Below are 57671 nucleotides of genomic sequence, written 5' to 3'. Positions count from 1 at the left end.
AAAAAGAAGCACAATCGAGTTCAGAAACACAAAACATTTTTGCAAAATCATACGATAACGTTAATGATTTTGAGAAAATATTAACTCCAGCTCAAATAACTGCTTTAAACACCACTCTTAAAACATTTGAGAAAAGGAGACTTTATAAATTTATCATTGTAACTACTTCTTCTATAAAACCTTATACAGATTTATATGAGTATTCTCAAAATTTAGATAAATATCTCAACAGTAGTTTAAAAATGCAGCCTACTATTTTAATACTTTTAAGTAAAGAATTAAGACAGATTCAAATTTTAGGAGAAGATTCTATACGCTACAAACTAAGTGACGATCAGACAAAAGAAATAATTAGCAGTTTTGCTGTACCGGAATTTAAAAAAGGAGATTATTATAAAGGTTTAGAAAGCGCTGTAAGTGAATTAATAAAAAAGCTGGAATAATATTCTAATTTTTAAATCAAATATCAAATCCGATTTGCGAGAGCAAGTCGGATTTTTTTGACCTATTATTCAGGAAATCCTATCGCTTATATGAAAAAATTTACATTTCAAAAATGACAAAATAATCACAGTAAAATCAAATAAAAAAATTATATTTTTTATTTCAAAAAACGATATATTGTCATTCATTAATGATAAAACAGATAGGCATGACATTAGAAGAGTACAAAAAAGAATTTTCAGATGACGACGCTGTTGGGTGGTTATCAATAGATAAAGAATTTGAAACTCTTTATCCTGGTCAGGAACCAAAACATTTTGCTCCCGCAATCAGCTATATGCTTGGAGGAGAACATCCGCTTGACGGAGTAAGTTTTTATGAAAGTAAAAAACAAACTGATCACTATCATTTTGTAACTTATGGTTTCTCTGAATTATATTATAACGAAGAAAAATTAGACAGCGAGTTTAGCAAATGGGGATTTGAAATTACGTTTAGGCTAAAGCCATTTGAAGAAGATAATGGAAATCCAAGCTGGGTAATTGCGTTGCTGCAAAATATTGCCAAATATGTATTTGACAGTGGTAATTGGTTTGAAGAATATCATTATATGCCTGCAAATGGTCCTATTAGACTAGATACAGAAACTGATATTACTGCATTGTTATTTGTATCAGATCCTGAAATTACAAAAAAGCAAACACCACATGGTGAGGTTTCTTTTTTGCAAATAGTAGGAATAACTTCCGCAGAATATGAAAATTTAAAAGAACATCCGGAAAAAGTGGAAGAATTAGTTGCCAAATTAAAAGAAAACAATCCTTTACTGATTACTGATCTAACCAGAAAGTAATTCAGTCCTTAAAATAAGTCAAATCCTGTTTGTTAAACAAACAGGATTTTTTTATATTATTTAATCATCTTATGTTATTTGAGATTAAATTATCCTTCAGATTAAAAACATTTAACTAGAAAAAACAGTTAAATAATATTCAAAAGATATTGTGGCTTTATTATAAAAATTATCTTTGCTAAATAAATTTTAACAAGTATTGTATTTCAAATTATAAAGCAAAAGAAAAAATGAAAACAAAAATTTTAGCACTGGCCTTTCTTGTACTTTCGATAGCAGGATGCAAGAAAAATGATCTAAACACTGAATCTATTGAAAGTAACAAAAATTTAGAACCTTTAGAAAGATTAACTCAGGGAAATCAAAGATTTTTAGACGAAAAATCAATTCATCCACATCAAAACAAACAATCTGTTTTAGATAATCAGGACGGGCAAAAGCCATTTGCGGTTGTTGTAACTTGTTCAGACAGCAGAGTTTCGCCAGAAATTGTATTTGATCAGGGAATTGGAGACTTATTTGTTATAAGAAATGCAGGAAATCTAATTTCTGATATTGATATGGGCAGTATTGAATATGCCATAGAACATCTGGACACAAAAATGGTTGTTATATTAGGTCATACAGAATGTGGGGCAATTAAGGCTTATATTAATGACAAAGATGGTGCATATAAAAAGCACTTTAATCACATTGATAATATTGTAGAAACTATTTCTCAGGAAAATGAAGAAATTGAGGCTGATAAAACAAAACCTAAGGCAACTAATTATCTTGGAGCAATTGATGCCAATATCAGACATTCGACAAAATTGATACAGGATAATCCAATTGTAAAAGAACATAATATTAAAATTGTATCAATGCGATATGATGTTCATACAGGAAAAGTTTCTCAATTGTAAAAAAGTACATCGTTAATAAATCTGCCGAAAAACCTAAATAATAGTGTTACTTTATTTAAGTTTTTCGGCTATTTTATTTATTAAAATTAAAAAAGTTATAAAATACTTTCTCGAAACCAAAAGGTTGCTTATATTTGCAACCTAATGATTGCGTAATTAACTTCCTTTTCCATGAAACGAGATATATTCCAGGCCATTGCCGACCCGACACGCAGAGCTATTTTAGTTTTAGTTACTAGTCAGGCTCTTACGCCAAATGCAATTGCAGAACAATTTGACACTACGAGGCAGGCGGTTTCTAAACATATTAAAATTCTTAATGAATGTGAATTATTAGAACAGCACAAGGCTGGAAGAGAAATTTATTACCAATTAAAAATTGACAAAATGAAAGAAATTGATAAATGGCTCGAACAATTTAAAGAACATTGGGAAAACCGTTTTAATCAATTAGATCAAGTATTAATTAATCTAAAATCTTTAAAAAAATGAAATCAAATCTTTTAATGAACTTTTCTGTAGATAAGGAAAATAGCACGGTTAATGTAAAACGAGAATTTAATGCTCCAATTTCTGATGTTTGGTCTGCATGGACAGAACCTGAAATTCTGGATCAATGGTGGGCTCCTGCCCCATGGAAATCCAGAACTAAAAAAATGAATTTTAAAGAAGGCGGACAAAGATTATATGCCATGGTTGGACCTGAAGGCGAAGAACATTGGGCTTTGGCAGATTTTACTTCGATAACGCCTAAAACAAATTTTAAATATCTGGATGCATTTTGCGATAGCGAAGGTAATTTAAATGTAGATTTTCCACGTTCTGACTGGGATGTAAGTTTTGATGAGCAAAATGGCTCAACCTTTGTTAATATTGCTATCAAACATGAAAACCTTTCAGATTTAGAAAAAATCATCGAAATGGGCTTCAAAGAAGGATTTACAATCGCAATGGAAGGGTTGGATAAAATATTCGAAGCCAAAAAATAACAAGGAAAAACAATCACTTTTATTTGTATTTTCGTTTTAAATAATAGCGCCTAAATTTGAATTCAAAATTAGGCGCTATTTTAATAACTAATCTAAAACCAAATGCATCTAAATAGTAATAGAATCTGTATTCGAAATTTAAAAGATTCAGATTTAAACGATTTCTTTTCCTATCGATCAAATCCGGAAATTACCAAATATCAGGGTTTTGACACTATGACAATCGGGCAATGCAAAGATTTTATAGATTCTCAAAAAGATATGCAATTTGGCAAAGCCGGCGAATGGGTCCAATATGCTATAGAAGATCTCGAAATTCAAAAATTAATTGGCGATTGCGCTATTAAACTCGACGATTATGATGTTAGAATTGCTCAGATCGGGATTACAATTTCGCCTGAATTTCAGCAAAAAGGATATGCAAAAGAAACGATGAAAACGATTCTGGATTTTCTTTTTTCTATTGAAGATTTTCATCGTGTTGTAGAAATTGTTGATGCTGAAAATAAAGCTTCGATAAAACTTCTGGAAAGTTTGGGTTTTAAAAAAGAAGGCCATTTTGTCGAAAATATTTTCTTTAAAGGAAAATGGGGAAGCGAATTTCAGTACGCTATGCTAAAATCAGAATACAATAACGAATGAAAATCAACTATGAATATTCTAATTGTTTACAGCCATCCAAGTGAAAAATCATATACATTTCAGATTCTGCAAAAACTGAAAGAGGAAATAAACAAGCAAAACTGGAATCTCCAAATTTCTGATTTATATGCTATGAATTTTCAAAGCGATATGTCGGCAGAAGAATATGAAAGAGAAGGATTTGCAAAAACCAATCTTCCCATTTCTGCTGATGTTGTTGCAGAACATGAAAAGATTGAAAAGGCAGATTGTATTATTTTCCTGTATCCAGTTTGGTGGAGCGATTGTCCGGCAAAATTAAAAGGCTGGTTCGACCGCGTATACTCGGTTGGATATGCTTACGGACAAAATGAAACTTCAAAAAAAATGAAAACAATTCCGATTGGACTTGTGATTTGCACCGCCGGACATCCAAATGAATTTCTTGAAGAAATAAATATGGCGCAAAGTATGCAAACAATAATGCTCGACGATCGTTTAGGAAAAAGATTTGAGGATAAAGAAATGGTAATTTTGGGCGGAACTCTTGAATTGGAAAAAGTTATGGAAAAACATTTTTTGCAAATTGAAGATGTTGTGAAGAGAATTAAACAAAAGTTGATTTAACAGCAAGGTTCGCATTGTGTTTGCGAGGAACGAAGCAATCACATTAGAAAAGATACCTTTGATTTAGCAAGTGAGATTGCTTCGTTCCTCACAAGGACAAGATTACGAAACACTCAAAAATCTAAAATCTAAAATCATATTAAATGACAATACAAGAAATCATCGACCTGCAAATGTTAGCTTTTAACAACAGAGATATAAAAAGCATGATAGCTTTATATACAGACGATACCAAAATTTACAATTTTTCAGATCATTCATTAGCGATAAACAACAAAAGAGAATGTGAAGAAATGTTTATCAAACTATTCGAACAATCTCCTGATTTGAATGCCGAAATTATAAAAACTATCTTTTTTGGTAATAAAGCTATAATTCATGAGTATGTTTCCGGACGAAATGGAAATACGGAAAAAAAAGAGCAAGTGGTTATTTTTGAAATCGAAGGCCAAAAAATAAGCAGAATGGATATTATGAGGGAATAAACTTTATTTCTTATAAAAACAAAACCTCTAATCTAGCCCCGATGGGAGCGGTATCCTTTTTCCTGCTTCTTTAGCAGGAAAAAGATATAGCGGACAGCGGGACGGGTGGTTCTGATGAAAATGATATTTCTGCTCCTGAAAAGTTAAATTTAAATTCCAAAAATCTAAAATCTAAAATTACAATCTGTCTTAAATCGCCCTTTAACTTGTCTCATAACAACCCTAAGTTATTGATTTTTAGAAAGTATATTTGTTATATAACTTTCTAAACTATACAAAATGAGTGCTCAAGATTTTACCACAAGTATAATAGTAGATCAATCTCCCGAAGAAGTTTTTAATGCCGTTACCAACGTTCGCGGATGGTGGTCTGAACAAATTGAGGGAAATACAGCGAAACAAAATAATGAATTTAACTATCATTACGAAGATATTCATCGCTGTAAAGTCAAATTGATTGAAGTGATTCCGAACCAGAAAATTGTCTGGCTGATAGAAGATAACTATTTCAAGTTTACAGAAGATGAAACGGAGTGGACGAATACAAAACCAACTTTTGAAATTTCAGCAAAAGACGGTAAAACACAGCTTCGTTTTACCCATTTTGGTTTGGTTCCGGATTATGAATGTTTTGACATTTGCAAAGATTCCTGGACAAATTACATTCAGAATAGTTTAAAAAAATTAATTACTACAGGAAAAGGCGAGCCAAATGGCAAAGACAAACCCAGAACCGAGAATGAGAGAAAACTGAGTGCAAATAACTAGCTCTAAATCAACTAAAAAAAAATCAGCTCAACATTAAATGTCGTAGAGAAGTATGATATTTTTTATATTTATTAATGATTTTTACCGCAGAGAACGCTAAGTTTTTATCTAATAGTATTTTTGGAAAACACAGAGTTCGCAAAGCTAAATGAATACAAAGCTTTGCGAACTCTGTGTTTTTTTTATAAACCTAATAACAAAAAGAATTTGAAAAATTAGGTGTTGCTATCGGTAAAATCAAACCTGAAGATGTATAACTTTACTAAATGAAAAAAGTTGGACTTGTAGGCGGAATCAGTTGGGTTTCGACAATTGATTATTACAAATTAATAAATGAAGGCGTAAATAAAAAACTGGGCGGATTGCAATTTGCAGAATGCCTGATTTATTCTTTGAACTTTGGCGATATTCAGGAAAAAACCTGGGCAAACTCGTATGAACTTTTACTGAATGCCTGCTTAAGTTTACAAAAAAGCGGTGTTGATGCCATTGTACTTTGCGCGAATACAGCACATATGTATGCCAATGAAATTGAAAAAAAAATTAAATTACCATTAATACATATTGGAACTGAAACGGCAAAAGCTATAACAAAAGAAAAAATTACTACAGTTGGACTTTTAGGAACTTCGTTTTCTATGGAAATGGATTTTTATAAAGACCGTCTAAAAAGCTTTGGACTAAATGTACTTATACCGGAAAAACAAGAGACGAGAGATTATATACAACATATTCTGAAAGAAGAATTGGGAAGAGGAATTATAAATCCTGATTCTAAACAAAACTATATTAAAATAGCCAACGAACTCATTGCTCGTGGCGCAGAAGGTATTATTCTGGGCTGTACCGAAATTCCTTTATTAATAGACCAATCTCATTTTTCGGTTCCTGTTTTTGATACTACAAAAATACATTCTGAAGCTATTGTGAACTTTATTGTATCGTAAATTAAGATGCTAATAAATCTACCTTTTTTTATAATTCAAAAAGGTTAATTTCATAACTTAGTTAGCTTTTAAATTGACAAGTCATGACTAAGAAATATATTGCACGGGAGTTTTTAAAACTCGCTGCAAAAGGGCATTCCCACGAAGCATTCCGACTTTATGTTGGCAAAAATTTTAAACATCACAATGCCTATTTCAAAGGCAATGCCGATACTTTAATGCTGGCAATGGAAGAATCTGCCAGAACAAACCCAAATAAGATTTTTACAATTCATCATATTCTAAGAGACGAAAATCTGGTTGCGGTACATTCGCATGTCAAACAAAATTCATCAGATTTAGGCGCGGCGGTTGTTCATATTTTTAGATTTGAATCGGATAAAATAGTCGAACTTTGGGATTTAGGACAACCTATTCCAAAAGAAACGATTAACGAAAACGGAATGTTCTAGTTTTTTCTATTTTTTTACACAGATTTTACAGATTTAACTCAAAACTCATAATTTATAATTTATAACTCCTAACTTAAAAATGAACTCTATTTCCAGAATTTTATCTTTATTATTTTTCGCTTTTTTACTTTCCAACTGCAATTCGTTTGCACAAAAAAAAGATGATTATTCTACCAAAATAGATAGTTTCATTAAAATTTCTGACCCCAAGTTTAATGGTGTAATTCTTATTTCTAAAAACGGAAAAACGTTGTACAATAAAGCACATGGTTTTACTAATTTTGAAACTAAAAAACCTATAACGATCAACAGCCAATTCGAAATTATGTCGAACAGTAAACTAATTGCTGCTGTTTTGGTTTTATTAGAAGTTGAGAAAGGAAAAATTAATTTACAGGATCCAATCAAAAAATACCTTCCTGAACTTACCCAAACCTGGGCAGATTCTGTTACGGTACATCAGCTTTTAAATCATACACACGGAATTACAGATATCAATAAACCTCTGGAATTTAAGCCCGGAACTAATTTTCATTACGGAAATTCTAGCTATAGCCTTCTTGGTCAAATTGTTGAACATACATCAAACAAAAGTTACAGCGAAGTGGTCAATGCACTTTTTAAAAAACTTCAAATGAAGAATACTTTTGCTTATAGTCCAGACAAAATTCAAAATCTGACTACCGGATACATCAATGATAAAAACAGATATGAATCTGTCAAAAAATCATTAATAACACCTGAAAATCTGGGTGCTGATGGAATTGTTTCGACGGTAAACGATTTAGCAATCTGGAACAATAATCTTCATAAAGGAAAAATTCTAAAACCTGAATCCTATCAATTACTCATAAAACCGACCGCACAGTCACAACATAATTTCTTCGGAAAAGAAAAAGAAGGTTACGGTTACAGCATTCGAATTATCGAAAAAGAACCCATAAAATATATTGGACATACCGGACTTGGCGATGGATTTTCTTCAGTAAATTTGTATTTTCCGGAAAGTGATGTGAGCCTGATCGTTATGGAAAATCAGATGAATGAAAATTCCGACTTGTTTTATGCTTCTGAATTTAAGATCAAAAACATATTACTTAAAAGCGATTTATTGCGTCAAAAATAAAACGTCATGGCAAAAAATAAAACTACACAAACAGAAACCAGTGTTAACGATTTTATAAACGCTGTTGAAGATGATACAAAAAGAAACGACTCTTTTGAACTCATTACAATAATGCAAAAACAAACAGGTTTCGAAGCCAAAATGTGGGGACCGGGCATTATTGGTTTTGGAAGTTATCATTACAAATATGCCAGCGGACATGAAGGCGATGCACCGCTTGTTGGATTTTCGCCAAGAAAAGATGCTTTTTCCTTTTATGCCTGTTTAACAGATGAAAATAAAGAAGAACTGCTCCCTAATTTTGGCAAACACAAAGTAGCGAAAGCTTGTGTTTATTTTAAAAAACTAGCAGATATTGATCCTGAAATTCTAAAAAAAATGATTTCACTTTCGGTTAAAAACTTAAATACATTATATCCCTCAAATTAAAAATCATGGTCATTACGCTATTAATTATTTTACTTTCCGTTCTTATGTATTTTTTATTACATCCAAGGTTTGGAAAAAAACCTTCCGGTGAAAGACTGGCTCTAATACAAAAGTCGCCTCAATATAAAAATGGGAAATTTGAAAATAACTCTTTTACGCCTGAGCTTGCCGAAGGTTATGGTTATTTTGATATTTTAAAGCAATTCTTCTTTAAAAAAGTAGACCGAAAAATTCCGACTGATATCATTCCTTCTGTAAAAACCAATTTACATGAAATTTCGTTAGATCAGGATATTATGGTATGGTTTGGGCATTCGTCATATTACATTCAGCTTTCAGGAAAACGATTTTTAATTGATCCTGTTTTCAGCGGCAACGCCTCGCCTATTTATGGAACTACAAAAGCGTTTCAGGGAACTGATATTTACACCGTAAATGATATTCCGGAAATTGATTATTTGTTGATAACGCACGATCATTATGACCATTTAGATTATAAAACCATCATGCAATTGAAACCGAAAATTAAAAAAATAATCACCGCACTTGGCGTTGGTTCTCATTTTGAATTTTGGAAATTTCCTGTGGAAAATATTATCGAAAAAGACTGGCATGAAAAAATAACATTAGATGAGAATTTAACGCTATATACAACACCGTCAAGACATTTTTCTGGCAGAAGTATTAAGCGTTGTAATACACTTTGGACTTCTTTTGTTTTAGAAACCAAAGATTTTAAAATGTATTTGGGCGGCGACAGCGGTTATGATTCTCACTTTAAGCAAATTGGAGATCAATTTGGTCCTTTTGACATTGCACTTATCGACAACGGTCAATATAATCCGGCGTGGAAATACATTCATAATTTACCTGAAGACGTAATAAAAGCCATGAAAGATCTGAACGCAAAAAGAGTATTTCCGGTGCATTCATCGAAATTTGCACTGGCATTGCATCCTTGGGATGAACCTCTTATAAAAGTAACAGAATTGAATGCCAATTCAGAAAATCCAATTCCGTTAATTACACCAATGATCGGAGAAAAAGTAGAATTGAAAAATGAAAAACAGGAATTTAAACAATGGTGGAAGGGAGTTAATTAAAATTTTAGATTGCAGATTTTAGCTTGAAAAACTAAAACAACTTTTAAATTATATCAAATTTCATTGCGAAAGACGGATTAAAATCCATCCCTACAATATGATACGTTCCTCCGGAACTCTTTATAAAATTCCGTAGGATTGATTTATTTTGTAGCTAGGGATTTCAATCCCTTGAAACGCAAAGTTGTCACAATTTTTATCATTCTGAGGAACAACGAATCTTGACAAATAACCCGACAAAGATGGAGTTCACTTGACAGAATAACAAATTTTATAATTAAAGAATATGAAACTAAAATTTCTCTTTTTTGCAATATCCTTTCTCACAGCAATTCATGTCTTTTCTCAAAACACATACGTTTTTCTGGGATCATACAATAAAGACAAAGAAGCAGAATCGATACAAGTATTTCAATTAGATACTTTAAACGGAAAACTGACGAAGATAACTGCAGCAAAAAACGTTATTAATCCATCCTATTTAACGGTTTCTCCAAACGGAAAGTACGTTTACGCCTGTACGGAAACGAAAACACCAAATGACGGGAATGTGAGCAGTTTTGAATTTAATGCTGAAAATAAAACGTTGACATTTTTAAACAAACAAAAAAGCGGTGGAGAAAACCCGGTTTATGTTTCGGTTCATAAAAGTGGAAAATGGCTCGTAAATGCCAATTATACAGAAGGAAGTGTTTCGGTTCATCCATTATTAGAAAATGGAAAAATCGATTCGCTTGCGCAGAATTTTCAATATAGCGACGGAAGTATTCATAAAGAAAGACAAACCAGATCGCACGTACATTCGGCTGTGTTTTCTCCGCAATGTGATTATCTCTTTTTACCTGATTTAGGTGCTGATAAAATTCGTTGTTACGGTTTTGATGAAACCCAAAAAAAGCCTTTAACCGAAACAAAAAATCCGTTTACAAAAACTGATTTAGAAGCCGGGCCAAGACATTTTACTTTTCACCCAAATCAAAAATTTGGTTATTGTATTGAAGAAATGGCTGGCGCAATCAGCGTTTATAAATATGAAAACGGAACTTTACAAAAAATACAGCGCATCAACACGCATTCTGATAAAATCAAAGAAGGTTTTGAAAGTTCTGACATTCATATTTCGCCAGACGGAAAATTTCTGTATGCCACAAATCGCGGTAAAGAAAACAATATTGCTATTTTTTCTATTGATGAAAACGGACTTTTAACAAACATTGGTTATCAATCGACTTTAGGAAAACATCCCAGAATTTTTGCTATTGATGAAAGCGGAAAATTTCTGATCGCCACAAATGTTATTTCAGGAAACGTGATTGTTTTTAAAAGAAATTCAATAACAGGATTACTTAAAAAAGTGGGTAAAGAAGTTAAAATGGAGAATGTTTCCTGTGTGCAGATAAAAAGGATTTAACCTTTATTTTGTGTAGCTGTTCATCTTTGTCAAAGTTTAAAACTTTGACAAAGATTTGCACAATTTTGTCATCCTGACGAAGAAAGGATCTCCGTAAGAAACTCCACAAAATATGTCGCCAATCTTTGTCGATTTCCGAGTGTGATTTCTCTCCCGAAGCCTCGGGATCGAAATGACAAACTTTGTAAAAAAACTTTTAATTCGAGCAAATTAGTGCAATTCGTGGCAAAAAAAACAAAAAATATGACAACATTCAATTTACAACCGGAAGTTTTAGAAAACGACATTATAAAATTAATTCCGCTACAGGAAAATCATTTTAAAGAACTTCATGAGGCAGCTTCAGATCCTTTAATCTGGGAACAATATCCGATAAAAGACAGATATAAATTAGAAGTTTTTAAACCATTTTTTGATGGCGCTATAAACTCAAAAGGTGCTTTTTTAATCTTAGATAAAGTAACCAACGAAGTTATGGGAACAACCCGATTTTACGATTACAATGCCGAAAAATCAAGTGTAGGAATTGGATTTACGTTTATATCCAGAAAATTTTGGGGCGGCCCTTATAATAAAGCTGTAAAAAAATTAATGATAGATTATGCTTTTGAGCATTTAAACTCGGTGATTTTTCATGTTGCAGAACAAAATTTCCGTTCGCAAAAAGCCGTTTTAAAGCTGGGAGCAGAAAAAATAAACGAAGTCAATTTTAATATGAATGGAGTTGATGTAATTCATTATGAATACGAATTAATTAAAAAGTTATGAGTTATGAGTTATGAGTTTGACAATATCAATAATTTAAATTCTCACTAATAACATTTTACTTTTAACTTCTAACAAATAACATTTAACAAATAAACAATGAAAAGTATAACTGTTTTTTGCGGATCCAGTTTTGGAACCGAAGAAATTTATAAAGAACAAGCCGTTTTACTCGGACAAACTCTGGCAAAACAAAATATTAAATTAATTTACGGCGGTGCAAACGTAGGTTTGATGGGCGCTGTAGCAGATGGCGTTTTAAATGCCGGCGGAGAAGCAATTGGTGTTCTTCCAGATTTTTTAAGATCGAAAGAAATAGCACATTTGGGTCTTACCGAATTGATTTTTGTAGAAAGCATGCATGAAAGAAAAACCAAAATGAACGACTTATGCGAAGGCGTTATTGCGCTTCCGGGTGGTTTTGGAACTCTGGAGGAACTTTTTGAAATGCTGACCTGGGCACAATTGGGTTTACACAAAAAACCAATCGCCATTTTAAACATCAATGGATTTTATGATTCTCTTATTGAATTAACCCAAACAATGGTTGAAAAAGGTTTATTGAAAGATGTTAATCAAAAAATGCTTTTGGTAAGTGATAATATTGATGATTTATTAAATCAAATGAAAAATTATACAGCACCAACTGTTGGAAAATGGATTGAGAAAAAAGAGTTGTAGTTATGATTTTTGATTTATGAGTGATTTGCTTAACTTTTAAAATTAAACAATTAGCCTTATATTTACATTTCAACTTTTACTCATTAACATATAACTTCTCACAAATAACATCTAACTTCCAAAAGATGAAAACAGAAAATAATAAATTCGCAAAAGCCGAAATGCTGATTAGAAAACCTGTTTCAGAAGTTTTTCAGGCTTTTATTGATCCCGAAATCACGAGTAAATTTTGGTTTACAAAAGGTTCAGGGAAACTGAAACAAGATGAAAAAACAGAATGGACATGGGAAATGTATGGATTTTCATTAATGGTTACGACACATGTTTTGCAGGAAAATAAAAAAATTGTGGTCGAATGGGGAAATCCTGATGAAAGCACTATTGTCGAATGGGTTTTTACGCCATTAAACGAAAATGAAACTTTTGTAAGCATCACCAATTCTGGCTTTAAAGGAGATACGGACAAAATAATCGATCAGGTTCGAAATTCTACGGAAGGTTTCACTTTGGTTTTAGCCGGAGCAAAAGCTTACTTGGAACATCATATTTTACTGAATCTTGTTTTAGATCGATTCCCGAAAGGTCTGGCTTAAAAAAGTTTCAAGTTTATTTTGTTTCAAGTTTCAAGTTCGCACAGAACTTGAAACTTGAAACCTGAAACTAAAAAAACAAAATATAAAGATGGATACGAAGAAACCAGCAGATATCAACGAATATATTGGCGGATTTCCGAATGATGTTCAGGAAATTCTGGAGAAAATAAGAGAGACAATTCAGAAAGCAGCGCCGGATGCTAAAGAAAAAATCAGTTATTCGATGCCGGCTTTTGAGCAAAACGGAATCGTGGTTTATTTTGCCGCTTTTAAAAATCACATTGGCTTGTATGCGTTGCCAAGCGGTCATGAAGAATTTAAAGAAGAACTTTCTAAATACAAGTCCGGAAAAGGTTCTGTACAATTTCCGTTGGATAAACCGATGCCGTTTGATTTGATTACCAAAATTGTAAAATTCAGAGTGAAAGAAAATCTGGAAAAAGCGAAAAAGAAATAACTTTCAATGGATTTAAGCGAACATTACAATCAACTTTACAAAAAATCTGCAGCAGCTATTTTAGCCGGAAATTATAAATTAGATTCTCAAATCAATAATCCCTCAGATTCCCGTTTTGGCATTACATTGCTCATTCGCCCAAGCGAAAAAATCAAAACCAATATTCAGTTGTTTTTAAATGAATTAAAGGCGATTGAGCCCACACAATATTATTATCCTGATGCTGATATTCATATTACGCTAATGGCGATTATTTCGTGTTATGAAGGTTTTACTTTAGATAAAATTTCAATTGAAGATTACATCCAAATCATACAGAAAAGTTTAATTAATTTAGGCGAAATTAAAATTGAATTTCGAGGCGTAACAGCTTCGCCTTCTGCCCTAATGATTCAGGGTTTTCCTGCTGATGAAAGCCTGAATAATTTACGAAACAAACTTCGTGAGAATTTTAAAAAATCTACTTTGCAGCAAAGTATTGATAGTCGTTATGCTATTTCAACGGCGCATTCGACTGTAATGCGTTTTCAGGAGAAACTTCAAAATCCGGAGAAATTAATTGTAGTTGCAGAGAAATTCCGAGATTATAATTTTGGGGAATTTACAGTTGGTAAAGTAGAATTAGTTTATAATGATTGGTATCAGAGAGAAAATAACACGGTTCATTTGACCGATTTTAATTTATAAGTTTTTTTCGCCACGGCCCGAGCGACAGCGAACAGGCGAAGCAATTCACAAATTTTCACTAATTCAAATTGTAAAAAAAACTTTGTGCCTTTGTGCCTTTGTGGCAAACTTTTTATTTAAACTCTCCGAAATGCCATAAAACACCCGACGGATCGTGCAGAAAACATTCTCTTCCCCAATCTAAATTACGAATTGGAGTAAGTTTTACACCTTCATATTTTTCAGGAAGATTTAAGGCCAAAAGTTCGTTGTAATAACGATCGACATCATCAACTTCAAGAAAAATCATCGTGTTTTCGATCCAGTCTTTTGTATAATAATCCTGAAGGTAAAAAGCCGTTTCTTCGCTTTTAAAAACAGAAAAATTACTTTCTAAAACTGTTTCTTCAAAACCTAAATCACGATAGAAGCTTCTTGAGATTTCGAAATCCTTGGCGCCTATGAATGGTCGAATTGATTTGATTTTGTGATTCATTTTTGCAGTTTTTCAAAATTACTTTTCGAAACCAATTTGTTTTCGTAAATCTAAATTTAAGCTATATTGTTCCTGAATTGGAATTATCTTTCTCGAACTTTTATTAATGTCGCTTCCTTCTGCTGTCCAAAGAAAAGGGTAAAAATTAAAAACTTCATCACCTTTTAATTTTGAAACTTCTTCTCGCCATCCATTCCATCTGTTACCTTCATAAAATTTATCTAAATTGTTATTAAAACAAAATTCTAAAAATTCAGAATACGTAATATCAAGTTGTTCATATTCGAGATTATCAGGAGAAAAATAATAAATTTTACCGACATCGGTTCCTAATCCTCCTCCATTCAAAAGATAAAAACCCCCAATTGCATCATCTGCTATTAATAAAAAAGGTGGCGTTTCACCAAACTCATTAAATGATTTTCCTTTATTCCAATCAGGAAGTGTTCGAGTAAATCTTGAATTTCCTGAACCTAAAATTCTAATCCAGCCATCATCAATTAAAAGACCTCCTGTCATAAAAACAATTGCTCCCATTGGGGAACGTGTTGTAACCTGGGTATGAAATAATGCTTCTTTTGCTTTTAATTCATCAACAGGTAAAATCTCAACCTTATTTTTTGCGGTTTTAATCCAGCCTTCAACAATTACCCAACCTGGATCTTTTTTATCTATAAGTTCTTCAGCACTTTTCATTTTATTTTGTCCATTTGTCACAAAAGTTATAAATATCAACGAAATTAACAGCAATTTTCTTTTCATTTATTCTATCCTAAAAAAATTACCCCTTCTTCAAAATACTTCCTAAACCTCTACCAATCTGCTCAATAGCCTCAAGACCTTTCGTTAATGGCGTTGCCGTGAAATCTTCGTAAGCATCCATCGAAGTCACTTTATTATCATCTTGCGGATAAACCAAAATCAGGTTATTTTCTTCAAATGATTTTTCGAATTTCTGTGGTAATTTATCAAAAATAGATTGGTATGAAACGGAACCTTTTCTTGATAAATTAAAAGCAATTAAATCAGTTGGTTTAATTTCATCTGAAATGGCTTCAAAATCTTCCCAATCTAAAATACTCTTGAATCCTAATTTTGCGCTAAGTTTCAAATTAGCAGCAATCTGCAAAATAGACTGATGCGTTTTATATTCAGCATAAATCACAATCGGAATACTTAATTCCTGTGATAATCGACAGATTTTTTGAAGTAAAAGCTGAAATCCAACTCCTCTTTCTGAAAAAGGCGGGCAAATAAAGACCAATCTTTTTTCTTCAATAAAAGGTTTTTCAAATCGGCAGATAAATAAACTTTTGTCTACGTTATTAATAATCGAATCTACGTTTTCTCCAAAAATTTTATCCAGGAAACCTGTTTTTCTCGGCCAGCCAACAATTACAATATCCGACATGATTTCTTTTGAAGTTCTCGCAATTCCACTCGCCGGATTATGATCGATTCTGGCAATGGTATTAATTTTTACTTCTGATGCTGAACCCTGAATTACAAATTTGTCAACAGCTTTTCTATATCTTAAAATATTTTTTTCGGCCTGATCATTATTCGGAACAATCGTAAGCAAAGTAACCGGATTGGCAGATTTTTTATCTTTTATTAAAAGTGCAAAATCCAACAAACTTGCTGTTGCAGAAGTTTTTGCCAGCGGAATCAAAATATGTTCTTCCAGAATCTTATCTCGGTTGGTATCTTCATGAGAAACTTCTTCTTCACAAATGGCAATTTTTTTAGCTGCTTTTTCTGTAGCAAAAGAAGCCACAATACACGTTATCAGAATTAAAATAATAGTTCCGTTTAATATATTTTCATCTAGAATTTTCGCTTTAAAACCTACCAAAATTACCGCCAGAGTTGCTGCAGCGTGCGCACTGCTCAATCCGAAAATAAGCTGTCTTTCTGTCTTTGTGTATTTAAAAACAATTTGCGTAAAAAAGGCCGCAAACCATTTTCCAAAAATAGCCACAACACTCAATGTTCCGGCAACAATTAAAGCAGTTGGTCCGCTCAAAATAACACTTATATCAACAAGCATTCCCACAGAAATCAGGAAAAACGGAATAAACAATGAATTCCCAATAAACTCAATTCTGTTCATCAATGCAGATGAATGCGGAATTAACGGATTTAATGCCAAACCGGCAACGAAAGCACCAATAATAGGCTCTACTCCTGCTACTTCGGCCAAAAATGCGGCGAAAAAAACAACTGAAAGTACGAATATATAATGGGCGTGTTTTTCACTTTCTAATTTCTTGAAAAACCATTTCGCAATTCTCGGAATAACCAAAAACATAATGGCAGAGAAAATAGCCAGCGAAACACCTAATTTTATCCAGAAAGCCTGATTTAGATTTCCCTGAGCGCTTCCCATAATTACGGCAAGAATTATCAAAACAGCAGTATCAGTTAAAATTGTTCCACCAACGGTTATGGCAACCGCCTGATTTTTTGAGATTCCCATTTTACTCACAATTGGATATGCAACCAAAGTGTGTGTGGCAAACATACTCGCCGTTAGAAAACTGGCATTAAAATCATATTGCAGTAAATAATAACAAACAGGAAAACCAATAGATAAAGGGAAAATAAAAGTAAAAAATCCAAATAATAAACTCTTATTTTGATTGGCTTTAAACTCGTTCATATCGAGTTCAAGACCCGCGATAAACATGATATATAAAAGTCCGATGGTTGAAAACAAATCAACGGCCGAGCTTTTGGCAAGAATATTAAGTCCATGAGGACCAATGATTACACCAGAAATTATAAGACCTATAATTCCGGGAATATTTATTTTTTTCAGTAAAATTGGAGACAGCAGAATAATGAAAAGTATCAACGAAAAAATTAATACTGGATTGTTAAGCGGTAATTCGAATTCTTGTAATAAATGCTTGAAAAATTCTATCATAATGTAATTTTATCTTCTTTGTGGTATTTCAATTTTTTCGTAAAAAAGGTTTCTAAAAATCGAAAAAAACATATCAGAAGTTATTATTTACCCGATTGTTTAAAAGTTAAAAAAACCGGATTTTTTAGTGATTGCTTCAATACAAAAATACCTAAAAAAACCTCGAACTCTTTACGAAAACCGCATATTAAGCAATTAAATTTATTTCGTTGCCAAATTATTAAAATTTAATATCTTTTTTAACAAAACCGCAACATTAACAATTAAATATTCAGGTTCGTTGCATTATTCAATTATCTTTGTCTTAATAAAAATTGAACAATGGAAGAATGTATCTCTGTTTTTGATATGCTTAAAATTGGTGTTGGCCCGTCGAGTTCCCATACATTAGGTCCGTGGCGCGCCGCAGAACGTTTTTTAAAAGAGTTAAAAGACGAATCTATTTTAGAACAAACTACCAGAGTCAGGGTCGACTTATACGGCTCTCTTTCCTTAACCGGAAAAGGCCATGCTACAGATTTAGCAGTTATGCTCGGTTTAAGCGGTCAGGATCCCGAATATATTCCCATTGAAGATATTGCAGGAATCATCAAATCGATCGAAACCAAAAATGAAATCGTTTTGGGCAACCAGATTACGATTCCGTTTTACTTTCTTCAGGACATTGTTTTCAATAAAGACTTTCTCCCTTTTCATGCCAATGGCCTAAAATTTACGGCTTACAAAGCTGATAACTCTGAATACGAATCTACTTTTTATTCTATCGGAGGTGGTTTTGTGGTGAAAGAAGAACGTACCAATGCCAAAATAAAAGAAGAAATAAAATGTGCCTTTCCGTTCCCTATTCAAAATGCGGTTGAACTTTTAAATTATACGGTTTCAGAAAACAAAATGATTTCTGAAATTGTTTATGAAAACGAAAAATCAATGCGTCCTGAAGCCGAAATTCATTCGGAATTAATGCGTATTTGGAACACTATGCTCGAATGTATGTACATTGGCTGTCATACAGGAGGAATTCTTCCGGGCGGATTAAATGTGCGCAGAAGAGCTTTTGATATGCATCAGGGTTTAATTGGACTATCAAATTATTCTGATCCGCAAACGTGGTTGGAAGAAATCAGAAAAACAGAAGTGAAATTTCGCCAGATATTAAAATGGGTAAGCTGTTTTGCACTTGCCGTAAATGAAGTAAATGCTTCTTTGGGCCGCGTGGTTACAGCACCTACAAACGGAAGCGCTGGTGTGATTCCGGCTGTTCTGATGTATTATCTGGTAATTGAAAACCATAACGCAGGCGAAAACGAAATCAAACAATTTTTGATGGTTGCCGGAGAAATTGGAAGTATCTTTAAAAAAGGAGCTACTATTTCTGCAGCAATGGGCGGTTGCCAGGCCGAAATTGGCGTTTCATCAGCGATGGCTGCTGCAGCACTTTGCGAATTAATGGGCGGAACTCCTGCTCAGGTTTTAATGGCTGCCGAAATTGCAATGGAACATCATCTTGGTTTAACCTGCGACCCAATTGGCGGTTTGGTACAAATTCCGTGTATTGAAAGAAATACAATGGGTGCCATAAAAGCGATAAATGCTGCCGAATTGGCCTTAGAAACCGATTCTAAAAATGCAAAAGTTCCATTAGACAAAGTCATCAATACGATGTGGCAAACGGCAAAAGATATGAATTCAAAATACAAAGAAACCTCTGAAGGCGGGCTTGCAATTGCTGTTAATATGGCGGATTGCTAAATAAAAGTTTGCCACGAATTTCACGAATTATCACGAATTATTTTTTTTAATTTTCGTTAAGTAAATAGATATTCGTGATAATTCGTGAAATTCGTGGCGACAAAAAATACTACATGAAAAAATACCACTTTATAGCAGCATTATTATTTTGCTCTATTTTACTACAAGCCCAGGAACGTTATTTTCTAAATTCAGATACTCGATTGTATACTTCGGCAAGTGCTTCTGCTGAATTTTTAGGCTATTTTAAATATGGTGCAGAAGTTCAGTTATTATCTAAAAGTGAAAATGGCTGGTACAAAGTAAAAGCTGATAATTTATCTGAAGGATATGTTCCTGAAAAATTTGTGGGAACAAGATTAAACGCTGCCGACATTAAAACTGTTGATTACGAAAATCCTGTTTTGGCAGGCGGTGATCAATATTATGGCGGAAATCATCTTTTTGTTTTGGTGGCGGGTTTAAAAGCAAGGGCACTTCCTGATAAAACTTCAAAAATTAAAGAAATTTTGTTTACAGGAGATCCTGTTCCGGTAAATTATCTTCCTAAAAATCAAGAAGAATGGGTAAATATTGGTGTAAATTTCGACCCTGAATATGCAAAATTTACACTGAGAAAATTCATTGGCAAAAGACCTGATTTTAATACTTTAATCAAGGAATTCGACAAACTAAATCCTGATGCAATTGCTGAACGAAAAACTGTTGCAGAACGAATCGTAGAACTTGCCTGGAACAGCGATTATTCAAAACTAGCTCCGGCGTACCAAAGATATTCTGAAGTTGTTAAACAATTGAACGACCCTAAATTAATTGCCGATACAGAACTGAATGTGTCTATTGCCAAAGGATTAGACAAACATAAATTACCGGAACAAATTGTTGCTTTTACGCAAAAAACCGAATTTATTTTGAAAGGTATTAAAACAAAATCTTTGTTTCTTACCCAAAAAGAATTAGTAAAAACCTTTGGAAAACCTGCAAAAACAGCCAGTATAGGTGATGAATGCGGTGTTTATTTAAGTGATTTGTTTTACTATTATCCGGATTTAGAAGTTTCTGTTGATGAAAAACAAAACAAAGTTGAAATCGTAAAGGTTTTTATCAATGAAAACAATAAAATGATTTTGAATCCCAATTCGGTTTTAGATAACACATTAACTGAAAAAGCATTTATCGAAAAATACGGCACTTATATAACAGCTTCTATCAAAGTACCACATTCCTACTCCTTGCAATTTCAAGACAGCGAATTTAGAATAGAATTCAAAGACGGAAAGCTCTTTTTTATTGAAATATTCTTCTATTGCTGATTTCAATCTATAATTATTCAATACTTTTACATCTTCAAAAAAAATAAAAAACAAAATGTCAGTAGCAAAAAAAGATTATAAAAGAATCACTACAAAGTCGTTAATCGAAATGAAAAGCAACGGAGAGAAAATCTCTATGCTAACGGCTTACGATTATACAATGGCAAAAATCGTTGATACTGCCGGAGTCGATGTGATTTTGGTTGGAGATTCAGCTTCAAATGTTATGGCAGGTCACGAAACGACTTTGCCTATTACTTTAGACCAAATGATTTACCATGCTTCGTCTGTAGTTCGTGCTATCGAAAGAGCTTTGGTTGTAGTTGATTTACCTTTTGGAAGTTACCAGTCTGACCCGAAAGAAGCTTTGCGTTCTGCCATCAGAATCATGAAAGAAAGCGGTGGTCACGCAGTAAAATTAGAAGGAGGAAAAGAAATTAAAGAATCGATCAAAAAAATATTAAACGCAGGAATTCCCGTTATGGGACACTTGGGTTTAACTCCACAATCTATTTATAAATTCGGAACTTACAGCGTTCGTGCAAAAGAAGACGAAGAAGCAGAAAAACTAATCGAAGATGCTAAATTGCTTGAAAAAATTGGCTGTTTTGGTATTGTTTTGGAAAAAATCCCTGCTGATTTAGCCGAAAAAGTAGCTAAAAGTATTTCGATTCCTGTTATCGGAATTGGTGCCGGAGGCGGCGTAGACGGACAGGTTTTGGTTATTCACGATATGTTGGGAATGAACAACGAATTTAGTCCAAGATTTTTACGTCGTTACCTAAATCTTTACGAAGAAATGACAAAAGCAATTGGTCAATATGCTGCTGATGTGAAATCTAGTGATTTCCCTAATTCTAATGAACAATATTAATTTTTAAGTTGCTAAGGTTCTGAGATTCTAAGTTGCTAAGATTTTAAGGTTACTTTTTTAGGTACAAAGGCTCAAAGCAACAAAGGTTCAAAAGTTTTCTTTATTCACTTTTCAATCTAAAATCAGAAATCTAAAATCTAAAATTCCCATAAGTCTAATAATGAAAATCGTTTCCAACAAAAGTAATCTCCAAATTCTGCATGAAGACAATCATATTATTGTGGTCAATAAACGCGTAGGCGATATTGTGCAAGGGGATAAAACGGGGGATAAACCTCTATCTGATGTTGTAAAAGAATACATTAAAGACAAATACAATAAACCTGGCGATGTTTTTTTGGGGGTGATTCATCGTTTGGACCGACCTACAACCGGAATCGTGGTTTTTGCCAGAACCAGTAAAGCTTTAACGCGAATGAACGAATTGTTCAGCAATCGCGAAACACAAAAAACCTATTGGGCAGTTGTTAAGAACAAACCTTTGGAAACAACTGCCAAATTGGTTCATTATCTAAAAAGAAACGAAAAAAATAATACTTCAAAAGCACATTTAAAAGAAGTTCCCGATAGCAAAATTGCCAGTCTGGATTATACTGTTTTTAAAGAACTTCAAAATTATGTTGCTCTGGAAATTAATCTGCACACAGGTCGCCACCATCAAATTCGTGCACAATTGTCGGCAATTGGTTCGCCTATAAAAGGCGATTTAAAATACGGTTTTGACCGAAGTAATCCTGATGGCGGAATTCATCTTCATGCCAGAAAATTAGTTTTTGTACATCCTGTCTCAAAAGAAAATATTACGATTGTTGCACCAACTCCCGACGAAACCATTTGGAATGCATTATGATTTTATGATTATTTTCTTATTTTTTTAATTTTTATCGATTAACTTGCATAGACAAAAAAACAAGCTGATCGTAAAATGGACTATAAAAATGATATCGGATACCGAAAAGAAACGCTCAAAAAATTATTATATAACATTCAGAAAAGCGAAGATTTAATTGTAAAAGCTTTATATGATGATTTTAAAAAGCCTGAATTTGAAGCTGTTTTAACAGAGACTAATTATGTCATTTCGGAACTAAAAGACACGATCAAAAACATTCATAAATGGGCAAAACCAAAACGTGTTTTCCCTTCCCTCCTTAACTTTCCTTCAACAGATTATATTTACAAAGAACCTTACGGAAAAGTGTTGGTAATTGCACCATGGAATTATCCTTTTCAACTGGCATTATGCCCTTTAATTTCTGCTGTTGCAGCGGGAAACAGAGTGATTTTAAAACCGTCAGAGCTTACTCCAAATACTTCTTCTATAATTGCAAAAATCATCCAAAAAACGTTTCATGTAAAACATGTTGATGTCGTTCAGGGAGGAGTTGAAGAAGCAAACAGCTTATTGGCAAAACGCTGGGATTATATTTTCTTTACAGGAAGCGCTGCTGTTGGAAAAATCGTCGCCAAAGCTGCCGCAGAAAACCTGACACCTGTGACGCTCGAATTAGGCGGAAAAAACCCGTGTATTATTGATGAAACTGCCGATTTAAAATTAGCTGCAAAAAGAATTGTCTGGGGAAAATTTATTAATGCCGGTCAAACTTGCATTGCACCGGATTATATTTTGATTCAAAAAAACATGAAAATCAATTTCATCACTTTTATGATGGAAGAAATTACAAAAGCATATGGCAAAAAAATGGAAAAATCGCCGGATTTTGCCCGAATTATAAATACTAAAAATTGGCTTCGACTGGCTAATATGCTGAAATCTGAAAAAATAATTTTTGGAGGAGAAACAGATGCGAATAAGCTTTATATCGCACCAACACTTATTGAGGAACCAGGCTTGGAAAGTCCGGTTATGAAAGAAGAAATTTTTGGTCCGATTTTGCCAATTCTCACTTACGAAACAGAAACCGAAATTAAAAATGTTGTGAGCCGTTATGAGAAACCTCTTGCATTTTATATTTTTAGCGAAAATAAATTTTTTACCAAAAAATTAATTGCAACTTATTCTTTTGGAGGCGGTTGTATCAATGATACGGTTGTTCACTTTTCTAATAAAAGACTGCCTTTTGGCGGTGTTGGCCATAGCGGAATTGGCGCTTACCACGGTCAATTGAGTTTTGACATTTTTACACATCACAAAGGAGTAGTCAAAAAAGGAAATTGGATCGATTTACCAATGCGTTATGCACCCTACAAAGATAAACTGGCTTCCATTAAACGCTTATTAGACTGGATATAACCACTAAAACAATCTTCGTACTATTTTGTAGATTTTCGTACGGATTTGATTAAAAATATTATATTTACGTTTCAATAATTAAACACGATAGAATATAAAACAATTCTACTTAAAAAAATGAAATCTACACTTGATCAAATTGAAGACATTAAAAATAATGGCTATTTCTTAGACTTTTCTACTGTTTTTAACCATGCTTTCGAAAACTATAAAAAAATAGCGCTCTATGCTGGATTAATACTTTTGGTATTTTCAATTTTAGCATTTTTTCTTGGCGGAGGACTTTTAGTTTCATTGTACGGAGTTCAGCATTTTAATGAAGAATTTTTAAAAAACCTTCAAAACGAGCAAACATCAACATCTGTACTGGCTATTTACAGCGTAGTAATTGCTTTTTTTGCAGCACTTTTTAGTCCGTTTACTGCTGGTTTTTTAAAAATGGCATATTGTGCAGACAGAGATGAAGAATTTAAATTTTCTACAGTTTTTACCTATTACACATCACGTCATTTTGGACAGCTTTTTATCTCAACATTATTAATTTCACTAGTAAGTGGTTTCATTTCCGTTCTCTTTAATATGGTTGGAATTATTCTTGTTGATACTTTTATTGCACTGGCAATCACCATATTTACCTCATTAGCAATACCTCTAATTATTTTTGGAGATTTAAACGCCATAGACGCCATAAAATCAAGCATTATTATCGTTAGCAAACAACCATTTACAATAATCCTTTTGCTTTTTGTTGCCGGCGTTGGCTCAGCCATTGGTTTAATTGGCTGTTGTATTGGCGTAGCCTTTACAATTCCTATCACTTATTCGGTAAAATACGCTTTATATAGCGCTATATTAAACATAGAAGAAGAGAATTCAATTGATTCAATTGGATCTGATTCAGAATAAAAACTGAAGATTCTGAGAACAAAAAGAGCCTGACCTACTCTTTTCAGAAAATTCCAAATTGCTATTACTAAACCAAAACATACCCCAAATACTATGGTAGAAAACTATAGTTTTTTTAACTCATCGATTTTAGGAATCGCCAATTTTGGTGATGCCTTAAAATCGATTGCCACAAATTGGTTTGTTTTTAAATCCGATATTATTTTCTACAATAATCCCAAACTCATCATTTTGGGGCTGTCATTATTCGGTTTTATAGGTTTATTGATTTATCAGTTTTTTAGAATTAAAGCCAAAATTGGCTACTTCATCGAGAAAAAACTGGAAAGCGAAACTGCACATAGAGAATATCAATTGTATGCTTTATTCTTTGGAATTTCAATTATTGTAATCGAAATTATTAATGAAATATTCAAGATTCGGCCACGAAGTTTATTAGTTTTTAATGTAATTATCGGATTTTCAGTTTTATTGCTTTATTTAGTTACTGATAAAATCAAATTTCTACGGGACCGAACCCAGAGAATTTTCATTATTTCCTTCTTCATTTACATTGCGTATGTTGCCCGTAACATTATATATCTGCAAAATGATGTTATCCCGATTATTACTTTTCTACTTTCGTTTTTTTTCTCTTACAGTATTTTAAAACCCATAAAAATTTATTGGACTTTCGTATCAATCGTATTTTTATACCTTATTGCAACCTTAGTTTTCCATGCAATTCCATTAAAATCATCAATTTTACTGATCAATTTTTGCATTATTGTTTTCATTATTAATCACGTAAATTATGCCGTTTTACTAAACAACAGGGATAATTTCAGGTTTACAAACGAAATCGTTCATAAAGGAAATTCATTAACGATTGCTACAAATAAAAAAGGCGAAGTATTATTTAGCAGCGAAACTATAACAACAATTTTAGGATATTCGCCAGACGAAGTAATGGCAATGGAATTTTGGAAGTTAACTGAAGATCCAGAATTTATCAGAGAAAATTATCACAAAACTTATATTGATAATAAACTCTACATTCGAAAACTAAAAAGTAAAAACGGCGAATTCAAATACATTCAATGGAAAGATAAAAAATTCTCTAATGATTTAATTATCAGTATTGGGCAAGACGTTACAGAACAAATTATAGTTCAGGATCAATACAAAAACCTGATTCAGACCGCGACCGATATTATTTTTGAGATTAATGTCGCCGGTTATTTTACTTTTATCAATGAGTTTGGATATTCTATTTTGGGTTATGCAGAAGAAGAAGTGATTTCGCAGCATTATTCAAATTTTATTCATGAAGATTACATCAAAAATGCCGTTGATTTCTATGAGAATTTAGAACGAAACGAACTTAATTATCCGACCATTGAAATTCCGGTTATAAAGAAAAACGGCGAAGAATTATGGATTTCACAAAAAGTTATTATTCGCAAAAATGATTTGGGCGAAACAAATGGATACGCAGGTATAGCAAGAGATATTACGGAGATAAAAAACATCGAAAACGAGAAAAAAAGACGTCTTGAGAAAATCGAAGCCTACAATAATTCGACCAAAAAATTATCGACAACAGATTTTCGCGGTTACAGCGATTTGCAAACCGTAATTGATTTTATTATTCAGGAAGCGGCAACAGTTTCTAAAACAAACAGAGTCAGTTTTTGGAAATACTCAAACGATACTATAACATGTCGAAATTTATTCAGCCGGGACAATCAAAGTTTAAACGATAAAAACATTCTCGATAAAGAATCTTATCCAATCTATTTTGAAACTTTAAAAAGCAAAGCCATCATCAATGCTTCTGATGTATTTAATAAACTGGAAACATCTGAATTTCAGCAAATTTACTTCATCAAAAACAAAATAAAATCGATGCTTGATGTTCCGATTTTTTTAAACGGACAATTGGCAGGAGTTGCCTGTTTTGAAAGTACCGAGAAAAAAAGAGAATGGGACAATGAAGATATTAATTATGCGAGAACAATTTCGGATGTAATCTCATTGGCAATTTCTTCTCAAATGAGGCTTAAGGCCGAGAAAAAACTGGAACTTAAAAGTGAATTATTATCGGCTTTGGCGCTTTGTACAGAGAAATTTTTATTGAGCAAAAGTCCGCAAAAAATGTTTCAGGAAACTTATGAAATTATTGGAAAGGCATCAAAAGTAGATCACATTTTTTATTACGAAAAAAATTTTGAAACCAATACCATCAGCCAAAAATACAAATGGACCCGAGAAGGAATTGAGCGTCAAATAACGAAACTGCAAAATTTTACCGAAGACAATTTAAAGGAAATCATCTTGCACTCTCAAAATAAAAAAGTTTTAAGCACCTTAACCCGAAATCTGGAAGATACCTACTTTAAAAATTTACTCATTACCAATAATATTAAATCGATATTGATTTTGCCTTTGTTTGCCAATAATAACTTTTCTGGTTTTATTGGTTTTGATGATTGTACGCGGGAAAGAAAATGGTCTGATGATGAAATTTATATCTTCCAGACACTTGCCAATAATATTTCATCGGCGTTAGACCGAAACAGAAATCAGGCAAAAATCAAGGAAAGTGAAGATGCAATAAAAGCAAAAGAACTGGCAGAGGCAGCAAATAAATCTAAATCGGATTTCCTGGCCAATATGTCGCACGAAATACGAACTCCGTTAAACGGAATTATCGGTTTTACGCATTTGCTTATGAAAACGAATCTTGAAGAAATTCAGGAAAAGTACATGACAACCATTAATCAATCGGCACATTCATTACTTGAAATCATCAATGATATTCTTGATTTTTCTAAAATTGAAGCCGGAAAACTCGAACTTTTTATTGATTTGTATGATATTCAAAAAATACTGGGACAAGTATTTGACTTAATTATTTTTGAATCGAACCAAAAAAATCTTGATCTTGAATTAAATGTTGATCCGAATGTTCCTAAATATATCTGGACAGATATTGTGCGATTGAAACAAATTTTGATCAATCTTTTATCAAACGCCATAAAATTTACCAACGAAGGATCTATAAAACTAAATGTTTCGGTAATCGAAAAAAAATCAGAAGAAAATTATATTCTTCGCTTTTCTGTTGTTGATACCGGAATTGGAATATTAGAGCAAAATCAGAAGAAAATTTTCAAGGCCTTCTCACAAGAAGATAGTTCTACAACGAGAAAATTTGGAGGGACAGGTTTGGGACTCACGATCTCTAATCAATTACTGGCTTTAATGGAAAGCCGTTTGCAGCTTGAAAGCAGAATTAACAAAGGAAGTACATTTTATTTTGATTTGAATTTAAATATTAGTCATAAAAGTATCAACGAAAAATACAAAGAAATTCTAAAAAACAGAAATCCTGATTATGCATTGAACTATTATTCTAATCAAAAAAAACTAAATATTTTGATTGTTGAAGATAATAAAGTAAACATGCTTCTTTTAAAAACAATTGTAAAAAACCTCAATTTAAATACTATAATTTTTGAATGCGAAAATGGCTATGAAGCTGTAAATCAAATTGAAAATATTAATCCTGATTTAGTTTTTATGGATATTCAGATGCCAATTATGAATGGCTATGAAGCCACAAAAGCGATTAGAAATACTTTAAGCGGCAAAAATATTCCGATAATTGCTGTTACGGCAGGCGCTGAGAAAGATGAGCGAAACAAATGTATTTCGGCCGGAATGAACGATTATATTTCTAAACCAATCATTCGCGGAACTGTGGAAGAAGCTTTATCTAAATGGATAAAATAATAAAGTAAATCATTTTAATAGAACATATTTTACAAAAAAATATATAAATTCGTACAACAAAATTTATAATAACTTTTAATATAATAAATATGAAATGGCTAGGCAGAAGACAAAGTGATAACGTAGAGGACAGAAGAGGACTTTCTGGAGGAAAAGTAGCTGTTGGTGGTGGAGTTATTGGTATCATCATTTTGTTATTAAATGTTTTTGGAGGTGAAACCGGCCAAACTATTGGAAATGTCTTAGAGCAAGTCCAAGGCGGCCAACAACAAACTGAAGCCGCTGCACCATTAAGCAAGGAAGATGAGGAAATCGGGGACTTTGTCAGGGTAATTCTGGCTGATAACGAAGATATCTGGAGTAAAATATTTGAAGAAAACGGAATGACGTATAAAAATCCAAAATTGGTGCTTTTTAGAGGTTCTGTTCAAACAGCTTGCGGTGGAGCTTCTTCGGCATCGGGACCATTTTATTGTCCGGGAGATCAAAAAGTATATATGGATTTAGGTTTCTTTGAAGAGCTTAAAACAAAATTTGGTGCCAAAGGTGGTGACTTTGCAATTGCGTATGTTATAGCACACGAAATTGGGCATCACGTGCAAACCTTATTAGGAACCTCGGCTAAAATGCATCAGGAACAAGAAGGAAAAAGCGAAGCAGAAGCTAATAAACTTTCGGTTGCATTAGAGCTGCAAGCAGATTTCTACGCCGGAGTATGGACACACTACAATCAGAAAAATTTAGATACTGATGATATCGACGAAGCTTTAAGTGCTGCAAATGCTGTTGGTGATGACGCCATTCAAAGCAAAATGAGCGGTCAGGTTGTTCCGGATTCATTTACACATGGGACTTCAGAACAAAGAATGTACTGGTTTAAAAAAGGCTTTAAAACAGGCGATATTAAACAAGGAACAACTTTTGAGGAGATTCGATAATACAAACCAAATATAACAAACCGACTAAAAGCATGATTTAAACGTCATGCTTTTTTTGTTTCACAAAAATAAATATTCCAATGTTGTGTGTTTTTGAACCATATAAGTTCATTTAATTATGTGGAGTAATCTTTGTCAAAGTTTAAAACTTTGACAAAGATTGGCGATTTTGTTTGTAGATCGTAGCGTCCCCGTGGTTGAAACCACGGGTTATAATCGTAATCGATTGGAATTTGTAATTTATTTTTTGGAATTTATTTCTTTATTCTTTTAAACATAGCCAATGGTTTCAACCATTGGAACACAATACATTTCCGTAATACATTTTCACGATTCAATTTCAAGATCCATAACCTGTGTCCCCGTGGTTGAAACCACGGGCTATATTCACAATTGGAGTTGGGAGTTGGGATTTGAAATTTGAATCTGGGTTTTGGAATTTGGTCCCGAAGCCTCGGGATAAAATTTAGAATTTAAATTAGGCGCACAAAAAAAGCCTTGAATTTCTTCAAGGCTTTAAATTTCTGGGTGGCTGACCGGGTTCGAACCGGCGACCCGCGGCACCACAAACCGCTACTCTAACCAGCTGAGCTACAACCACCATTTTGCTTAGCGGTTGCAAATATACAACTAATGTTTACTTCCGCAAATAAAAAATTGAAAAAATATTGAACTTTTTACATCAAATCTTCTAAGCTATTGACTGCCAAACATCTTTCGACAGTAAAACCTTCAGCAAAATCTTTGTTAACAAGCCTACCTAAGTCCTGCGCACGGTAATTTAGGCTCTCCAGAAAGTTTTTGCTTGTTATTGGCGTTGCAGGTTCTTTTGAATTTGGATCGTAAAACTGAGTTTTATAAGCCAAAACTGCTTCTACCTTTTTTTGTTCAAAACCTGTAATGTCTACAACAAAATCAGGTTCTAAGTTTTTCCACTGAATATAATGATAAACCACTTTTGGTCTCCAGGCTTCTTGTTGCTCTCCGTCAATGGAAGTTTCGATTTTCATTAACCCGGATAAAAAGCAAGCGTCAGAAACTAATTTGCTTCCTTTTCCGTGATCGATATGGCGATCGTCGACCGCATTGCACAAAACGATTTCTGGTTTGTATTTACGAATCATTTTAATAACTTCAAGCTGGTGCTTTTCATCATTTACAAAAAAACCGTCACGCATTTCTAAATTTTCACGTACTAAAACGCCTAAAATTTTTGCCGCAGCTTTTGCTTCTTCATCTCTTGTTTCGGCTGTTCCACGCGTTCCTAATTCGCCACGTGTTAAATCAACAATCCCAACTTTTTTCCCAAGGGAAACTTCTTTTAATATTGTTCCTGCGCAACCTAATTCTACATCGTCCGGGTGTGCGCCAAAGGCTAATATATCTAATTTCATTTGCTTTTTGTTTTCTTTGTTTCAGGTTTTAAGTTTCAAGTTCTAAACTTTGGCTGAAAACTAAATAATCTTTTTGTTTTTTTTGTTTCAGGTTTCAGGTTTCACGTTCCAAGAAATTTGAAACCTGAAACCTGAAACTTTTATTTTTTAACAACTACTATTCTTTTTTATATTCAAAACTCTTTTCATCGTCATTGATTTATTGACGCTTTCCTCCCATTCTTTCTCCGGGACACTTTCTTTGGTAATGCCGCATCCCATGTATAAAATGGCGCTTTTTTCCTGAATTTGCATACTGCGTAAATTTACGAATAAATCAGAACTTACTGTTTTACGCGCAAAACTGCTGTTTAATTCTCCCAGAAAACCGGTGTAAAAAGTTCTGTCATAGTTTTCATTTTCAATAATAAATGCTTTTGCCTTTTTCTTTGGCAAGCCACAAACGGCAGGAGTTGGATGCAATGTATCGATAACTTCTTCAAGTGTAGAATTATCATTTAAAACTCCCGAAATATCGGTTTTAATATGCCAGATCGATCCGGCTTTTATGCTGTAAGGTTCTGTAACAATAACTGATGAAGCTACTTCACGCAATCTTTTTACGATAAAATCAGTAACATATTGCTGTTCGTCTTTTTCTTTTTGCTGCCAAAGAATTTCTTCTTCCAGATTTGCTTTTTGAGTTCCGGCAAGAGCTGTGGTTTCAAAAACATTTCCATTTGCTTTTAATAATTGTTCCGGTGTTGCTCCCATCCAAAAACCAATTTGGGGATGAAAAAAGCAATAGGAAAAAGTCGTTGGATATAAATGAATCAAACGCTGAAAAGTGATGACAAAATCAAGATCTGTTAATTCCAGTTTTTCATTTCGGGATAAAACTACTTTTTTGAATTCTTCGTTTTTAATGGCATCAATTCCTTTTGTAACTAAATCTTCGTATTGAGTTTTTGCTTCAGGATCAAAACCTAAATCATCAATTTCATTAAAATCAAATTTAATTTCCTTTTGTTCGGTACTTATAATTTTGGATTGCTTTTCGGGAATTAAAATCAATTGTTTTTCATCAAAAGAAGCAAAAACAAATCCCTGTTCACTATAATCTGTAACTGTATATAAAGTATCATCTTGCTGTAAAAAGGCAAAAAGAAGCGACGAATTGGGTTTAGAATAAATTACAAAAGGTAATTTTTGTTCCTGGTGTTTTCGGATTGTAGAAAAAAAGTCGTTCATATTAGTTAGCTTTTTTATCTAAAACCATATTAGTCAATTTACAAAGCGAAATCAAATTGCCTTCTTCATCGGTGATTTTAATTTCCCATAAATGAATACTTCTTCCTTTATGAATAATTCGTGCGGTACCAAAAACCCAGCCTTCGCGAATGCTTTTCAAGTGATTTGCCGAAATTTCGATGCCGCGGACTTCCTGTAATTTTGTATCAATAAAGAAGAAAGACGCTGCACTGCCAACACTCTCCGCCAAAGCAACCGAAGCGCCTCCGTGTAAAAGTCCCATTGGTTGATGAACGCTTGTATTTACAGGCATTTTGGCTACTAAAAAATCTTCGCCTGCATCAATATATTCAATTTTTAGCGTCTCCATCAAGGTGTTTTTGGTAAACTGATTGCAACGCTCTAATATTTGTTCTTTGGTATAATTCATTAAAATGGGCTTTAAAATCGTAAAATTAAAGAAAAGATGAGTTACAAATTCGAAAATCCAATTCTATTATTTAAAATCAGCTTCAAACATGTAAGTTTTTTGTTATTTTTACAGAACAATAAAAATATTTGATACAAATTACACAGATTAAATTTTATTAGCAAAGAATAGAAAATCATTTAAATCTGTGCAATCCGTGGCAAAAAAACAACTTCATTAAAATGCGTCAATACTTCACATTCTTCATTCTTGGTTTGCTTATAACTTTTAGTTCCTGCCGAACTGATTTTGATACCGTTGCCAGTTCCGGAGATTTAAAGTTTTCAAAAGATACCGTTTATTTAGATACTGTTTTTAAAAACATCGGTTCGAGTACATACCAGTTAAAAGTGTACAATAAAAGTAAAGACGATATTTCGATTCCAACCATTCAGCTTAAAAAAGGATTGAATTCTAAATACAGAATGACGGTTGACGGAATGAACGGAAACAATGGCAAAATCTTCAATGATGTAACGCTTTTGGCAAAAGACAGTTTGTATATTTTTATAGAAACAACGGCGGATATTACAGATGCAAACCCAACAGATTTTTTATATACCGATGAAATTCAGTTTGATGGCGGTTCGAATCTTCAGGAAGTAGCTTTGGTTACTTTAATTCAGGATGCTGTTTTTCTTTATCCAAAACAAAATCCTGACGGAACAAAAGAAAAAATCGAGATTGACGGAAAATCAGTTGATGGTTTTTATTTAGATGAAAATGATGCCGTAAACGGAAATGAGTTGATCTTCAACAATCAGAAACCTTATGTAATTTATGGTTTTGCAGGAGTTCCGGAAAATAAAACCGTCATTTTTGAGGCCGGAGCGCGAGTTCATTTTCATGCCAATTCAGGACTTTTTGTAGATAATAATGCTTCTCTTCAAATTAACGGAGATGTCTCTACAACCGAAAAACTCGAAAACGAAGTTGTTTTTGAAGGCGATCGTCTGGAACCTGAATATTCTGATGTTCCCGGACAATGGAGTTCGGTTATTTTTTCTAAAGAAAGCACCAATCATTCGATCAATCATTTAACGTTGAAAAATGCAACAATTGGTCTATCAATCCAAAATCAGGATGAAACAGCTTTTCAAATCAAAAACACTCAAATTTACAATTGCGCCGAATATGGAATTTTAGCTCAAAATGCTCATCTTAATGGTGAAAACATTGTTATCAATTATTCCGGTTTAGCGAGTTTGACTTGTGTTTATGGTGGAAATTACAGTTTTACACATTGTACTTTTTACAATAATTGGCAAAGCAGCTCACACTTTGCGGTGAATTTAAGCAACAGTTTGGCTGGCGCAACTCCCGAAACGAATCCGTTAACGCAGGCTACTTTTAATAACTGCATTATTTATGGTTCAAATACCAGCGAATTTAATTTGAACAAAAATACTGCGGCACCTTTTGTATATCAATTAAACAATTGTCTATTAAAATTTAGCAGCTCTTCATCAAATCCAGATTATCAGTTTAAAACAGATACAGAACATTATAATCAAATTATCTTAAACGAAAATCCGAAGTTTTATAATGTTAATCTCAACAAATTCAATATAGACAATACTTCTCCCGCTTTCGCGAAAGGAAATCAGGCGTATACAATTCCGTTGGATATTATTGGAGCGACAAGAACTTCTCCTCCTGATTTGGGCGCTTATCAAAGTGCTGTTTTTCCTGAGTAAAGGATTGCCACGAAGGCGCTAAGGCACGAAGTTTTTTTTAAGTAACCATTAACGTACTGTTTGTCATTTCGAGGAACGAGAAATCACACTAGAAACTCCGCATAGTATGTCGCCAATCTTTGTCGAGTTTCTAGTGTGATTTCTCGTTCCTCGAAATGACAAAAATGAGAAAAAAAAACTTTGTGCCTTAGCGCCTTCGTGGCAAAAAAACACAACCGTAAGAAAATATATCTAAAAATAATCATTCCTTAACTCAGCGTATTTATAAAAGTAGTAGATTTGTTACAATTACAAAATTAAACTTCTCATAATCAATTTATTGAAAAGTTTATTTTGAAGTATTTTCAACCAAACCTAAAAACTATTTTATGAAAAAATTCTACTCTTTTTTATTCCTACTACTTTTTACAGTCAGTTTTGCACAGATTCCAAGTGGTTATTACAACACGGCAACGGGAACAGGTTACACTTTAAAAACACAATTATACAACATTATTAAAGGTCATACTGACAACGGTTATGCAGGTTTATACACGACGTATCAAACTTCTGACGTTGATAATTTTTACGAAAATGACGGAACTGTTTTAGACATGTATTCTGAAAATCCATCGGGAACAGATCCTTATAATTATAGTACAGGAAGTACGCAACGCTGCGGAAATTATTCTGTGGAGGGCGATTGCTACAACAGAGAACATATTATTCCACAATCCGTTTTTAATGAGCAGTCACCAATGGTTGCTGATGCGCATTTTATTACACCAACCGACGGAAAAGTAAACGGAATGCGTTCCAACTATCCGCATGGAACAGTAAGTTCTGCAACATACACTTCTCAAAACGGAAGCAAATTGGGATCATCAAGTTCTGTATCGGGATATTCGGGAACTGTTTTTGAACCTGTAAATGCTTTTAAGGGAGATATTGCCCGAATGTATTTTTATTTTGCAACACGTTATGAAAATACCGTTTCTGGTTATTCTTTTCCAATGTTTGACGGTTCTGCCAATAAAGTATTTACAACAGCTTTCTTAAATGTTCTTTTGGCGTGGCATGCTCAAGATCCTGTAAGTGCGAGAGAAATTGCGAGAAACAATGCCATTTATGGGCGTCAAAATAACAGAAATCCATACATCGATCATCCAGAATATGTGAATCAAATTTGGGGAGGAACTTCTTCAACAGATACTCAGGCCCCAACTGCTCCAACGAGTCTGGCTTCGACATCAAAAACTTCAACATCAATTACACTTGCGTGGAATACATCTACAGATAATGTAGCCGTTACAGGTTATGATGTTTATGCCAACAGCGTTTTCAAAACAACAGTTTCCGGATTATCAGCAACGATAACGGGTTTAACAGCTTCAACAAGTTATTCTATTTATGTAAAAGCAAAAGATGCGGCCGGAAATACTTCAGCATCAAGCAGTACAATTGCCGTAACAACGAACAGCAGCGGAACAGGCGGAACTGCAACAGATTTACTTTTCTCTGAATACATTGAAGGTTCAGGAAATAATAAAGCGCTGGAAATTGCCAATAATACAGGAAGTTCTGTGAGCTTATCGGCTTACACGATTAAAAAACAAACCAATGGAGCGGGTTCGTGGAGTGCTGGTTTAGCCTTGAGCGGAACTTTAACTACAGGAAGTAAATTCGTAATTGTAAACAGTTCTATTTCTTCTACTTGTTATTCTACAAGTGCCGCAAATATTTCAACTTCTGGAACGGAATTAATGTTTAACGGAAATGATGCTGTAGGTTTATTCAAAAATGGTGTTTTAATTGACATCATTGGAACTTTTAGCGGCGGAACGGCCAACTTTGCTATAGATGTTACTTTAAGAAGAAAATCGACTGTTACTTCTCCATCGACAACTTTCAATTTAAGTTCGCAATGGGATTCGTATGCAACTGACACTTGCAATAATCTGGCAAGCAAAATCGCGAAACCAATCGACGAAGAAATTACTGATTCTGATGAAATTATCATTTACCCAAATCCTTCTGATGGAAACTTCTATGTTGGTTTTGATAATTTAGATACGACTTATTCTATTGAAATTATTTCGTTTGCAGGACAAAAAGTTTTCGAAAAACAAAATACTACAGATGCTGCAATTGCTGTAAGTCATTTAGCAAAAGGCATTTATGTTGTACAAATCATTACAGATTCAAAAACAATAATTAAGAAAATCATAATCAATTAAGTTTTTTTGACTTGCCTCCAGCTTTAGCTGGAGTTTAGTAATAGAATTATAAAAGGCTTTAGCCAAACCTGTATAGTTTGGCTAAAGCCTTTTTCTTTGATTTATTTTTTCATCCAGCTAAAGCTGGACGCTATTCACCAAATATTAATCTTTGCGCCACTGCGACTTTGCGAGATTAAAAAAAAACAAACTGAATAAATTTACCCAGATTTACAATAAAATTACAATCCATTTAAATCTGCTCAATCTGCCAAATCTGCGTGAAACAAAAAAAAACTTTGCGCCTTCGCGCCTTCGTGGCAAAAACTTTAAAAGAGTTTGTTTTCAAATTTGCGCTTGCTATTTATTTAAACTAAATTTGCACCTTCAATACAACAAACTACACATCACAATGATCCATTTCTTTGAAAACCAAAGCAAAACTGTTTTTGCCGTACAAACGCAAAACGAAATTTCGGCTCAAGACATTTCAAAATTAAACTGGCTTTTTGCCAACTCCAATAAGATCGAGAAATCCGCACTGTCGGATTTTTTTGTTGGTCCACGTGCCACAATGATCACACCCTGGAGCACAAATGCTGTAGAAATTACTCAAAACATGGGTATTCCTGGCATCATCAGAATTGAAGAATTTTTTCCGGCAACGGAAGATTTTACTGATTTTGATCCGATGCTTTTTCAAAAATTCAATCAATTAGATCAGGAGATTTTTACGATCAACGTACAGCCAGAACCAATTCTGGAGATCGATGATATTGCAACTTACAACAAAGTTGAGGGTTTGGCTTTAAGTCAGGAAGAAGTTGATTACTTAGATAATCTTGCTGTAAAATTAGGAAGAAAACTTACTGATTCTGAAATCTTTGCTTTCTCTCAGGCAAATTCAGAACACTGTCGTCACAAAATTTTCAACGGAACTTTTGTAATCGACGGTGAAGAAAAAGAAACTTCTCTTTTTAAATTAATCAAAAAAACATCACAGGAAAATCCTAATGATATAGTGTCTGCTTACAAAGACAACGTTGCTTTTGTAAAAGGACCAAAAGTGCAGCAGTTTGCACCAAAAACAGCTGACAAACCAGATTATTACGAGATCAAAGAATTTGATTCGGTTTTATCTTTAAAAGCAGAAACACATAATTTTCCAACAACAGTTGAACCTTTTAACGGAGCTGCAACAGGTTCTGGAGGAGAAATTCGTGACCGTTTAGCAGGTGGACAAGGTTCTTTGCCATTGGCCGGAACAGCAGTTTACATGACATCTTATTCTCGTTTAAACGATGACAGAAAATGGGAAAACGCTCTTGAAGAAAGAAAATGGCTGTACCAAACGCCAATGGATATTCTAATCAAAGCTTCAAACGGAGCTTCTGATTTTGGAAATAAATTTGGTCAACCGTTAATTACAGGTTCCGTTTTAACTTTCGAACATGGAGAAAACGACCGTAAAATTGGTTACGATAAAGTAATCATGCAAGCAGGTGGAATTGGTTACGGAAAACTAGATCAGGCAATAAAAAAGAAACCACAAGAAGGCGATAAGATCGTAATTCTGGGTGGAGAAAATTATAGAATTGGAATGGGTGGAGCTGCGGTTTCATCTGCAGATACTGGAGCTTTCGGTTCAGGAATCGAATTAAATGCAATTCAGCGTTCGAATCCTGAAATGCAAAAACGTGCTGCAAACGCGATTCGTGGTTTGGTAGAAAGCGATCATAATCCAATTGTTTCAATTCACGATCACGGAGCTGGAGGACACTTAAACTGTCTTTCGGAATTGGTGGAAGAAACCGGAGGTTTAATCGATTTAGACAAATTGCCTGTTGGAGATCCTACACTTTCTGCAAAAGAAATTATTGGTAACGAATCTCAGGAAAGAATGGGATTGGTTATTGGTCAAAAAGATATTGATATTTTGCAAAGAATTGCCGACAGAGAGCGTTCGCCAATGTATCAGGTTGGAGATGTAACGGGAGATCACCGTTTTACTTTTCAATCAAAATCAAATGGTTCAAAACCGATGGATTATGCTTTGGAAGATTTCTTCGGAAGTTCTCCAAAAACGGTTATGACCGATAAAACTATCGATAGAAAATATGCTGATGTTACTTACGACAGCGCCAATTTCGAAAGTTATTTAAAAGATGTTTTACGTCTGGAAGCGGTTGCTTCAAAAGACTGGCTAACGAATAAAGTGGATCGTTGTGTTGGTGGAAAAGTAGCCAAACAACAATGTGCAGGACCTTTGCAATTGCCTTTGAATAATGTTGGGGTTATGGCTTTGGATTATTTAGGAAAAGAAGGAATTGCAACTTCTATTGGCCACGCTCCTATTGCCGCTTTGATTGATCCGGTTGCGGGAAGCAGAAATGCTATCGCAGAATCATTATCAAACATTATCTGGGCGCCAATTAAAGATGGTTTGAAAGGAATTTCACTTTCTGCAAACTGGATGTGGGCTTGTAAAAACGAAGGTGAAGATGCTCGTTTGTATGCTGCCGTTGAAGGTTGTTCTGAATTTGCAATTGAATTGGGAATCAATATTCCGACAGGAAAAGATTCACTTTCAATGAAACAAAAATATCCAAACGACGAAGTAATCGCACCGGGAACGGTTATTATTTCTGCCGGAGGAAACTGTACAGATATTAGAAAAGTGGTTGAGCCTGTTTTACAGAAAAACGGAGATTCAATTTATTATATCAATTTGTCTCAGGATGATTTCAAATTAGGAGGTTCGTCTTTTGCACAAATCAGAAACACAATCGGAAAAGAAACTTCGACAATAAAAGATGCTTCTTTCTTTAAAAATACTTTTAATACGATTCAGGAATTAATCGGTGAAAACCAGATTTTAGCTGGTCACGATATCGGAAGCGGTGGTTTGATTACTACTTTATTAGAATTGTGTTTTGCTGATGTGAATTTGGGTGCAAAAATTAATTTTAGTGCTTTCGCAGAAAAAGATTTATTGAAAATTCTTTTCGCTGAAAACATCGGAATTGTTTTTCAGGCAAAATCTGATGCAGCTGTTGAAGCTAAATTGAAACAAAATAATATTGAATTCTTCAAAATTGGTTCAGTTCAAAGTACGCCAAGTTTGGAATTTGGTCCCGAAGCCTCGGGATATAAATTGGATATTGCGGAGTATAGAGATGTTTGGTTTGAAACTTCTTATTTATTAGACCAAAAACAATCTAAAAACGGAACTGCAAAAGCACGTTTTGAAAACTATAAAAATCAGGCTTTAAATTATACTTTCCCATCTCACTTTACTGGTAAAGCTCCTGTAATTGATGCTTCAAAACCAAGACCTAAAGCGGCTATTATTCGTGAAAAAGGAAGTAATTCTGAGCGTGAAATGGCAAATGCAATGTATTTGGCAGGATTTGATGTAAAAGACGTTCACATGACCGATTTAATTTCTGGTCGTGAAACGCTTGAAGACATTCAGTTTATTGGTGCTGTTGGAGGATTCTCTAACTCAGATGTTTTAGGTTCTGCAAAAGGCTGGGCCGGAGCTTTCTTATACAACGAAAAAGCAAAAACGGCTTTGGACAATTTCTTTAAAAGAGAAGATACTTTATCTGTTGGAATCTGTAATGGATGCCAGTTGTTTATGGAATTAGAAGTTATTAATCCGGAGCATGAAGTGCACGGAAAAATGCTTCATAACGATAGTAACAAACACGAAAGTATTTTTACTTCTGTAAAAGTTCAGGAAAACAATTCGGTTATGTTGTCGACATTGGCCGGAACTACTTTGGGAGTTTGGGTTTCTCACGGAGAAGGAAAATTCAATTTACCAATGGGTGAAGAAAACTATAACATTGTTTCTAAATATGCTTACGAAGGTTATCCTGCAAACCCAAATGGTTCTCATTACGATGTAGCCATGATGTGTGATAAAACAGGAAGACATTTGGTTACAATGCCTCATATTGAACGTTCGACTTTTCAATGGAACTGGGCACATTATCCAAAAGACAGAAATGACGAGTTTACACCTTGGCATGAAGCTTTTATCAATGCAAGAAAATGGATTGAGAAAAACTAATATTTTACTAAAAACGCTCGATAAATTCGAGCGTTTTTTTTTGCCACGAATTCACGAATTTTACTAATTAATATTGACTAAAATAAATTTGTGAATTCGTGGCGAAAAAACAAAAAAAATGCCCCAGCACTATCCCTATTAGCTGAGGCACTTTTATTTAAAACCTTTTGGTGCCGAAGCAACTCCTGTTACAACATTTGATGCACTTAAAGCAAACAACCCTGAAGTGATCGAATCTTGTCCCCCAAAAAAAGATTCTCCACGATTGTATTGCTAAACAATACGTCTCTTGCCCTCCGACCAACAAGCCTGAGTCAATCGCTGCAACGGTCCACCAAGGTTCTGCATCTGGTGGCGGCGTCTTTTTTTAATAAAACGCCTCCACAAATTTGAGTATTAGTTCCACACTTACTCATTTTATATAAAAAGCAGTTTCAGTATTCAAGAATAATGGCTGCCTGTTTTTGCTTTTCTGTTTACTAATTTTAGCGAGGTAAAACTACTCTTTACTTCAAAGAATTAATAAGGGAATTTCCCGTTTCTTATAGGGGAAAAACACCCTTTTTTCATTTCTTCATAAAAAACAACTCTGAGGTTTCATAAACTGCATAATTCAGAAAAATCAGAAGAATATCAGTTACTTATTCAATAAAAACCTTCTGAAAATAAAAAGTTTAAAAAAACACATTCATATTTATTTCCGATTTCTTTTTCTATTGAAATTTGAACTATATTCGCCAAAAAGTTCCTGCCACGAAAACTTTTTTAACCCAAAAACATTAAAACCTACATACAATGAAAATCCTAAGAATACTTCTTATTGCATTATTTTTTATTGCTACAAAATCTCATTCACAAGTTCAGGTAGATGCCATTAATTACAAAAATCATGAGCGTTATATAACAACTACACTTAATTATCCCGTTCCGGGAACTTATTTACCAATAGGTCAAAAAGCGCCTAGTACGGTTTTAAACCCTGATGGAACTGGCGTTATCCAGAATGCAGATTTAAGTAAAAGTAAAATTAACTGGGGAATTGAATGTACCGACGAAGGCACACCCATTTTTAAGGAAGGTTTTAATAGTGCATCTTATACTTTTTGGTACAGAATTACAGACAGCGAAGAGTGGAATTACACACAGCTTTCTATACATTTCCTTAAGAAAAGAATGTTCCTGATGGGAGAAAGAGTAAAAGAATATGAAGATTATAACGTACAATAATTGTGCATTAATTTAAATATTTCTTTGTTTTTTCTAAATTTTGCTACAAAAAAGAAAACGTTTTCGTTCATTTTCAATAGTACCTATAATTTTTCCCATAAAATTTCATAAAAATAAAAATTATACCTTATTTTTATTTAATTTGCAGTAAAATTCAATATATTAAACATGGTTTCAATCACACGCCTTTTTGATTTTCCTTATTATCAACAAGAGACTTATAACCTTCCGGTTGCTTTGGCAACTAAAAAAAACGGGGTTTGGGAAAAAACATCCACACAGGAATATATTGCAAAAGCTAATGCTGTTTCGAGAGCATTATTGCGCATGGGTGTTCAAAAAGATGACAAAATTGCTTTAATTACTTCTAATAATCGTACGGAGTGGAATATCATGGATATTGGTATTTTACAGACAGGAGCACAAAATGTTCCTATTTACCCAACAATTGCCGAAGAAGATTACGAATATATATTAAACCACAGCGGCAGTATGTACTGTTTTGTTTCGGATACCGAAGTATTGAACAAGGTAAATGCCATAAAAGCGAATGTACCCACTTTAAAAGAAGTGTATACATTTGATGAAATTGCGGGCGCCAAACATTGGTCTGAATTATTGACTTTAGGCGCAGACGAAAGCAATCAGGCTGAAGTTGAGGCTATAAAAGACAGTATTAAAACAGATGATTTAGCCACCATAATCTACACATCCGGAACTACAGGAAAACCAAAAGGAGTAATGTTATCGCACAAAAATATTGTGTCGAATGTTTTAGACAGTGCGCCAAGAATTCCGTTTGATGCAGGAAAAAGCACCGCTTTGAGTTTCCTGCCTATTTGCCATATTTTTGAAAGAATGATTTTGTACATCTATCAGTATTATGGTGTTTCGGTTTATTTTGGAGAATCGATTGATAAAATTAGTGATAACTTAAAAGAAGTTCAGCCAACTGTAATTACAGCGGTACCAAGACTTCTGGAGAAAGTTTACGATAAAATTTATGCCAAAGGCGGCGAATTAACCGGCATTAAGAAAAAACTATTTTTCTGGGCTATTGATTTAGGTTTAAAATACGAACCATACGGAGCCAATGGTTTTTGGTATGAATTTCAGTTAAAAATTGCCAGAAAACTTATTTTCAGCAAATGGAAAGAAGGATTGGGTGGAAAATTAGATTTAATGGTTTCCGGAAGTGCTGCTTTACAGCCACGTTTAACAAGAGTTTTTGCTGCGGCAGAAATTCCGGTTATGGAAGGTTACGGCTTGTCTGAAACATCGCCGGTAATTGCCGTAAACGATCAAAGAAACAAAGGTTTCAAGATTGGAACTGTTGGAAAAGTAATTCGCAACGTTGAAGTAAAAATTGCTGAAGACGGTGAAATTCTTTGCAAAGGACCAAACGTAATGTTGGGTTACTATAAAGATCAGGAAAAAACAGATGAAGCTTTAAAAGACGGATATTTCCACACGGGAGATATCGGAGAAATTGACAAAGAAGGTTTCCTTAAAATTACCGATCGTAAGAAAGAAATGTTCAAAACTTCGGGCGGAAAATATATTGCACCTCAGCTTATAGAAAACGCCATGAAACAATCTCGTTTTATTGAGCAGATTATGGTAATTGGTGAAGGCGAAAAAATGCCGGCAGCTTTTATTCAGCCAAATTTTGAATTCGTAAAAGAATGGGCAAAACTGCATAAAGTAACTTTAGGAAGTTCTAACGAAGAAATCGTGAAAAACGAACAAGTTGTAAAACGTATTGACAACGAAATCGAAGAAATCAACAAAAAATTTGGACACTGGGAACAAATCAAACGTTTTGAACTTACTCCGGATGTTTGGTCTATCGACGGCGGACAACTGACTCCAACGCTGAAATTAAAACGTAAAATTATTAAAGAAATCTACAAAGATCTTTACACTAAAATATACGGTCAAAATTAAATAAATCAAGATAATACAAACCAACGGAAAACGGCTATCGAATGATAGCCGTTTTTTTTATTGGTCTTTATAAAATACTTCTGTAAGATAGAAAACTGTATCTATGAAAAATAAATTATCATCAAAAGTTAGAACATTTTCATCATGTAAATCTTCAAGAATAATACCAACTTCTGGATTAAAATAATCGTTATTTCTAGTATTAACAAAACCATTAGAAATTAAAAACTGCTTTACATTTTCTAATTCCGTATCACAATTAGATTCTACAAATTTCTGTTCTACAACAGCATAAAGTGTATCATCTTGTTCATAAAATCCAATTAATTGATAAGCTGTATCAGGAAAAAAGTAATTATTTAATAATAAATTATTGAAATAATCTTTCCAAGACTCATAATAAATACTATCGTTTAGCTTGATTACTTTGTGTTTGTTTTGAAGATAAACTTTTTGCTCAGCGCCAGAAGAGATAAAAGCATTAATATTTATATAAGTAATCCAAAAACTGTTTCGATTACAAAATTCTTTTATCAACGCTGTTTCTTCACTTTTGATTTGCTTGCCTGACTCAAACGTTCCGCTTGCGCTCTTGCTTTTTCTAAGGTAACGGGAGATTGTTTGGATAGAATTTCCATGCCTAACTTGGCTCTTTCCTGAAATGATATTTTGTAGTTCATTTTTCATGAAGTTTATAATGCAAATATAAAGATTTAAAGTTAGTATTATTGGTTATTCAATTGAAGTAAGAAAAAACACATATTTACAACACGCAAAAACAACCAAGACCGTATTTAATCATATTAAAAAAAATTCAAAAATTCAAAAAATAAATAAATATATTATTGATTACTTCAAAGATTAAATAATTAAAAAACTTATCTGAACCAATTAAACAAAGAGAAAATTGAAAAAAAATATTTTATTATCACTATTAATTTGCTTACTATTTGCTTGTTGTAAGAAAAAAACAATAATTGAAAATGAATTAGATACAATAGGTATTAATAAAGAAAACTATAATGTAATCGACACATTTTTTTATGAAAGTAAAAAAATAAAAACTTTACGGTTTTACAAAGAAAAATCAGATTACATTATGGTTGGGTTTTACGAATCTGGAAAAAAGAAATCAATTGCCAATATTAAAAATAATAATCAAATTTATGATACAATTATTGATTGGTACGAAAATGGAAGACCTAAATGGGTCCGTAAATATGACAATAATGGAGTACAGATAGGGAAAAACATTAATTTTCGAAAAAATGGAAGCCTTGAACATGAGTATGATAACGACAAAGAAGAATCTACTGATTATTGGCCAAATGGAAAACCAAAATTTAAATTCATAGAAAACGTATCGCAAAGTTATCATTACCTCAATGGTAACTTTATGGAAAAATACACACAAAAAACACAAAAAAAAGGTGAATATAACGTAGAATATTTTAATGAAAATGGAGGCTTGGTTTTTTCAGGGCTTTATAGAAAAAGGATTCTTTTTAAAGACAATTTGAGATATAATGGAAAAATCATTTGCTATTTTAACAATGGAAAAATTTCACTATTTCAAAATGTTGTGAATGGAATTCCGAATGGAAAATTTTATGCTTATTATGGTAATGGGAATCTAAAATATGAAAGTGAAGTAGAAAATGCGGAAGAGATTTATTATAAAGGATATTATGAAAATGGAAAAGTTAATATTATTCGAGACGGAATAAAAAATACTTTTACGCAGTGAGACGAAAAAGGAAAACTATAGAGCAAGAACCACTTTGAGCTTTATGAGTATTTGGTTTTGGCTGAAAGAAAAAAAGGTTGAACATTAGAGAGGAAAATAATATTCTTTAATAGGATTTATATATAAAATGCGCAAAATTAAAGAAAACGGCTGTCTCATAAAGACAGCCGTTTTTTATTTCACGAAGATTTCCTTCAATTGTCCAATAACGTTACCGCTTCCTGAAATCGTAATTTCACCAATTTTATCGGCAATTTTTTCTACGTATTCCATCTCTTTCAATTTCCACAACATTTCGTTTTCTTCCATCAGCTTTGCTGTGTTTAGTAAACTTCTTGTTGCGGCGGTTTCTTCTCTTCTCATAATGCTGTTTGCCTGCGCTTTTTTCTCGGCAACCAAAACCTGATTCATGATTTCTTTCATATCTCCAGGCAAGATTACGTCACGAATTCCGGCATCAGAAATAACCAAACCTAAATCTGATATTTTAGTCGTTACTTCAGCTAAAATCGCCTCGGCAATAGTATCTTTTTTAGCCAGTAATTCATCCAACGTTAATCCGCCGACAAAAGCTCTTAAAGCTAATTGCATGGCTACATACAATTGTTTATCAAAGTCCTTGTTATCCACCAACGCTTTCATGACATCAACAACCTGGTATCTCACAAAAAAGTTAATTCTCAATCCTGCCTTATCTTTGGTCAACAATTCCTGACCAGAAATTTCTACTTGCTGTTGTCTGGCATCAACTGTTTTAACTTCGATCGTAATGGCGTTGTTCCAAAAATAATGCGTTCCCGCTTTTAGCTCTTTTATAAAAGTTCCGTTTACAAACAACAATGCTTTATCATTGCTGGAAACAATGAATTTTCTAATAAGCAATCTCAGCTTCACATTTTCTAATAGATTTACAGGAATTTTTTCCGTAATATCAATTTTAGAAATGTCTGCCCTTATGAATTCATTTTTTACAATTCCTCTCCAAAAAGCATATCTTCCGGCAGTTAAAACCTCTTTAAAGTTTCCGTTTACGAATTGCAGTACAATTTCATTATCCGCAACTTCTACAACTTCTAAAATTGCTGTAAGCATTTCATTTTGCAATAAGATATTCAACTCAAACGGAGCCTGAAATGATGCATTCATATCGTAAATCATTACATTTTTGTTTCCAAAAATCCAATGCAAACCTTCTTCTAATACGTTAATTAATTTTCTATTTTCGAATACCAATCCTACTTGATAAGCTTCGATTTTAATTCTTTTTATCATGGTTATTTTGTTTTTAGTTTTTTTGTTTCAGGTTTCAGGTTTCAGGTTTCAGGTTTCAGGTTTCAGGTTTCGAAACCGCATAAATCTAAATTCTAAACTCCTACTTCTATTATCTTGCTTCTATTCTCTTTATTCTATTCTCTTTATTCTATTTTCTTTATTCTATTTTCTTTATTCTATTTTCTTTTATCTCTTTCTAAATAAAAAAACCTCTTTGCCTTTCTCCTCCGAGAAAAACGGACGAATAGTTTGTACTTTGTTTACTCCAATTGTTTGCGATTCTATTTTGTAAAAGCGATTCTAAATTCTAAAAAAATCGCTAAGACAATCAAACCGAAAAGAAAAAGAGTATCTCAAAATACATTTCTGTTCGCACTGGTTTTATCGTGAGTGTGAAATTTGGATCCCCAAATCCTCGTTTCACCGACAAAGACAAATCAGTTTTTCCTAATGAGCATCTTTTTAAGAGTGATGCGCTCTGACAGATTTACAGTCTGTTGACTTACCATTCGTCCAACCATCCCTTCAGGAATGGTGCAGGAATCGAACCTGCAATTTCTATTGCTCTACCGAACTGAGCTATCGCATTGCTGCGAATGGGATTCGAACCCACGACACATAGAGTGTGGGATAGTTTTTTGGCGAACTATCGAAAACCTCCAAATCAAGTTGCATAGAAAAACATAATACGCTTTCGCGGAAAGTTCCCTACAATGGTGCTATACAGAAACACGCAACAGGACTTGTTTGATATTGTAAATCAAAGTTGCCTTTGATGTATTTCGATTTTTAAAGAACGTTTTTATTTCCTCAGCAAATATTCAAATGACACTGCGCAATAATTCTGCGTAGTATAATATTTTAATTTATCCAATCAATTATAGTCGATAAATAGACTTGCCTAATGTCTTCAAATCGGGTTATGTTCGGAATATTATTCAGGATTTAAATCTGAAATTTGTGGAAATAGTAGGATTCGAACCTACTCAGTCAAAGACAACGGTTTTACAGACCGCCCTAACTCTCCAGCTTTAGCGTATTTCCATTTGTCTGGGAAGCAGGATTCGAACCTGCGACCTCCCGCGTCCAAGGCGGGTAAACAACCACCGTTATCTTCCCAGTTTTTTTTTAAAGGTTCTGAGGGGACTAAGATTCTAAGTTTTTTCAACCTTGTACCTTTTTGCCTCTTCACCTTTTTCCTCAGAACCTCAGCACCTTAAAAAAGCGGCTCATACGGGAGTCGAACCCGTTTCTCCCGAGAGACAGTCGGGAAGGTTAGCCAGTAACCCCAATGAGCCAGTTCTTTCTAGAGAACGAGCGATTTCGGAAGGAATCGAACCTTCAACCTATTGATTAACAGTCAAGCGCTCTGCCAATTGAGCTACGAAATCATTTATTTTTGGACACAAAAAAAGCACCCGGTTAAAGGTGCTTCATGAGATTAAATACGATATAACTATCCTATTGCCTGTATTCATGCACCTGTATTGTTAAACATCCAAGATATGAGCTCGGGTTTAGCAGTTTTGCGTTATGTATGTTTTTATTAAAAGCCATTTTATATGTTGTATTTATTTTGAAATCATTGTTAGTATTGAAATTCATTTTTCAGATTTTCTTCGGCAAAGATAATGTCGAAAAAATCAATTATCCAAATCATTTTTAAAATTATTTTACTGATAATTAAATAGTTAACAATAAATTAAAGCCATAAAAATCCCTGTCCGCATACTTATGCAGATCCTTAATTGTATCAAATGACTGTCTCTCATCAGATTACTTTTCAAGATTATATTTCGCTATTTGATTTAATCATTAAACATTAGGTCAATTATTTTTTTAATTATTTTTAGTTAAGGGTTATTTTTTATCATTTTTATGCCATACTGAGCGATCAATATTTCTCAAACTGAGCGATGCCAAAGGCATCTAAACAAAAAAAGCGTCCCGATAAGGACGCTTTTATATATTTATGTTGAGTTTGTAACTATAATTTACACTTCAATTCATTAAAATACATACTACATCCTGAGCATTTAGCTGGAGGAAATCCCGCTAAACGATCGCTATATTGTCTTACTGACAGATTGATATGTATGTTTTTCATTTTCATTTCGGGGCAAATGTAAGCGTTTTATTAATATAATTTAACAATTCTATAGTATTAGTCCTGAAATATTTATCGGATTGCTTAAAAATTTTAACCTAAATTTTCCCTGAAAAGCCCGGATAAACCTTAATAATTTTATATTTTTGAGAATATACGCACTCTCATTCAGCCCATAAACAAATATGAAAAAATACCTCAAATACATCGATGGAAATTCCGATAAGTTTTGGCAAATTGAAGTTACAGGATTAGAATATACGGTGACTTACGGCAAAAACGGAACTTCGGGAACTTCTCAAACCAAATCATTTTCTACAGACGAAGAATGTCTGAAATCAGCAGAAAAAATACTCGCAGAAAAAGTAAAAAAAGGATATTCAGAAACCGGTGATGTTGCTGTGACTTCAAATCCAAAAACAGCTAAAAGTGCTAAATCTGATGAAGTTATTGAAGAATATGATACTATCATAAAATCAAAAAATATTGATTTGCTTTTGCCTTTTCTAAAAGAAAAATCAAAAGGAAATATTGAGGCTTTAAAAAAGCAGATTAAGAAAAGTAAACGTTACTTTATGACGTATACCGATCTTACGAAAGATCCGGGATATGTAAAAAAAGACAAACACGATTATGGCTGGGGAACCCGCGGCGATAAAAAACAAAGTGATATTATTACCCTTAGTGCCATTGCATTATTCGATAAAACCGAAATCAATTCCTGGGATGAAGCTTTGAGCTTATTGAATGAAATAGACGAAAGGCCTACGGTTCTGGATGTTTTATTGTGGGCAAAACCCAATTGGCTAGATACCTTTATTCTAGACAAAGTAAAAAGACAGGATTGGGTTGGATTTAATTATCATATTCTGCGTAAATTAGAAGAGCATGATTTATTGCAATATAATGCCGAATTATACGCTTTGACCCTTGCGGCAACAAATGAATGGCGTGCAAAGATGAAGACCAGAAGATTCATTAATAATTCATTAAACGACAAACTAACTTATCAAAGGGATATTCCCGAATTGTTTAATTATGAAACGATTCTGCACAATAGTTTCTTTAGAGATAATGATACTCAAAAACATGATGAATTTCAGACCTGGACCGTTATTTATCAATCTTTATTAGAAGAAAAAAAGATGGATCGCACATTTTTTATCGAAAATGCCATCCTCATTCAAACCAAAGAATGGAACAATAACCTGAAATCTTTTTTTAGAAAAAGAATCGAAGAATTTAATGTTACAGCCGATGAACTTATCATTCATCAGGAAAATATATTCTCTTATTTACACAATCCGTATCCGCCAATAACAAGTTACGGAATTGAATTGATCAAGAAAATGTACGATCATCCAAAATTCAAAACTAAATCATTCCTGGAATGGCTGGAGCCTTTAATGATGCGCAGCGATTGCAAAGCAGCCATTAAAAACGTTCTGCCAATATTAGAAAAAATAACCAAATCAAACCCGAAACTAAGCCCGGCAATCGCATCCATTATTGCTGATGTTTATGTCATTGCCGATTTGGCTCTGCAGGAACGCGCTACCAAAATTATCACCAAAATTGCCAACGTAAAAGATAAAGTGCTTAAAGAGAAATTATCTTCGTACGTAACAATGATGCAGGGAAATATAAAATCAGGATTAACGCAATTTTTAGATGAAGACAGTCTGGTTGTCGATGATTCTGCTTTAGAAGAATATGTATTTGAACCTCAAAAAGAGTTATTGCTTACAGACGAAGTTCAGTTGCCAAAGGATTGGAATGATGTTGTTTTTCAGTTTGGAAATTTCATAAATTCTGATGAAACTGTAGATGCAGAAATTCTGTTGAATATTTATATCTCGCAACGGGATTTGTTTCCGGCAGATTATACAGCGCAATTGCAGCCTTATGAAAAACAATTGCAAAAACATTATTTTGAAAGTGTTCACAAAAATTTTGTGAAGGCTTTTTTACAATCTAAAATCGCCAACATCGATAACAAATTCAATAGTAAAGTCAATCATTATTCAAAGATTAACACTACTTTATTAATGCAGCCTTTACTCGAAAAAGTACAGCAAAAAATAGATTCCAATTCTACTTTACCCCTGCTTTCTTTACCGAGTCATAAACCGTATTGGGTGGCTCCAAAAGTTTTGTTAGAAAGGGTTATTGCGTATCAAAACACCAATGAAGAAATTGATTCTGTCGATCTTGCTATTGCAATCGCGCGTATGCCGAGAGAAAATGTCGAAGATGCCATTCCGTTATTGGATAAAATCGAAGGCGAACTAAAATCCTTATTATCGTTTTGTCTGGGCGTAAACGCTAAAATCGAATTAGACGAGACTTCTATGTTCTCGAAACTATTGGCAACAATGGGAAAAACGACCAAAGAAACCGGAAAATTATCGCTTTGGGCAGTTGCGGCAAGAACTTTTTATCCTAATGATACTTTTGCTGAATTTGAAAATACGTATCTGAAAGACATTCCGTTTGTGGTGTCTCCTTTTCAGCCAAATGTTCAGTTTAAAGAAAAATGGAACGAATGGACAAATTATCAAACCAAAGAAAAAGAGCGAACGCCATCGTGGTACGAGCTAAAATTTGATTTGCCGAATTATTCTAAAATTCCAAATTATTTGCTGTACAGTCTTGATGCTTATCAGCGTTCAAACGATTGGGATTATTTACTAAGTTATGCAGGAAACACCTATTTCTGGCATAGCCTTACTCCCCAAAATTCAGATGCACTGGCATTGACTTTATTGCAAAATTGCGTAACCGGCGATGGAGCAAAACCAGAGTTAAAAGGATTTCTGGAGATTATAAACCGCCCGGAATTTCGATTCTCTGATATTAGCCTGCTATTGTTTGCATGTACTTTCTTTCAGGAGAAAAAAGATTTACGCTTACTGGCATCGGAAGTTTTGATTCAGTTAATCGAAAAACAAGCTATTGATGTTGAACTTTTTGCTCATAAAATAGCATATCTCACAACAGAAAAATATGGCGTGTTTTTAAGATTAGTCGACGGATTAATTGCCCTGAAAGATGTTTCGCCTTTGCATAATAATGCTTTATTGAAGTTGCTCAACTCTTTCTTTGCCAATCTTGATTTAAAGGAAAAATTGCCAACGAACTTCAAGAAAATCATCGAAAACTATCTGGATGTTTTAACCAAAACCAATCAAAAACCATCTGCGGAAGCCATTGTTTTCTTCGAAAATTGGAAAGATAATGCATCGCTTAAATCATTGATTAAGCAAATTTTAAAATAAAGAAAATGACAGATCTAGAATATAATTATAAAGGAATTTCGACTTACAGTAAAACCAAAGGCATCAATAATCTGGTTCTGGCACATCAAACCGAAATTGAGGAAGTCAATAACATTCCGTGTTTTTTTTGGGGAAGTTTGACCGATCCTTATGTTACCGCAAAATGCTGGACTACGATTGCCAAAGTGGTTCGTTCCAGTTTTGGACCCATTCCGCCAAGTCTTCGCGATCCTATTGTTTCGGCAGGATCTGAGCGTTTGCGTTTCGAAGGTTTTTCGTCCTGCAACGGCGTTTATGTACGACTGGACATGAAACCCGAAGCTATCGACGGAGAATTTATTGCTAACGGAACAACGAATGTCGATTTTAATGATCCGATGCTGAATGCTTTGAATGCGATTCAGAAAAACGAAAAAGTAACACTTGCCGTTGGTCAGCAGAATGTTCAGGTTATTACAAGCAAAGCAAAAGTGACAGAGAAAAAAGTAACCTTGCCCATGCGCTGGATAAAAGGTTTAACGAGCGTTCAGTTGTATCTGGCAGATATGGATATTAAGTTTGAATTGAATAAAATTCAGACGATTCAGTTGTTTCAAAGTTTACCAAAAGGGTCTGTAAAAGGCGATTTTTTCATAACCAAAAGAGCCGGAAAATTTATGTTTTCGACTTTGGCTACTGCCGATAGTGTTAGAATTGGAGGCGTTCAAAGATTGCGTTTGTTAGAAGGAATTCTGGCCATTGTAGACAAAATTTTCATCTACGAATCGTCAGACAAACAAACATGTGCCATAGTCGCCGAATTTGGAAAAATGCAGCTTTTAATGGCTTTTTCTCCAGATTCGTACCGAGGATTTTCGGGCGAAGGAAATGTACTCGAAACCATGACCGAAAACTTACCCATAGAATGGGTTTACGGATTAAACAGTTTATTAAAATCAAACGAAACTTTTGACCCAACGATGCTTTCTATCGAAAATGATATTGATTTTGGCACAATGGATAATCTGACTTCGAATTTATCTTCAATGGGATTATTAGGTTATGATTTAAGCGAAAAAGCGCATTTCTACCGTCGTCTCCCTTTTAAAACCGAACGCATTTTATCGCTAAACCCAAGACTTAAAAATGCGAAAAAACTATTAGCTAACGAAGACATCGAAATCGTCGAACGAAGAGCCAATTATATCGAAGCCAAAGTAAAAGGTTCCGGCGTTGTACACAAAGTAATTATCGACAATAATTCGCAAAGATGTACTTGTGACTGGTTTACAGCTTATCAGGGTAAACGAGGGATTTGCAAGCATATTTTAGGGGTTAAGATGATGGTTTCTTGATATTCGCTTTTATATAAAAGAAAATCGCCCTGATGTTGGGGCGATTTTAGACGCAGATTATACGGATTCGCTTTCGCGAAAACGCTGATTTATACGGATTTTTCAAATAACTTTTACTATAATAGTTTAATAGTAATCAAGAAAATGGAAACAGTAACTAATTTCAAATTACTTCAATCCTCTTGATAAAGTTGTTGAGCTTTACGAACGTTTGGTTCAGGCTGAAAAGGATAAAGTTGAATATTTAGAGAAATTGATGAAAGGGAAATAAGGTTTTCTTTTTCTTTTATATAAAATTGGAAAAGCGCAAACTTTTAAAGGGTTTGCGCTTTTTTGGATTTATCTACAGCTTTTTTTTATAATTTTCCTCCGATGATATCTTCTTGCGTTTTCATTGTATCTTTTGATTGACCTAAAATTTCTGCTGTGCTATTAGGATCTGCTTTTCTAAAATGATCTCTTTTTAATTGATCTACAATTTCATACCATGCATTGTTAGGTTTATCATATAAACTAATAGGAACTCCTTTAAAATTAGAACTATATTTACCTAATAAATCCGCCCAATGAATTTTTTCCAAAATAATTGGAATTAAAACAACATTATCATGTGGATCAGCTTCTCTTTCTATACCTCTTTTAACTTCCTCATCAAGAATATAAGGTGTACTAAAGAAATCAGTACTTATAAAATAAAGAATTATATCTGCTTCATAAAATTTGCTCTTAATTCTTGAGTCCCATTCTTCTCCTAATTCTAGTTCTGAACAATGCCATGTTTCAACTTCTTTAGTTAATTTAAATGGAGCAATTTGTTTTTGAAATTCATTTACTTGTCTTTTATTTTCTTTAGCATAAGAAATAAATATTCTTTTCATATTTTCAGCGTTTTTATTATCTGTGAAATTTCTAAATAATCCTGTTGCTTTTTCACTAAATAAATTCTTATTTAGCCTTCTAATTTCAACTTCTTTATCATTTTGTTTTTCTTTCTTTATTTCTAAGCCGAAAGATATTATTTTATTGAATGTTTTATCCTCATTTTGTAGATCTTTATGATTTACGAAATATTTATTATCAATCGAAATGTATAAATCATCTGGACTGATAATTGCACTTCTAAAATCTTCAACATTAGATTTCCATTTAGTTCCTATCAAATTCTCAATATTAATTTTATCATAAAATTTATTAAATTTTGAGTCTCCATCTTTAAAATTCTCTATACTGATATATTTATGATTCTCTAAATTTACATATTTATGATTTTCCAAATTTATATCTATATAATTCATCTTCTCTTTTATATCTATCCATTTTAACTTAGAATATGTTTTATCCCAATAAATATCAATGATATCTTTAAATATCTCTTTTTGCAATATGTCTAACTTTTTATTATTTTCTTTTGATTTTATTGAAACAGATATTTCTAAATTAGTAAAATCTAATTTGATTAAAATTTTGCAATTATCTTTAGTAAATAAAAGTTGATCCCTCCAATAGTGCTTTTTATTTTTATTTTTACCATAGAAACATACAAGCTGATTTATTAATCCAAATGGAATAAAATATTCAAACTTTAATATAAAGCTTGGTTCAATAAAATCAAAAGTCAATAACTCATATAATTTATCTTCTTCTTCAGTTAATGGCAAATATCCTGGAATAATATAATTATTGTCATATTCATCTAAAAAAATTACCCTTTGATTGATCAATAATTTTATGATTTTTTCGTCTTTAACAATTTTATCAAAAACTTCCTGACTAATTATTCCTTTATTGACTTTTATAACATCTTTCGATAATATTCTATTATGTATATCTTCAATAATACCAGTTGGATTTAACCAAACAACATCTTTTAAATCAGTATCATCTTTATAATATAAAATTAACCCTGTCTGAGCAATTTCCCGTAAAACTTCGGGCAATAGATAATTATCTTTATCACTTTCTCTCTTATATTCTTCTGCTATGTCTGATAACAAAACATGCGATCTCTTATTTGATCTTAATATAAAATTCAAAAAGTCTTTGTACCATATCGGTTCTTTTTTAACAATTTGTTTTTGTATAATTTGTTCATTTAAAGTTTCTTCAAAATAACGTAACCCAATATCTAAAGTCTTATTTAGTTTAATTGCATCTGAATTGAAAGACAAATAAAATTCGTTAATAATATTAAATTCACTAGAATCGCCATTATAAGTATCTCTATTTGACACTCCATCATCAGCATGAGTCTGAACCAAAATTATTGGTTCAGACTTCTGATTAAGTTTTTCTTTCTTATTGTATTGAAACTTTAATTGATGCAACCAATAATTTCTATCATAATCTCTCGTAAATTGCTGATTTCTATCTTTCCTAATCTGATTTTTGTCATTTATTGGATTCCATAACAATACATTTAGAGAATCATTACTTAAAAATGCCTTATATAATCCATGATAATAATCTTGTCCTCCGAAATCATAAAAAACTGCCTCTGGGATTTGATTTTTTGTTATTTTTTTTGGAAAAGTTTCTACTTGAATTATATGAGTACTTTCTAAATTATTCTTAAATTCTTTTTCACTAGCATCTTGCAATAGATAATCTAATAAAGTTGATTTTCCACATCCAGTATTGCCAAGCAATAATACTTTTGTTGGCAAAACGTATTCTTTTTTCTCTTCATCTAATTTCTTTATAAGATTCAAAATCACATCATAATGATTTTTATTGATTTCGAATTTAACATCATATCCATCAAAACAAAAATTGTTATTTGCTCTAATATTTAATGAGGGAAATTCTATTATAAATTGAAATTGTTCTAAATCATATATTTCATTATCATTCAAAAAAATTTCTGTTAAATTTTTGAATTTTTTTAAAATATCTAAATTTGAAATGTTATTTTTCTGTAGATGCAAAACCTTTATATTAAGTAAATTTTCTAAAAAAGAGATATCTGAAATTTCATTACTCGATAAGAATAAGTCATTTAAGCTAGTGATTTTTTTCAATACACTAAAATCATTAGCCGCCACATTTGTTAAATACAATTTTTTTATTTCTTTTAGAAATCTAATCGGTGTTAAATCAAATATTGCATTGTCACTCAAATTCAAAGAACTAATCTTTAATAATTTCTTTAAGAAAGAAATATTTGAGATTTTATTTCTGACCAACTCTAAGCTATTCAACGATCTTAAATTTTCTAATACTTGAATATTTGAAATTTGATTATAATTCAGATTTAATCGATTTAAAGAAATTAAATTGCCAAGACTTGAAATATCCGAAATCTCATTACTCGCTAAATCTAAACTATATAGAGAAGTTAAATTACTTAAAATTGAAATATCGACAATTTGATTATCACTTAAATCTAAAGAATTTAAAGAAACTAAATTAGCCAATATCGAAATATCCACAATTTGATTATTCCATAAATATAAAGTTTCTAAAGACAGTAAGTTACCTAAAAATCTAATGTCAGAAATTCTATTATTCCATAAATTTAATAATTTCAATGAAATTAAATATTCTATAGACGAAATATCAGAAATTTGATTAGTCCTTAAAGTTAAAGATATTAATGATTTTAGATTTTGAATATATGAAATATCTGAAATTTTATTATGACCTAAATCTAAAATAATGAGAAAAATTAAATTTTCTAAAACTGAAATATCTGAAATTAAATTCTCATTTAATACCAAATTATTTAATGATTTTAAATTTGCTAAAGCTGAAATATCTGAAATTTGATTATATGATAAGTTTAGAGAAATTAATGATGTTAAATATTCTAGATCAGAAATATCTAAAATCTTGTTTTTGCTCAAATTTAAATTAGTTAATGAAGTTAAATCAGCTAGAATTGAAATATCTGAAATTTGGTTATTACTTAAATTTAAGCAAACAATCTCTTCATTATCATTCAATTTATACGTATTTATCTGATGAAAATTGCTTGATTCAACAAGAGAAATATTATAGTGCTTTTCTAAAATTAAAATTTTTTCTGCTGTATTCATTTTCAAAAATTAAAAACAATATTTTTATTTATATAAAGTATCGCAATAGCTAATGTCGATCGTTTCCTGCTCATCTGCATTGTCTGCCAGACTAAAACTCTTTT

General features: G+C 33.0%; 45 protein-coding genes, 5 tRNA genes and 1 pseudogene (1 of these 51 running past the window's edge). 37 read left to right on the top strand and 14 right to left on the bottom strand.

Annotation, left to right across the window (positions count from 1 at the left end):
* The 20 genes from AC4FQ3_RS21325 to AC4FQ3_RS21230 all read left to right on the top strand — a co-directional run.
* A protein-coding gene (locus AC4FQ3_RS21325) for a TPM domain-containing protein (RefSeq protein ID WP_042563050.1) crosses the window boundary here: on the top strand, positions 1-443 show its 3' portion. 67 nt of this gene lie to the left of the window's left edge; the window shows 443 of its 510 coding nt (coding positions 68-510); the start codon falls outside the window, past its left edge; the stop codon is at positions 441-443.
* 209 nt (positions 444-652) lie between these two features.
* Positions 653-1297 (top strand): suppressor of fused domain protein, encoded by a 645-nt coding sequence (locus AC4FQ3_RS21320; RefSeq protein WP_491183211.1) that lies wholly within the window; start codon positions 653-655, stop codon positions 1295-1297.
* 230 nt (positions 1298-1527) lie between these two features.
* Positions 1528-2202, top strand: coding sequence for a carbonic anhydrase (locus AC4FQ3_RS21315; protein WP_491183210.1), 675 nt, complete (start codon positions 1528-1530; stop codon positions 2200-2202).
* A 171-nt stretch (positions 2203-2373) separates the two neighbouring features.
* A complete protein-coding gene (locus AC4FQ3_RS21310; RefSeq protein ID WP_042563051.1) occupies positions 2374-2694 on the top strand; it encodes an ArsR/SmtB family transcription factor in 321 nt (106 codons plus the stop codon).
* Positions 2691-3191 (top strand): SRPBCC family protein, encoded by a 501-nt coding sequence (locus AC4FQ3_RS21305; RefSeq protein ID WP_491183209.1) that lies wholly within the window; start codon positions 2691-2693, stop codon positions 3189-3191. Before AC4FQ3_RS21310 ends, AC4FQ3_RS21305 begins: the two co-directional genes overlap by 4 nt.
* Positions 3192-3293: 102 nt before the next feature.
* A complete protein-coding gene (locus tag AC4FQ3_RS21300; RefSeq protein WP_491183208.1) occupies positions 3294-3833 on the top strand; it encodes a GNAT family N-acetyltransferase in 540 nt (179 codons plus the stop codon).
* Positions 3834-3842: 9 nt separating this feature from the next.
* Positions 3843-4439, top strand: a complete 597-nt coding sequence (locus AC4FQ3_RS21295; RefSeq protein WP_491183207.1) for an NAD(P)H-dependent oxidoreductase — start codon at positions 3843-3845, stop codon at positions 4437-4439.
* Between the two features lie 143 nt (positions 4440-4582).
* Positions 4583-4924, top strand: a complete 342-nt coding sequence (locus AC4FQ3_RS21290) for a nuclear transport factor 2 family protein (RefSeq protein WP_491183206.1) — start codon at positions 4583-4585, stop codon at positions 4922-4924.
* Between the two features lie 279 nt (positions 4925-5203).
* Complete coding sequence (locus AC4FQ3_RS21285) at positions 5204-5692, top strand: SRPBCC family protein (RefSeq protein ID WP_491183205.1); 489 nt, start codon at positions 5204-5206, stop codon at positions 5690-5692.
* A 266-nt stretch (positions 5693-5958) separates the two neighbouring features.
* Positions 5959-6639 carry an aspartate/glutamate racemase family protein gene (locus AC4FQ3_RS21280; RefSeq protein WP_491183204.1) on the top strand — a complete coding sequence of 227 codons (681 nt, stop codon included), beginning with the start codon at positions 5959-5961 and terminating at the stop codon, positions 6637-6639.
* Positions 6640-6722: 83 nt separating this feature from the next.
* Complete coding sequence (locus tag AC4FQ3_RS21275) at positions 6723-7091, top strand: nuclear transport factor 2 family protein (protein WP_042563058.1); 369 nt, start codon at positions 6723-6725, stop codon at positions 7089-7091.
* Positions 7092-7170: 79 nt separating this feature from the next.
* The gene (locus AC4FQ3_RS21270; RefSeq protein WP_491183203.1) at positions 7171-8217 is read left to right on the top strand and encodes a serine hydrolase domain-containing protein; all 1047 of its coding nucleotides are present in this window, start codon (positions 7171-7173) and stop codon (positions 8215-8217) included.
* A 6-nt stretch (positions 8218-8223) separates the two neighbouring features.
* Positions 8224-8646, top strand: a complete 423-nt coding sequence (locus AC4FQ3_RS21265) for a DUF1801 domain-containing protein (RefSeq protein WP_491183202.1) — start codon at positions 8224-8226, stop codon at positions 8644-8646.
* Between the two features lie 44 nt (positions 8647-8690).
* A complete protein-coding gene (locus AC4FQ3_RS21260) occupies positions 8691-9749 on the top strand; it encodes an MBL fold metallo-hydrolase (RefSeq protein WP_491183201.1) in 1059 nt (352 codons plus the stop codon).
* 286 nt (positions 9750-10035) lie between these two features.
* Positions 10036-11160, top strand: coding sequence for a lactonase family protein (locus tag AC4FQ3_RS21255; protein ID WP_491183200.1), 1125 nt, complete (start codon positions 10036-10038; stop codon positions 11158-11160).
* 243 nt (positions 11161-11403) lie between these two features.
* Positions 11404-11928 (top strand): GNAT family N-acetyltransferase, encoded by a 525-nt coding sequence (locus AC4FQ3_RS21250; RefSeq protein ID WP_491183199.1) that lies wholly within the window; start codon positions 11404-11406, stop codon positions 11926-11928.
* 96 nt (positions 11929-12024) lie between these two features.
* Positions 12025-12606, top strand: a complete 582-nt coding sequence (locus tag AC4FQ3_RS21245; RefSeq protein ID WP_491183198.1) for an LOG family protein — start codon at positions 12025-12027, stop codon at positions 12604-12606.
* Between the two features lie 125 nt (positions 12607-12731).
* A complete protein-coding gene (locus tag AC4FQ3_RS21240) occupies positions 12732-13199 on the top strand; it encodes an SRPBCC family protein (RefSeq protein WP_042563066.1) in 468 nt (155 codons plus the stop codon).
* Between the two features lie 88 nt (positions 13200-13287).
* A complete protein-coding gene (locus AC4FQ3_RS21235; protein WP_302096988.1) occupies positions 13288-13656 on the top strand; it encodes an iron chaperone in 369 nt (122 codons plus the stop codon).
* Between the two features lie 6 nt (positions 13657-13662).
* A complete protein-coding gene (locus AC4FQ3_RS21230; protein WP_491183197.1) occupies positions 13663-14343 on the top strand; it encodes a 2'-5' RNA ligase family protein in 681 nt (226 codons plus the stop codon).
* Positions 14344-14455: 112 nt separating this feature from the next.
* Here the strand turns inward: AC4FQ3_RS21230 and AC4FQ3_RS21225 are convergent, their stop codons facing one another.
* The 3 genes from AC4FQ3_RS21225 to AC4FQ3_RS21215 are packed head-to-tail and all read right to left on the bottom strand — an operon-like array spanning position 14456 to position 17747.
* A complete protein-coding gene (locus tag AC4FQ3_RS21225) occupies positions 14456-14818 on the bottom strand; it encodes a VOC family protein (protein WP_463460279.1) in 363 nt (120 codons plus the stop codon).
* A gap of 18 nt (positions 14819-14836) precedes the next feature.
* Complete coding sequence (locus AC4FQ3_RS21220) at positions 14837-15580, bottom strand: DUF2625 domain-containing protein (protein WP_491183196.1); 744 nt, start codon at positions 15578-15580, stop codon at positions 14837-14839.
* Between the two features lie 19 nt (positions 15581-15599).
* On the bottom strand, positions 15600-17747 hold the full coding sequence (locus tag AC4FQ3_RS21215) for a cation:proton antiporter (RefSeq protein ID WP_491183195.1): 2148 nt from the start codon (positions 17745-17747) through the stop codon (positions 15600-15602).
* A gap of 321 nt (positions 17748-18068) precedes the next feature.
* On the opposite strand from AC4FQ3_RS21215, the gene AC4FQ3_RS21210 reads away from it, so the two are divergent.
* From AC4FQ3_RS21210 to ypfJ, 8 genes are all read left to right on the top strand, one after another.
* Complete coding sequence (locus tag AC4FQ3_RS21210) at positions 18069-19496, top strand: L-serine ammonia-lyase (protein WP_491183194.1); 1428 nt, start codon at positions 18069-18071, stop codon at positions 19494-19496.
* 113 nt (positions 19497-19609) lie between these two features.
* Positions 19610-20809, top strand: coding sequence for an SH3 domain-containing protein (locus tag AC4FQ3_RS21205; RefSeq protein WP_491183193.1), 1200 nt, complete (start codon positions 19610-19612; stop codon positions 20807-20809).
* 55 nt (positions 20810-20864) lie between these two features.
* Entirely contained in the window at positions 20865-21683 is an 819-nt protein-coding gene (gene panB, locus AC4FQ3_RS21200) for a 3-methyl-2-oxobutanoate hydroxymethyltransferase (protein WP_042563072.1), read from the top strand.
* 160 nt (positions 21684-21843) lie between these two features.
* The gene (locus tag AC4FQ3_RS21195) at positions 21844-22533 is read left to right on the top strand and encodes an RluA family pseudouridine synthase (protein ID WP_042563073.1); all 690 of its coding nucleotides are present in this window, start codon (positions 21844-21846) and stop codon (positions 22531-22533) included.
* 75 nt (positions 22534-22608) lie between these two features.
* Entirely contained in the window at positions 22609-23937 is a 1329-nt protein-coding gene (locus tag AC4FQ3_RS21190) for an aldehyde dehydrogenase (protein ID WP_491183192.1), read from the top strand.
* A 117-nt stretch (positions 23938-24054) separates the two neighbouring features.
* A complete protein-coding gene (locus AC4FQ3_RS21185; protein WP_042563075.1) occupies positions 24055-24843 on the top strand; it encodes a hypothetical protein in 789 nt (262 codons plus the stop codon).
* A gap of 93 nt (positions 24844-24936) precedes the next feature.
* Positions 24937-28620 (top strand): response regulator, encoded by a 3684-nt coding sequence (locus tag AC4FQ3_RS21180; RefSeq protein WP_491183191.1) that lies wholly within the window; start codon positions 24937-24939, stop codon positions 28618-28620.
* An 89-nt stretch (positions 28621-28709) separates the two neighbouring features.
* Positions 28710-29558, top strand: a complete 849-nt coding sequence (ypfJ, locus tag AC4FQ3_RS21175; RefSeq protein WP_491183190.1) for a KPN_02809 family neutral zinc metallopeptidase — start codon at positions 28710-28712, stop codon at positions 29556-29558.
* Positions 29559-30085: 527 nt separating this feature from the next.
* Here the strand turns inward: ypfJ and AC4FQ3_RS21170 are convergent.
* The 4 genes from AC4FQ3_RS21170 to AC4FQ3_RS21155 all read right to left on the bottom strand — a co-directional run bounded on the left by AC4FQ3_RS21170 (position 30086) and on the right by AC4FQ3_RS21155 (position 32612).
* A tRNA-His gene (locus AC4FQ3_RS21170) sits at positions 30086-30159 on the bottom strand.
* A 76-nt stretch (positions 30160-30235) separates the two neighbouring features.
* Entirely contained in the window at positions 30236-30952 is a 717-nt protein-coding gene (gene bshB1 / locus AC4FQ3_RS21165; RefSeq protein ID WP_491183189.1) for a bacillithiol biosynthesis deacetylase BshB1, read from the bottom strand.
* Between the two features lie 147 nt (positions 30953-31099).
* Complete coding sequence (locus tag AC4FQ3_RS21160; RefSeq protein WP_491183188.1) at positions 31100-32182, bottom strand: chorismate-binding protein; 1083 nt, start codon at positions 32180-32182, stop codon at positions 31100-31102.
* A 1-nt stretch (position 32183) separates the two neighbouring features.
* A complete protein-coding gene (locus AC4FQ3_RS21155; RefSeq protein WP_491183187.1) occupies positions 32184-32612 on the bottom strand; it encodes a PaaI family thioesterase in 429 nt (142 codons plus the stop codon).
* Positions 32613-32833: 221 nt separating this feature from the next.
* On the opposite strand from AC4FQ3_RS21155, the gene AC4FQ3_RS21150 reads away from it, so the two are divergent.
* The 5 genes from AC4FQ3_RS21150 to AC4FQ3_RS21130 all read left to right on the top strand — a co-directional run bounded on the left by AC4FQ3_RS21150 (position 32834) and on the right by AC4FQ3_RS21130 (position 43795).
* On the top strand, positions 32834-34348 hold the full coding sequence (locus AC4FQ3_RS21150; RefSeq protein ID WP_491183186.1) for a hypothetical protein: 1515 nt from the start codon (positions 32834-32836) through the stop codon (positions 34346-34348).
* A 368-nt stretch (positions 34349-34716) separates the two neighbouring features.
* A complete protein-coding gene (locus tag AC4FQ3_RS21145; RefSeq protein ID WP_491183185.1) occupies positions 34717-36564 on the top strand; it encodes an endonuclease in 1848 nt (615 codons plus the stop codon).
* Between the two features lie 391 nt (positions 36565-36955).
* The gene (gene purL, locus AC4FQ3_RS21140) at positions 36956-40621 is read left to right on the top strand and encodes a phosphoribosylformylglycinamidine synthase (RefSeq protein ID WP_491183184.1); all 3666 of its coding nucleotides are present in this window, start codon (positions 36956-36958) and stop codon (positions 40619-40621) included.
* 795 nt (positions 40622-41416) lie between these two features.
* Positions 41417-41848, top strand: coding sequence for a hypothetical protein (locus tag AC4FQ3_RS21135; protein WP_042563085.1), 432 nt, complete (start codon positions 41417-41419; stop codon positions 41846-41848).
* Positions 41849-42016: 168 nt separating this feature from the next.
* Positions 42017-43795, top strand: coding sequence for an AMP-dependent synthetase/ligase (locus AC4FQ3_RS21130; RefSeq protein WP_491183183.1), 1779 nt, complete (start codon positions 42017-42019; stop codon positions 43793-43795).
* 57 nt (positions 43796-43852) lie between these two features.
* On the opposite strand, the gene AC4FQ3_RS21125 is transcribed toward AC4FQ3_RS21130, so the two are convergent.
* Entirely contained in the window at positions 43853-44482 is a 630-nt protein-coding gene (locus tag AC4FQ3_RS21125; protein ID WP_491183182.1) for a putative polyvalent protein kinase domain-containing protein, read from the bottom strand.
* Positions 44483-44702: 220 nt separating this feature from the next.
* On the opposite strand from AC4FQ3_RS21125, the gene AC4FQ3_RS21120 reads away from it, so the two are divergent.
* The gene (locus tag AC4FQ3_RS21120; RefSeq protein ID WP_491183181.1) at positions 44703-45542 is read left to right on the top strand and encodes a toxin-antitoxin system YwqK family antitoxin; all 840 of its coding nucleotides are present in this window, start codon (positions 44703-44705) and stop codon (positions 45540-45542) included.
* 174 nt (positions 45543-45716) lie between these two features.
* On the opposite strand, the gene AC4FQ3_RS21115 is transcribed toward AC4FQ3_RS21120, so the two are convergent.
* From AC4FQ3_RS21115 to AC4FQ3_RS21095, 5 genes are all read right to left on the bottom strand, one after another.
* Complete coding sequence (locus AC4FQ3_RS21115; protein ID WP_491183180.1) at positions 45717-46814, bottom strand: slipin family protein; 1098 nt, start codon at positions 46812-46814, stop codon at positions 45717-45719.
* A 961-nt stretch (positions 46815-47775) separates the two neighbouring features.
* A tRNA-Tyr gene (locus AC4FQ3_RS21110) sits at positions 47776-47858 on the bottom strand.
* Between the two features lie 5 nt (positions 47859-47863).
* Positions 47864-47935, bottom strand: a tRNA-Pro gene (locus AC4FQ3_RS21105).
* Between the two features lie 104 nt (positions 47936-48039).
* Positions 48040-48112, bottom strand: a tRNA-Asp gene (locus AC4FQ3_RS21100).
* Positions 48113-48132: 20 nt separating this feature from the next.
* Positions 48133-48205: transfer RNA gene (locus AC4FQ3_RS21095), tRNA-Asn, on the bottom strand.
* A gap of 901 nt (positions 48206-49106) precedes the next feature.
* Here AC4FQ3_RS21095 and AC4FQ3_RS21090 point away from each other — a divergent pair.
* The 3 genes and pseudogenes from AC4FQ3_RS21090 to AC4FQ3_RS21080 all read left to right on the top strand — a co-directional run.
* A complete protein-coding gene (locus AC4FQ3_RS21090; RefSeq protein ID WP_491183179.1) occupies positions 49107-52199 on the top strand; it encodes a DUF6493 family protein in 3093 nt (1030 codons plus the stop codon).
* A gap of 5 nt (positions 52200-52204) precedes the next feature.
* Entirely contained in the window at positions 52205-53533 is a 1329-nt protein-coding gene (locus AC4FQ3_RS21085) for an SWIM zinc finger family protein (protein WP_491183178.1), read from the top strand.
* 172 nt (positions 53534-53705) lie between these two features.
* Positions 53706-53804: pseudogene (locus AC4FQ3_RS21080) on the top strand (transcriptional regulator); the annotation flags it as partial.
* An 85-nt stretch (positions 53805-53889) separates the two neighbouring features.
* On the opposite strand, the gene AC4FQ3_RS21075 reads toward AC4FQ3_RS21080, so the two are convergent.
* Positions 53890-57567, bottom strand: coding sequence for a leucine-rich repeat domain-containing protein (locus AC4FQ3_RS21075; protein WP_491183177.1), 3678 nt, complete (start codon positions 57565-57567; stop codon positions 53890-53892).
* Positions 57568-57671: the final 104 nt, after the last annotated feature.

Source organism: Flavobacterium sp. AK-345, from assembly GCF_058310175.1.
Note: the sequence above shows the minus strand (reverse complement) of the source record. Positions and strands in the feature narration are given on the sequence as shown.

What these genes read in the sequence shown, in the direction of transcription:
- purL (WP_491183184.1), top strand. Translation starts at nt 36,956, where the DNA reads ATGATCCATTTCTTTGAAAACCAAAGCAAAACTGTTTTTGCCGTACAA.
- panB (WP_042563072.1), top strand. Translation starts at nt 20,865, where the DNA reads ATGTCAGTAGCAAAAAAAGATTATAAAAGAATCACTACAAAGTCGTTA.
- AC4FQ3_RS21250 (WP_491183199.1), top strand. Translation starts at nt 11,404, where the DNA reads ATGACAACATTCAATTTACAACCGGAAGTTTTAGAAAACGACATTATA.
- AC4FQ3_RS21145 (WP_491183185.1), top strand. Translation starts at nt 34,717, where the DNA reads ATGAAAAAATTCTACTCTTTTTTATTCCTACTACTTTTTACAGTCAGT.
- AC4FQ3_RS21090 (WP_491183179.1), top strand. Translation starts at nt 49,107, where the DNA reads ATGAAAAAATACCTCAAATACATCGATGGAAATTCCGATAAGTTTTGG.
- AC4FQ3_RS21280 (WP_491183204.1), top strand. Translation starts at nt 5,959, where the DNA reads ATGAAAAAAGTTGGACTTGTAGGCGGAATCAGTTGGGTTTCGACAATT.
- AC4FQ3_RS21195 (WP_042563073.1), top strand. Translation starts at nt 21,844, where the DNA reads ATGAAAATCGTTTCCAACAAAAGTAATCTCCAAATTCTGCATGAAGAC.
- AC4FQ3_RS21310 (WP_042563051.1), top strand. Translation starts at nt 2,374, where the DNA reads ATGAAACGAGATATATTCCAGGCCATTGCCGACCCGACACGCAGAGCT.
- AC4FQ3_RS21085 (WP_491183178.1), top strand. Translation starts at nt 52,205, where the DNA reads ATGACAGATCTAGAATATAATTATAAAGGAATTTCGACTTACAGTAAA.
- AC4FQ3_RS21190 (WP_491183192.1), top strand. Translation starts at nt 22,609, where the DNA reads ATGGACTATAAAAATGATATCGGATACCGAAAAGAAACGCTCAAAAAA.
- AC4FQ3_RS21155 (WP_491183187.1), bottom strand. Translation starts at nt 32,612, where the DNA reads ATGAATTATACCAAAGAACAAATATTAGAGCGTTGCAATCAGTTTACC.
- AC4FQ3_RS21180 (WP_491183191.1), top strand. Translation starts at nt 24,937, where the DNA reads ATGGTAGAAAACTATAGTTTTTTTAACTCATCGATTTTAGGAATCGCC.
- AC4FQ3_RS21220 (WP_491183196.1), bottom strand. Translation starts at nt 15,580, where the DNA reads ATGAAAAGAAAATTGCTGTTAATTTCGTTGATATTTATAACTTTTGTG.
- AC4FQ3_RS21130 (WP_491183183.1), top strand. Translation starts at nt 42,017, where the DNA reads ATGGTTTCAATCACACGCCTTTTTGATTTTCCTTATTATCAACAAGAG.
- AC4FQ3_RS21305 (WP_491183209.1), top strand. Translation starts at nt 2,691, where the DNA reads ATGAAATCAAATCTTTTAATGAACTTTTCTGTAGATAAGGAAAATAGC.
- AC4FQ3_RS21315 (WP_491183210.1), top strand. Translation starts at nt 1,528, where the DNA reads ATGAAAACAAAAATTTTAGCACTGGCCTTTCTTGTACTTTCGATAGCA.
- AC4FQ3_RS21225 (WP_463460279.1), bottom strand. Translation starts at nt 14,818, where the DNA reads ATGAATCACAAAATCAAATCAATTCGACCATTCATAGGCGCCAAGGAT.
- AC4FQ3_RS21255 (WP_491183200.1), top strand. Translation starts at nt 10,036, where the DNA reads ATGAAACTAAAATTTCTCTTTTTTGCAATATCCTTTCTCACAGCAATT.
- AC4FQ3_RS21240 (WP_042563066.1), top strand. Translation starts at nt 12,732, where the DNA reads ATGAAAACAGAAAATAATAAATTCGCAAAAGCCGAAATGCTGATTAGA.
- AC4FQ3_RS21260 (WP_491183201.1), top strand. Translation starts at nt 8,691, where the DNA reads ATGTATTTTTTATTACATCCAAGGTTTGGAAAAAAACCTTCCGGTGAA.
- AC4FQ3_RS21245 (WP_491183198.1), top strand. Translation starts at nt 12,025, where the DNA reads ATGAAAAGTATAACTGTTTTTTGCGGATCCAGTTTTGGAACCGAAGAA.
- AC4FQ3_RS21215 (WP_491183195.1), bottom strand. Translation starts at nt 17,747, where the DNA reads ATGATAGAATTTTTCAAGCATTTATTACAAGAATTCGAATTACCGCTT.
- AC4FQ3_RS21270 (WP_491183203.1), top strand. Translation starts at nt 7,171, where the DNA reads ATGAACTCTATTTCCAGAATTTTATCTTTATTATTTTTCGCTTTTTTA.
- AC4FQ3_RS21115 (WP_491183180.1), bottom strand. Translation starts at nt 46,814, where the DNA reads ATGATAAAAAGAATTAAAATCGAAGCTTATCAAGTAGGATTGGTATTC.
- AC4FQ3_RS21265 (WP_491183202.1), top strand. Translation starts at nt 8,224, where the DNA reads ATGGCAAAAAATAAAACTACACAAACAGAAACCAGTGTTAACGATTTT.
- bshB1 (WP_491183189.1), bottom strand. Translation starts at nt 30,952, where the DNA reads ATGAAATTAGATATATTAGCCTTTGGCGCACACCCGGACGATGTAGAA.
- AC4FQ3_RS21275 (WP_042563058.1), top strand. Translation starts at nt 6,723, where the DNA reads ATGACTAAGAAATATATTGCACGGGAGTTTTTAAAACTCGCTGCAAAA.
- AC4FQ3_RS21205 (WP_491183193.1), top strand. Translation starts at nt 19,610, where the DNA reads ATGAAAAAATACCACTTTATAGCAGCATTATTATTTTGCTCTATTTTA.
- ypfJ (WP_491183190.1), top strand. Translation starts at nt 28,710, where the DNA reads ATGAAATGGCTAGGCAGAAGACAAAGTGATAACGTAGAGGACAGAAGA.
- AC4FQ3_RS21160 (WP_491183188.1), bottom strand. Translation starts at nt 32,182, where the DNA reads ATGAACGACTTTTTTTCTACAATCCGAAAACACCAGGAACAAAAATTA.
- AC4FQ3_RS21150 (WP_491183186.1), top strand. Translation starts at nt 32,834, where the DNA reads ATGCGTCAATACTTCACATTCTTCATTCTTGGTTTGCTTATAACTTTT.
- AC4FQ3_RS21135 (WP_042563085.1), top strand. Translation starts at nt 41,417, where the DNA reads ATGAAAATCCTAAGAATACTTCTTATTGCATTATTTTTTATTGCTACA.
- AC4FQ3_RS21235 (WP_302096988.1), top strand. Translation starts at nt 13,288, where the DNA reads ATGGATACGAAGAAACCAGCAGATATCAACGAATATATTGGCGGATTT.
- AC4FQ3_RS21230 (WP_491183197.1), top strand. Translation starts at nt 13,663, where the DNA reads ATGGATTTAAGCGAACATTACAATCAACTTTACAAAAAATCTGCAGCA.
- AC4FQ3_RS21125 (WP_491183182.1), bottom strand. Translation starts at nt 44,482, where the DNA reads ATGAAAAATGAACTACAAAATATCATTTCAGGAAAGAGCCAAGTTAGG.
- AC4FQ3_RS21295 (WP_491183207.1), top strand. Translation starts at nt 3,843, where the DNA reads ATGAATATTCTAATTGTTTACAGCCATCCAAGTGAAAAATCATATACA.
- AC4FQ3_RS21185 (WP_042563075.1), top strand. Translation starts at nt 24,055, where the DNA reads ATGAAATCTACACTTGATCAAATTGAAGACATTAAAAATAATGGCTAT.
- AC4FQ3_RS21300 (WP_491183208.1), top strand. Translation starts at nt 3,294, where the DNA reads ATGCATCTAAATAGTAATAGAATCTGTATTCGAAATTTAAAAGATTCA.
- AC4FQ3_RS21320 (WP_491183211.1), top strand. Translation starts at nt 653, where the DNA reads ATGACATTAGAAGAGTACAAAAAAGAATTTTCAGATGACGACGCTGTT.
- AC4FQ3_RS21285 (WP_491183205.1), top strand. Translation starts at nt 5,204, where the DNA reads ATGAGTGCTCAAGATTTTACCACAAGTATAATAGTAGATCAATCTCCC.
- AC4FQ3_RS21210 (WP_491183194.1), top strand. Translation starts at nt 18,069, where the DNA reads ATGGAAGAATGTATCTCTGTTTTTGATATGCTTAAAATTGGTGTTGGC.
- AC4FQ3_RS21075 (WP_491183177.1), bottom strand. Translation starts at nt 57,567, where the DNA reads ATGAATACAGCAGAAAAAATTTTAATTTTAGAAAAGCACTATAATATT.
- AC4FQ3_RS21290 (WP_491183206.1), top strand. Translation starts at nt 4,583, where the DNA reads ATGACAATACAAGAAATCATCGACCTGCAAATGTTAGCTTTTAACAAC.